Origin of the sequence: Faecalibacterium sp. Marseille-Q0746 (assembly GCF_017377595.1) — a bacterium.
GTDB classification, from domain to species: domain Bacteria; phylum Bacillota; class Clostridia; order Oscillospirales; family Ruminococcaceae; genus Faecalibacterium; species Faecalibacterium duncaniae.
In genome coordinates this window covers 1-57,671 of the sequence record NZ_JAFREI010000018.1, presented here as the reverse complement: position 1 = coordinate 57,671, position 57,671 = coordinate 1, and the positions used below count along the sequence as shown (strand labels likewise).

50 protein-coding genes and 1 tRNA gene (1 of these 51 running past the window's edge) are annotated in these 57,671 nt (G+C 53.6%); 41 read left to right on the top strand and 10 right to left on the bottom strand.

Annotated features, from left to right (window positions below):
• The 9 genes from accD to fabZ form a co-directional block, all read left to right on the top strand.
• Window positions 1-339, top strand: the 3' end of a protein-coding gene (gene accD / locus J3351_RS10705; RefSeq protein ID WP_207697727.1) for an acetyl-CoA carboxylase, carboxyltransferase subunit beta. It extends 534 nt beyond the left edge of the window; only the last 339 of its 873 coding nucleotides appear in the window; its start codon lies off the left edge, out of view; it ends in the stop codon at window positions 337-339.
• Complete coding sequence (locus J3351_RS10700; protein WP_005935299.1) at window positions 336-1,289, top strand: acetyl-CoA carboxylase carboxyltransferase subunit alpha; 954 nt, start codon at window positions 336-338, stop codon at window positions 1,287-1,289. Before accD ends, J3351_RS10700 begins: the two co-directional genes overlap by 4 nt.
• Window positions 1,286-2,230: a beta-ketoacyl-ACP synthase 3 gene (locus J3351_RS10695; RefSeq protein ID WP_207697726.1), complete on the top strand. Its 945-nt coding sequence runs from the start codon at window positions 1,286-1,288 to the stop codon at window positions 2,228-2,230. The genes J3351_RS10700 and J3351_RS10695 overlap by 4 nt, the downstream gene beginning before the upstream one ends.
• A gap of 178 nt (window positions 2,231-2,408) precedes the next feature.
• On the top strand, window positions 2,409-3,344 hold the full coding sequence (locus J3351_RS10690) for a DUF561 domain-containing protein (protein ID WP_097773325.1): 936 nt from the start codon (window positions 2,409-2,411) through the stop codon (window positions 3,342-3,344).
• A complete protein-coding gene (locus J3351_RS10685; protein ID WP_207697725.1) occupies window positions 3,338-4,405 on the top strand; it encodes a nitronate monooxygenase family protein in 1,068 nt (355 codons plus the stop codon). The genes J3351_RS10690 and J3351_RS10685 overlap by 7 nt, the downstream gene beginning before the upstream one ends.
• Window positions 4,402-5,334 carry an ACP S-malonyltransferase gene (locus J3351_RS10680; protein ID WP_207697724.1) on the top strand — a complete coding sequence of 311 codons (933 nt, stop codon included), beginning with the start codon at window positions 4,402-4,404 and terminating at the stop codon, window positions 5,332-5,334. Before J3351_RS10685 ends, J3351_RS10680 begins: the two co-directional genes overlap by 4 nt.
• Window positions 5,331-6,080: a 3-oxoacyl-[acyl-carrier-protein] reductase gene (gene fabG, locus J3351_RS10675; protein WP_207697723.1), complete on the top strand. Its 750-nt coding sequence runs from the start codon at window positions 5,331-5,333 to the stop codon at window positions 6,078-6,080. The genes J3351_RS10680 and fabG overlap by 4 nt, the downstream gene beginning before the upstream one ends.
• A 15-nt stretch (window positions 6,081-6,095) precedes the next feature.
• Window positions 6,096-7,334 carry a beta-ketoacyl-ACP synthase II gene (fabF, locus tag J3351_RS10670; protein ID WP_207697722.1) on the top strand — a complete coding sequence of 413 codons (1,239 nt, stop codon included), beginning with the start codon at window positions 6,096-6,098 and terminating at the stop codon, window positions 7,332-7,334.
• Between the two features lie 3 nt (window positions 7,335-7,337).
• Entirely contained in the window at window positions 7,338-7,814 is a 477-nt protein-coding gene (fabZ, locus tag J3351_RS10665; protein ID WP_207697721.1) for a 3-hydroxyacyl-ACP dehydratase FabZ, read from the top strand.
• A 194-nt stretch (window positions 7,815-8,008) separates the two neighbouring features.
• Here the strand turns inward: fabZ and J3351_RS10660 are convergent.
• Together J3351_RS10660 and J3351_RS10655 are read right to left on the bottom strand one after the other, a co-directional pair.
• Window positions 8,009-8,084: transfer RNA gene (locus tag J3351_RS10660), tRNA-Val, on the bottom strand.
• Between the two features lie 142 nt (window positions 8,085-8,226).
• A complete protein-coding gene (locus J3351_RS10655) occupies window positions 8,227-8,820 on the bottom strand; it encodes a TetR/AcrR family transcriptional regulator (protein ID WP_035394844.1) in 594 nt (197 codons plus the stop codon).
• Between the two features lie 249 nt (window positions 8,821-9,069).
• On the opposite strand from J3351_RS10655, the gene J3351_RS10650 reads away from it, so the two are divergent.
• The 4 genes from J3351_RS10650 (at window position 9,070) to J3351_RS10635 (ending at window position 14,463) form a co-directional block, all read left to right on the top strand.
• A complete protein-coding gene (locus J3351_RS10650) occupies window positions 9,070-11,169 on the top strand; it encodes an RND family transporter (RefSeq protein ID WP_207697720.1) in 2,100 nt (699 codons plus the stop codon).
• Between the two features lie 5 nt (window positions 11,170-11,174).
• On the top strand, window positions 11,175-13,079 hold the full coding sequence (locus J3351_RS10645) for a hypothetical protein (RefSeq protein ID WP_207697719.1): 1,905 nt from the start codon (window positions 11,175-11,177) through the stop codon (window positions 13,077-13,079).
• A gap of 134 nt (window positions 13,080-13,213) precedes the next feature.
• Window positions 13,214-14,008: a threonine/serine exporter ThrE family protein gene (locus tag J3351_RS10640; protein ID WP_097773336.1), complete on the top strand. Its 795-nt coding sequence runs from the start codon at window positions 13,214-13,216 to the stop codon at window positions 14,006-14,008.
• Entirely contained in the window at window positions 14,005-14,463 is a 459-nt protein-coding gene (locus J3351_RS10635) for a threonine/serine exporter family protein (protein ID WP_156059793.1), read from the top strand. The genes J3351_RS10640 and J3351_RS10635 overlap by 4 nt, the downstream gene beginning before the upstream one ends.
• A 50-nt stretch (window positions 14,464-14,513) precedes the next feature.
• Here the strand turns inward: J3351_RS10635 and J3351_RS10630 are convergent, their stop codons facing one another.
• Window positions 14,514-15,131: a hypothetical protein gene (locus tag J3351_RS10630; protein WP_207697718.1), complete on the bottom strand. Its 618-nt coding sequence runs from the start codon at window positions 15,129-15,131 to the stop codon at window positions 14,514-14,516.
• A 373-nt stretch (window positions 15,132-15,504) separates the two neighbouring features.
• On the opposite strand from J3351_RS10630, the gene J3351_RS10625 reads away from it, so the two are divergent.
• The 3 genes from J3351_RS10625 to J3351_RS10615 all read left to right on the top strand — a co-directional run bounded on the left by J3351_RS10625 (window position 15,505) and on the right by J3351_RS10615 (window position 17,980).
• Complete coding sequence (locus J3351_RS10625; RefSeq protein WP_097773338.1) at window positions 15,505-16,341, top strand: ABC transporter substrate-binding protein; 837 nt, start codon at window positions 15,505-15,507, stop codon at window positions 16,339-16,341.
• Window positions 16,342-16,449: 108 nt separating this feature from the next.
• Window positions 16,450-17,214: an amino acid ABC transporter permease gene (locus J3351_RS10620; RefSeq protein ID WP_097773339.1), complete on the top strand. Its 765-nt coding sequence runs from the start codon at window positions 16,450-16,452 to the stop codon at window positions 17,212-17,214.
• Window positions 17,215-17,227: 13 nt separating this feature from the next.
• Window positions 17,228-17,980 carry an amino acid ABC transporter ATP-binding protein gene (locus J3351_RS10615; RefSeq protein ID WP_370569101.1) on the top strand — a complete coding sequence of 251 codons (753 nt, stop codon included), beginning with the start codon at window positions 17,228-17,230 and terminating at the stop codon, window positions 17,978-17,980.
• Between the two features lie 83 nt (window positions 17,981-18,063).
• Here J3351_RS10615 and J3351_RS10610 read toward each other — a convergent pair whose 3' ends face one another.
• Window positions 18,064-20,499 carry a GH36-type glycosyl hydrolase domain-containing protein gene (locus tag J3351_RS10610; RefSeq protein WP_207697717.1) on the bottom strand — a complete coding sequence of 812 codons (2,436 nt, stop codon included), beginning with the start codon at window positions 20,497-20,499 and terminating at the stop codon, window positions 18,064-18,066.
• A 423-nt stretch (window positions 20,500-20,922) separates the two neighbouring features.
• On the opposite strand from J3351_RS10610, the gene J3351_RS10605 reads away from it, so the two are divergent.
• The 4 genes from J3351_RS10605 to J3351_RS10590 all read left to right on the top strand — a co-directional run bounded on the left by J3351_RS10605 (window position 20,923) and on the right by J3351_RS10590 (window position 25,413).
• Window positions 20,923-21,933, top strand: coding sequence for a LacI family DNA-binding transcriptional regulator (locus tag J3351_RS10605; protein WP_117477177.1), 1,011 nt, complete (start codon window positions 20,923-20,925; stop codon window positions 21,931-21,933).
• 84 nt (window positions 21,934-22,017) lie between these two features.
• Window positions 22,018-23,457, top strand: coding sequence for a twin-arginine translocation signal domain-containing protein (locus J3351_RS10600; protein ID WP_098924402.1), 1,440 nt, complete (start codon window positions 22,018-22,020; stop codon window positions 23,455-23,457).
• Between the two features lie 112 nt (window positions 23,458-23,569).
• Window positions 23,570-24,547, top strand: coding sequence for a carbohydrate ABC transporter permease (locus J3351_RS10595; protein WP_117505963.1), 978 nt, complete (start codon window positions 23,570-23,572; stop codon window positions 24,545-24,547).
• On the top strand, window positions 24,547-25,413 hold the full coding sequence (locus J3351_RS10590; protein ID WP_207697716.1) for a carbohydrate ABC transporter permease: 867 nt from the start codon (window positions 24,547-24,549) through the stop codon (window positions 25,411-25,413). The genes J3351_RS10595 and J3351_RS10590 overlap by 1 nt, the downstream gene beginning before the upstream one ends.
• 72 nt (window positions 25,414-25,485) lie before the next feature.
• Here the strand turns inward: J3351_RS10590 and J3351_RS10585 are convergent, their stop codons facing one another.
• Window positions 25,486-25,782 (bottom strand): putative quinol monooxygenase, encoded by a 297-nt coding sequence (locus J3351_RS10585; RefSeq protein ID WP_035394851.1) that lies wholly within the window; start codon window positions 25,780-25,782, stop codon window positions 25,486-25,488.
• Between the two features lie 115 nt (window positions 25,783-25,897).
• The gene (locus tag J3351_RS10580) at window positions 25,898-27,013 is read right to left on the bottom strand and encodes an ABC transporter ATP-binding protein (protein WP_156067215.1); all 1,116 of its coding nucleotides are present in this window, start codon (window positions 27,011-27,013) and stop codon (window positions 25,898-25,900) included.
• A gap of 127 nt (window positions 27,014-27,140) precedes the next feature.
• On the opposite strand from J3351_RS10580, the gene J3351_RS10575 reads away from it, so the two are divergent.
• The gene (locus J3351_RS10575; RefSeq protein ID WP_099357283.1) at window positions 27,141-27,986 is read left to right on the top strand and encodes an AraC family transcriptional regulator; all 846 of its coding nucleotides are present in this window, start codon (window positions 27,141-27,143) and stop codon (window positions 27,984-27,986) included.
• Between the two features lie 47 nt (window positions 27,987-28,033).
• Here the strand turns inward: J3351_RS10575 and J3351_RS10570 are convergent, their stop codons facing one another.
• Window positions 28,034-29,335 (bottom strand): MATE family efflux transporter, encoded by a 1,302-nt coding sequence (locus J3351_RS10570; protein WP_207697715.1) that lies wholly within the window; start codon window positions 29,333-29,335, stop codon window positions 28,034-28,036.
• Between the two features lie 239 nt (window positions 29,336-29,574).
• Between J3351_RS10570 and greA the strand changes: the two genes are divergently transcribed.
• From greA to J3351_RS10545, 5 genes are all read left to right on the top strand, one after another.
• On the top strand, window positions 29,575-30,060 hold the full coding sequence (gene greA, locus J3351_RS10565) for a transcription elongation factor GreA (RefSeq protein ID WP_097773349.1): 486 nt from the start codon (window positions 29,575-29,577) through the stop codon (window positions 30,058-30,060).
• Window positions 30,061-30,079: 19 nt separating this feature from the next.
• Window positions 30,080-31,591 carry a lysine--tRNA ligase gene (gene lysS / locus J3351_RS10560; RefSeq protein WP_098924410.1) on the top strand — a complete coding sequence of 504 codons (1,512 nt, stop codon included), beginning with the start codon at window positions 30,080-30,082 and terminating at the stop codon, window positions 31,589-31,591.
• A gap of 302 nt (window positions 31,592-31,893) precedes the next feature.
• Complete coding sequence (locus J3351_RS10555) at window positions 31,894-32,265, top strand: TnpV protein (RefSeq protein ID WP_207697714.1); 372 nt, start codon at window positions 31,894-31,896, stop codon at window positions 32,263-32,265.
• A gap of 165 nt (window positions 32,266-32,430) precedes the next feature.
• Window positions 32,431-33,858, top strand: a complete 1,428-nt coding sequence (locus J3351_RS10550) for an ATP-binding protein (protein WP_207697713.1) — start codon at window positions 32,431-32,433, stop codon at window positions 33,856-33,858.
• 1 nt (window position 33,859) lies between these two features.
• On the top strand, window positions 33,860-34,831 hold the full coding sequence (locus J3351_RS10545) for an O-methyltransferase (protein ID WP_207697712.1): 972 nt from the start codon (window positions 33,860-33,862) through the stop codon (window positions 34,829-34,831).
• Here J3351_RS10545 and J3351_RS10540 read toward each other — a convergent pair.
• The gene (locus J3351_RS10540) at window positions 34,813-35,946 is read right to left on the bottom strand and encodes a DNA cytosine methyltransferase (protein WP_207697711.1); all 1,134 of its coding nucleotides are present in this window, start codon (window positions 35,944-35,946) and stop codon (window positions 34,813-34,815) included. The two genes, J3351_RS10545 and J3351_RS10540, sit on opposite strands and share 19 nt — an antisense overlap.
• A 160-nt stretch (window positions 35,947-36,106) precedes the next feature.
• Here J3351_RS10540 and dcm point away from each other — a divergent pair, with 160 nt between their 5' ends.
• The 10 genes from dcm to J3351_RS10490 all read left to right on the top strand — a co-directional run bounded on the left by dcm (window position 36,107) and on the right by J3351_RS10490 (window position 50,962).
• Window positions 36,107-37,270: a DNA (cytosine-5-)-methyltransferase gene (gene dcm / locus J3351_RS10535; protein WP_207697710.1), complete on the top strand. Its 1,164-nt coding sequence runs from the start codon at window positions 36,107-36,109 to the stop codon at window positions 37,268-37,270.
• The gene (locus J3351_RS10530; protein WP_178293977.1) at window positions 37,271-38,446 is read left to right on the top strand and encodes a type II restriction endonuclease; all 1,176 of its coding nucleotides are present in this window, start codon (window positions 37,271-37,273) and stop codon (window positions 38,444-38,446) included.
• Window positions 38,446-38,898 carry a very short patch repair endonuclease gene (locus J3351_RS10525; protein WP_178293978.1) on the top strand — a complete coding sequence of 151 codons (453 nt, stop codon included), beginning with the start codon at window positions 38,446-38,448 and terminating at the stop codon, window positions 38,896-38,898. Before J3351_RS10530 ends, J3351_RS10525 begins: the two co-directional genes overlap by 1 nt.
• Before the next feature lie 1,639 nt (window positions 38,899-40,537).
• Window positions 40,538-41,797, top strand: a complete 1,260-nt coding sequence (locus J3351_RS10520; RefSeq protein ID WP_307862861.1) for a hypothetical protein — start codon at window positions 40,538-40,540, stop codon at window positions 41,795-41,797.
• Window positions 41,798-41,873: 76 nt separating this feature from the next.
• Window positions 41,874-43,166 (top strand): virulence-associated E family protein, encoded by a 1,293-nt coding sequence (locus J3351_RS10515; protein ID WP_207697733.1) that lies wholly within the window; start codon window positions 41,874-41,876, stop codon window positions 43,164-43,166.
• A gap of 212 nt (window positions 43,167-43,378) precedes the next feature.
• Window positions 43,379-43,573, top strand: coding sequence for an excisionase (locus J3351_RS10510; protein ID WP_207697709.1), 195 nt, complete (start codon window positions 43,379-43,381; stop codon window positions 43,571-43,573).
• A gap of 111 nt (window positions 43,574-43,684) precedes the next feature.
• Window positions 43,685-44,947: a tyrosine-type recombinase/integrase gene (locus tag J3351_RS10505; protein WP_207697708.1), complete on the top strand. Its 1,263-nt coding sequence runs from the start codon at window positions 43,685-43,687 to the stop codon at window positions 44,945-44,947.
• 569 nt (window positions 44,948-45,516) lie between these two features.
• Window positions 45,517-47,895 carry an EcoAI/FtnUII family type I restriction enzme subunit R gene (gene hsdR, locus J3351_RS10500; RefSeq protein WP_207676820.1) on the top strand — a complete coding sequence of 793 codons (2,379 nt, stop codon included), beginning with the start codon at window positions 45,517-45,519 and terminating at the stop codon, window positions 47,893-47,895.
• 2 nt (window positions 47,896-47,897) lie between these two features.
• Window positions 47,898-49,388, top strand: a complete 1,491-nt coding sequence (locus J3351_RS10495; protein WP_156060202.1) for a class I SAM-dependent DNA methyltransferase — start codon at window positions 47,898-47,900, stop codon at window positions 49,386-49,388.
• Between the two features lie 23 nt (window positions 49,389-49,411).
• On the top strand, window positions 49,412-50,962 hold the full coding sequence (locus J3351_RS10490) for a restriction endonuclease subunit S (protein ID WP_207697707.1): 1,551 nt from the start codon (window positions 49,412-49,414) through the stop codon (window positions 50,960-50,962).
• A gap of 48 nt (window positions 50,963-51,010) precedes the next feature.
• Here J3351_RS10490 and J3351_RS10485 read toward each other — a convergent pair whose 3' ends face one another.
• Together J3351_RS10485 and J3351_RS10480 are read right to left on the bottom strand one after the other, a co-directional pair.
• Complete coding sequence (locus J3351_RS10485) at window positions 51,011-51,814, bottom strand: tyrosine-type recombinase/integrase (RefSeq protein WP_242699389.1); 804 nt, start codon at window positions 51,812-51,814, stop codon at window positions 51,011-51,013.
• A gap of 39 nt (window positions 51,815-51,853) precedes the next feature.
• Window positions 51,854-53,077, bottom strand: coding sequence for a restriction endonuclease subunit S (locus tag J3351_RS10480; protein ID WP_207697706.1), 1,224 nt, complete (start codon window positions 53,075-53,077; stop codon window positions 51,854-51,856).
• A gap of 220 nt (window positions 53,078-53,297) precedes the next feature.
• Between J3351_RS10480 and J3351_RS10475 the strand changes: the two genes are divergently transcribed.
• The 5 genes from J3351_RS10475 to J3351_RS10455 form a co-directional block, all read left to right on the top strand.
• A complete protein-coding gene (locus J3351_RS10475; RefSeq protein ID WP_207697705.1) occupies window positions 53,298-54,746 on the top strand; it encodes a ParB/RepB/Spo0J family partition protein in 1,449 nt (482 codons plus the stop codon).
• A gap of 283 nt (window positions 54,747-55,029) precedes the next feature.
• Window positions 55,030-55,371, top strand: coding sequence for a hypothetical protein (locus J3351_RS10470; RefSeq protein ID WP_097786385.1), 342 nt, complete (start codon window positions 55,030-55,032; stop codon window positions 55,369-55,371).
• On the top strand, window positions 55,371-56,084 hold the full coding sequence (locus J3351_RS10465) for an antirestriction protein ArdA (RefSeq protein ID WP_014080243.1): 714 nt from the start codon (window positions 55,371-55,373) through the stop codon (window positions 56,082-56,084). Before J3351_RS10470 ends, J3351_RS10465 begins: the two co-directional genes overlap by 1 nt.
• A gap of 133 nt (window positions 56,085-56,217) precedes the next feature.
• Entirely contained in the window at window positions 56,218-56,607 is a 390-nt protein-coding gene (locus tag J3351_RS10460) for a PcfB family protein (RefSeq protein ID WP_173022035.1), read from the top strand.
• The coding region (locus tag J3351_RS10455; RefSeq protein WP_242699388.1) for a type IV secretory system conjugative DNA transfer family protein at window positions 56,594-57,671 on the top strand (1,078 nt) is incomplete at its 3' end. The genes J3351_RS10460 and J3351_RS10455, both read left to right, overlap by 14 nt.

Here is a 57,671-nt window from a genome sequence, read left to right as displayed (position 1 = left end):
TTCAGCCTGATGCAGATGGCCAAGACCAGCGCCGCCATCCAGCGCTTTTCGGCAAAGGGCGGGCTGTACGTCAGTGTGCTGACCCACCCCACCACCGGCGGCGTGACCGCCAGCTTTGCAAGCCTGGGCGATATCATGCTGGCCGAACCGGGGGCACTCATCGGCTTTGCCGGCCCCCGTGTCATTGAGCAGACCATCGGTGAAAAACTGCCCGCCGGGTTCCAGCGCAGCGAATTCCAGATGGAACACGGCTTTGTGGATCAGGTGGTGCCCCGCAGTCAGCTGCGGGATACGCTGATCCAGGTCCTGCAGCTTCATGCCGGAGGGAGACACGAATGATAAAAGATATTTTGGAGCAGCTGGCCCCGCTGGACGCACAGATCGCCGCGCTGAAGGGCAGCGGCAGTGACATGGAGGCCATCACCGCCCATGCATCCGAACTGGCAGAGCTGGCGGTGGAAGAGGACGAGATCCTGCGCTCCTGCGGCCCGCTGACCGCCGAGGATCGGGTCTTTCTGGCCCGTCACCCGGAGCGTCCGCACATCGACGAGACGATCTCTGCCCTGTTCACGGATTTCTTTGAGCAGCGCGGCGACCGGCAGTGCAAGGAGGACGCGGCCATTCTGGGCGGCGTGGCCCGTTTCCACGGGATGCCGGTGACGGTCATCGGCCACCGCAAGGGCTCCACGCTGGAGGAAAATCTGGCCTGCAACTTTGGAATGCCGGGGCCGGAGGGTTACCGCAAGGCTCTGCGCCTGATGAAGCAGGCTGAAAAATTCGGCCGTCCCATCATCACCTTTATCGACACGCCGGGCGCTTACCCCGGCAAGGATGCCGAGGAGCGGGGGCAGGGCGAGGCCATTGCCCGGAATCTGATGGAGATGAGCGGCCTGACGGTGCCGGTCATCGCCGTGGTCACCGGCGAGGGTTCCTCCGGCGGCGCGCTGGCACTGGGTGTGGCCAACCACATCCTCATGCTGGAAAATGCGGTCTACTCGGTGTTGAGTCCCGAGGGCTTTGCCAGCATCCTGTGGAAGGACTCCTCCCGCAGCGGCGAGGCCTGTGAGATGATGAAGCTGACGGCGCAGGATCTGTACCGCGGCGGCATCGTGGAAGAAGTGATCCCGGAGCCGGTGGGCGGTGCCCAGCGCTGCCACGCGGCCCTGTTTGAGCGCATGGATGCCGCTCTGCGCGCCCACCTGAAAGAATTGTGCCGCATGAGCGACCGGCAGCTGGCCGATCAGCGCTATAAAAAGTACCGCCAGATCGGAGAAACGAGGAACGCATGAATGGTTTACAGCTGATCGCCACCGGCGGGGCACTTCCCGGACGGACGATCACCAATGACGCGCTGAGCCGCATGGTGGATACCAGTGACGCATGGATCACCAGCCGCACCGGCATCCGCACCCGGCACTGGTGTACCGAGGACGAATCTGCCGCCACGCTGGCCATTGCGGCCGCGCGGCAGGCCCTTGACCGCAGCGGTCTTGCCCCGGCGGACATTGCCTGCTGTGTCTGCGCGACCCTTTCTGCCCCGGATGCCACCCCCAGCGTGGCCTGTCAGGTACAGGCGGCGCTGGGCCTGCCCGAAAACCGGCCCGCGCTGGACATCAACGCGGCCTGTTCCGGTTTTCTCTATGGCATGGCCGTGGCGCGGGGAATGCTGACGACTCTGGGCGGGCAGTATGCCCTCGTCATCGGGTGCGAAGCGCTTTCCCGCCTGATGGACCCCACCGACCGCTCCACCTGCGTGCTGTTCGGCGACGGGGCCGGAGCCGCCATTTTCCGGCTGGCAGATACCCCCTTTGCGTTGACGCTGGGGGCACGCGGCAGTGATGTCCTCCATGCGGGCGGGCCGAGCCGGGAAGGCTCTGCCCCCATTACCATGGACGGCAAGGCGGTGTTCCGCTTTGCGGTGGATGCCCTGCCCAAGTGCCTGCACACGGTGCTGGACGAGACCCGGCTGACCCTCGAGGATCTGTCGTGGGTGGTCTGCCATCAGGCCAACAGCCGCATCATCGACCACTGCATCAAGGCCCTGCAGGCCGACCCGGCAAAATTTTATAAGAACATGGATCGCCACGGCAACACCAGCGCCGCCAGCATTCCGGTCGCCCTCAACGAGCTGGCCGAGAGCGGGCAGCTGACCCCGGGCAGACCGCTGGCCTGCATCGGCTTTGGCGGCGGCCTGACCTGGGGCGGCGCGATTTTTCAATACAAAGAGTAAAAATCATGTTCGGCAAACGGGCTCGCCCTCTCAGTCACCTTCGGTGACAGCTCCCCCAAAGTGGGAGCCTTTGGCAAAACCGAAAAGTTTACCGTACTGCCAAGGGCTCTCCCCTTGGGAGAGCTGTCGAGCAGAGCGAGACTGAGAGGGCGAGGACGCTTACCGATAGGATAAAACTATGAAACTTTTAAATGAAATTTTAGGCACAAAATACCCCATCATCCAGGGCGGCATGGCAAACATTGCCACCGGTGAGTTTGCCGCAGCCTGCTCCAATGCAGGTGCACTGGGCATCATCGGTGCGGGCGGCATGAATGCCGACACCCTGCGTGAAAATATCCGCCGGTGCAAGCAGCTCACAGACAAGCCCTTTGGCGTGAACATCATGCTGATGCACCCGCAGGCAGATGAGTTTGCCCAGATCGTTGTGGAAGAAGGCGTGCAGGTGGTTACCACCGGCGCAGGCAACCCGGGCAAATATGTTCCCATGTGGAAAGCGGCGGGCATCAAGGTGATTCCCGTGGTGGCTGCCGCCGTGCTGGCAAAGCATCTGGAGAAGCTGGGCATCGATGCCGTGATCGCCGAAGGAACCGAGAGCGGCGGCCATGTGGGCGAGATGGCCACCATGGCGCTGGTGCCGCAGGTGGTGGACGCAGTGGATCTGCCCGTCATTGCGGCGGGCGGCATTGCCGATGGCCGTCAGCTGGCAGCAGCCCTGGCGCTGGGTGCCTGCGGCGTGCAGGTGGGCACCTGCCTGCTGGTGAGCGAGGAGTGCCCCATCCACGAAAACTACAAGGCTGCCCTGCTCAATGCCAAGGACAGCGACACCATCGTGACCGGACGCATCGGCGGTTCCCCGGTCCGGGTGCTGAAAAACCGGATGAGCCGTGAATATGTCCGGCAGGAAAAGGCTGGTGCCGATAAGATGGAGCTGGAAAAATATACCCTGGGCAGTCTGCGCCGGGCCGTGTTTGAAGGCGACACCTCCACCGGCAGTCTGATGGCCGGTCAGGTAGCCGGAATGCTCCACGAGGTACGCCCTGTGGCGGACATTCTGGATGACCTGTGGAACGGCGGGAGGCAGCGTATCCACGCGCTGAGCGAGGAATGCTGACGCTCGGAAAGAAAGCTCTGTCTGTGCCCATCCTGCAGGGCGGCATGGGCGTGGGCGTTTCTCTGGGCGGGCTGGCCGGTGCCGTGGCGGCCTGCGGCGGCATGGGGTGCATCTCCACCGCCGATGCAGGCTACCGGGAGCCGGACTTTGCCCGTGACCCGGCCAGCGCCAACCACCGCGCCCTGACCGCTGAGATCCGGAAAGCAAAGCAGATCGCAAACGGTGCCGGTATGGTGGCCATCAATGCAATGGTGGCCACGCAGGACTATGCCGCCGCCATCCGCACCGCTGTGGAAGCGGGCGTGGACGCTGTGGTGTCCGGCGCTGGTCTGCCGCTGGAGCTGCCCGGCCTTGTGAACACGATGGAGGTCGCCATCGCGCCCATCGTTTCCAGCGGGCGGGCGGCAAAGCTCATCCTGCGCCGCTGGGCCAAGGAGTTCGGCCGCACCGCTGATTTTGTGGTCATTGAAGGCTACAAGGCAGGCGGTCATCTCGGCTTTGCGGAGCAGGACCTGTTCTCCGGAACCTGCCAGACGCTGGATGAGATCCTGCCGGAGGTGCTGGCCGAGGTAAAGCCCTATGAGGCGCAGTTCGGCCACAGCATCCCCGTGTTTGTGGCGGGCGGCGTGTACACCGGGGCCGATCTGGCTCACTTTACCAGACTGGGTGCCGCAGGCGTTCAGCTTGCCACCCGCTTTATCACCACCTACGAGTGCGATGCATCCCAGGGGTACAAGGACGTTCTGCTGAATGCAGGTTCTGAGGATGTGCGCATCATCCACAGCCCGGTCGGGATGCCGGGCCGGGCGCTGAACACGCCGCTGGTGCAGGCCATTGCGGAGGGCAGACGCTTCCCGCCCCGGCACTGTGCCCGCTGCCTGAAGACCTGCGACCCCGCCAAGGTGCCCTACTGCATCACCCATGCACTGATCGAAGCGGTCAAGGGCAACCTGGAGGAAGGACTTTTCTTCTGCGGGGCCAATGTGGGCAGGCTGGACCGGATGTACACTGTCCGTGAGCTGATGGATGAACTTGTGACCGAATGGAGGCAAAACCGATGAAGCTTGCTGTTTTGTATGCCGGCCAGGGTGCCCAGCACCCCGGCATGGGCAAAGAATTTTACGAAGCATCTTCCGCTTTCCGTGCCGCGTTCGACGCTGCAGACCTTCCGTTTGATCTGCACCGCGTCTGCTTCGACGACCCGGACGGCGTTCTGAATCAGACCGAATATACCCAGCCCTGCATGGTGGCCTTTGCCTGCGGCGTATCCGCCGTTCTGGCCGAGCAGGGGGTCAAGCCCGCTTATGTGGCCGGTCTCTCTCTGGGCGAATATTCCGCGCTGGAAGCCGCCGGTGTATTCACCGCCAAGCAGGCCATTGAGCTGGCAGCCTACCGCGGCAAAGCCATGGCCGACGCGGCCAGCGGCATCGACTGCGGCATGACCGCAGTGCTGAACCTCGACCGGGTCCCCCTTGCAGAATGCTGTGAGCAGGCATCCGCGCTGGGCTGTGTGCAGATCTGCAACTACAATTGCCCGGGCCAGCTGGTCATTGGCGGCGAAAAGGCCGCAGTGGACAAGGCCGCGGAGCTTGCAAAGCAGGCCGGTGCCCGCCGGTGCATCCCGCTCAAGGTGAGCGGACCGTTCCACACCCGTCTGATGGCTCCCGCCGGGGATGCCCTGGCAAAGCGCTTTGCCGTCGAACCCTTTGGCGAAATGAGCGTTCCGGTGCTGTTCAACTGCCTGGGCCGTGAAAAAGCCGAGAGCGACAGCATCCCGGCCCTGCTGGTCCGGCAGGTGCAGAGCAGTGTCTACATGGAGGACACCCTGCACCGTCTGGGTGAGCTGGGTGTGGATCACATTCTGGAGGTCGGCCCCGGCAATGCGCTCTCTGGCTTTGTGAAAAAGACTCTGCCCGGTGTGACTTGTGTGTCGGTGGAGACCCCGGCGCAGCTGGACACCGTTCTGAACGCATGGAAGGAAGAACAATGAACGAAGAAACCATCATCCGTACCGCCGTTGTGACCGGCGGAAGCCGGGGAATCGGCCGGGCCGTGTGCGTACAGCTTGCCCGGCAGGGCTGCCATGTGGTGGTCAACTACTGCCACGGCGAAGCGGCCGCCGCCGAGACCGTGTCTCTCTGCAGGACCGAAGGCGCGCAGGCTGTGGCCGTGCAGGCCGATGTTTCCACCGCCGAGGGCTGCAAAAAGCTCTTTGAGGATGCGGTGAACGCCTTTGGCCGGGTGGATATCCTTGTGAACAATGCAGGCATCACCCGGGACAACCTGATCCTGCGCATGTCCGAAGCAGACTTTGATGCTGTGCTGGACGCAAACCTCAAGGGTGCGTTCCTCTGCTGCAAGGAAGCGGCCCGCCGGATGGTGCGCCAGCGCTGGGGCCGGATCATCAATCTGAGCAGCGTCGTTGCCCTGCGGGGCAATGCAGGCCAGACGAATTACGCCGCCAGCAAGGCCGGGCTCATCGGCCTGACCAAAAGCCTGGCCCGGGAGCTGGCCAGCCGCAATGTGACAGTAAACGCTGTTGCGCCCGGCTTTATTGAAACTGATATGACCGCCGCCCTGCCGGAGGCTGTCCGCACCGAAATGGCAAAGGACATCCCGGCAGGCCGCGCAGGCCAGCCGGAGGACGTGGCAAACGCTGTGGCGTTTTTTGCCGCAGAACAAAGCAGCTATCTCACCGGGCAGGTGCTCTGTGTGGACGGCGGCATGGCAATGTAAAAGGAGAAATTCTCTATGGAAAAACGCAGAGTCGTGATCACCGGTCTGGGCACCGTGAACCCGCTGGGCAACACTGCTGCCGACAGCTGGGCTGCCGCAAAGGCAGGCCGGTGCGGCATTGGCCCCATCACCCAGTTTGATACCACCGATTTCAAGTGCAAGCTGGCCGGTGAAGTGAAAAACTTTGACCCCGAGACCGTTGTGGACAAAAAGGAAGCCCGCAAGATGGCCCGCTTCACCCTGCTGGCACTGGTTGCTGCAGCCGAGGCCATTGCCGACAGCGGCCTGAACACGGAAGCAGAGGCCAAAAGCATCGGTGTGGTCCTTTCCAGCGGCATTGGCGGCCTCCCCACCATCGAGGAGCAGCACACCCGCGGGGAAGAGAAAGGCATGGAGAAGGTCAGCCCCTACTTTGTGCCTATGTCCATTGCCAACATGGCGGCGGCACAGGTGGCCATCCGCTTTGGCCTGAAGGGCATGTGCACCTGCCCGGTTACGGCCTGCGCCGGCGGCACCAATGCTGTGGGCGATGCCTTCCACCGCATCCGGGACGGTTACGAGACTGCCATGGTCTGCGGCGGTGCCGAAAGCTGCATCAGCCCGCTGGGCATCGGCGGTTTTACCAGCATGAAGGCGCTTTCCACCGCCACCGACCCGGATGCCGCCAGCCTGCCCTTTGATGCCCGCCGCGGCGGCTTCGTGATGGGCGAGGGCAGCGGTGTGCTGGTTCTGGAAGAGCTGGAGCACGCCCGGGCACGCGGTGCGCATATCTACGCCGAGGTGGTGGGCTATGGTGCCAACTGCGATGCCTACCACTTTACTGCACCGGCTCCCGGCGGCACAGGTGCCATCGACTGCATGAAGCTGACACTGGCCGATGCAGGCATTGCCCCGGAGCAGGTGGATCACATCAACGCCCACGGCACCGGCACCCACATGAACGATGCCTGCGAGACGGCTGCCATCCATGCCGTGTTCGGCGAACACGCAAAGCAGCTGACCGTGGTCAGCACCAAGAGCATGACCGGCCATCTGCTGGGCGGTGCGGGCGGCATCGAGGCCGTGTTCACGGCACTGGCCCTGCGAGACCAGTTTGCCCCACCCACCATCCACTACGAGCAGCCTGATCCGGAATGCGATCTGGACTATGTGCCCAATGCAGGCCGTGCACAGGCCATGACCTACGCACTGAGCAACAGCCTGGGCTTTGGCGGGCACAACGCCTGCATCGCCCTGCGCAGATGGGAGGGCTGAGCCATGGCAGAACCGCGCACCGTGCGGGAGAACGCAAACGCTCTGAACAGTGAGCAGATCGCAGCCCTTCTGCCCCACCGCTACCCCTTTGCCCTCGTGGACCGCATCCTGGACTACGAGCCGGGGCAGTGGGCCATTGGCCGCAAGTGCGTATCCCGCAATGAAGAATTCTTCTGCGGTCACTTCCCGGGCCAGCCGGTCATGCCGGGGGTGCTGATCCTGGAAGCACTGGCCCAGACCGGAGCCGTGGCGGCGCTGAGCGTTCCCGAAAACAAAGGCAAGCTGGCCCTCTTCGGCGGCATCAAAAATGCCCGCTTCCGCAAACAGGTCACCCCAGGGGATGTTCTTACGCTCCATTGTGAGCTGGTGGAACAGCGCGGCCCAGTGGGCATCGGGAAGGCATCCGCTTATGTGGATGGCAAGTGCGCCGCCACAGCGGAGCTGACCTTTGTGCTGACCGAAGCAAACGCAGGGGCTTAAGGCGCTTTGTGCGCAGCAATCGCCCCCAGAATATCCTTGTAACACAAAAGGCAGGATACCATCGCCATGATGATATCCTGCCTTTACTCGTTCCTGCTTACCGTTCTGCATACTCCCTCCGCAGAACCTCTTGTAAACAAAAAAACGTACCCGAACCCTTTTTCATAAAGAATCGGGTTCGGGTACGAACTGTATGGTGGACGGTACAGGACTCGAACCTGTGACCTCCTGCACGTCAAGCAGATGCTCTACCAGCTGAGCTAACCGTCCAGATGTCGTATCGACTTGAGTATGATACCACATTTTTCGCGCAATTGCAAGGGCTTTTTTGAAAAAAGTCTGCCTTTTCCGTTTTTTGCCCCGGAGGATTGGCGCAAAGGCCCCTTTGCGAGGGCTGGCAGGGGAGAGGTGCTCAGAGCGCCCGGCGGATGATATCGTAGAGGATGGGCTTCATGTTGTCGATGTTGTCGGGTTTGCCCTCCAATACAGAGGTGTAGCACACCGATATGCACATGCTGCCCAGGGCGGTGATGCGCTGGTAGATCTCCCGCTCGGTGCGGCCCGCCATCTCGGGGCTGCACATCACGATCTGGAGGACCTTGCGCATCAGCGGCTCGGCCTCCCCGCTGGCTTCGATCTGATCCAGCCCGGGCCAGACAAAGCTGCGCTCCAGGAAGCGGAGCATCAGGGTGTCCGCGCGCAGGGCTTCGATGATATGGTCAATGACAAAGATCATCTGGTCGGGGAAGCTGGTAAGCTCGGCGGCGTGCTGTTCGGCAGCGGCACAGGCGTTGTCCAGCAGCTGGTAGCTCACCCGGGCCAGCAGGGCCTGCGTGACCGAACCCTTATCGGCAAAATAGAGGTAGAATGTGCCCTTGCCCACCTTGGCGCGGGAGGTGATATCCTCCACGCTGGTCTTGGAGGTGCCCCGCTCCAGAAACAGCTCGTAAGCTGCATCCAGAAGCGCGCGGCGCTTTTCCTGTTTCTTTCCTTCCACGGTGCTCATAGCTTGCTGCATCCTCTTTTCTGACGTTGTTTTGTCGTGTAAACAATATTTTAGCAGGGAGAAGGGAAGAGCGCAAGAGCAAAAGCCCCCGGACAAGCTATACAATTTTTGCTTTGTGATAAGAAAACTGACTTTTGGTCATTTTTTATCTTGACACCTTGCGTCGATTGGTTATAATAGTGCTTGCTCAGAAATGACCGAGGGTCATTTTTGGGGCAGATCCAATCAACTTTCGTATGGAGGGTTCCCATGAAAAAGATCGCACAGAGCATCGTGCGTCTGCGCAAGCTGATCTTAACAGTAGCGGTCCTGCTGTTGATCCCTTCCGCAATCGGCGCGGTTGCTACCCGCATCAACTATGATGTCCTGACCTATCTGCCGCAGGAGCTCGACTCCATGATCGGCGAGGTAGCGCTTGAGGACGACTTCCATCTGGCCTCCACCGGTATGATCACGGTGGAAGGCCTGCCTACCAATGAACTGATCGCCATGAAGAAGGACATTGATGCGGTGCCCGGTGTCACACAGACCTTCTGGCTCAGCGATGTCATCGACCCCAGCATCCCCACCGAGATGCTGCCCGCGGATGTCCAGCAGTTCATGTTCGGCAAAAACGATTCCACCATGCTCATCGTCCGGTTTGATGCGCCCAGCGCCAGCGACGAGACGATGAACGCCGTCCAGCAGATCAAACAGGTGCTGCGGCACGACTGCTACTTTGGCGGCATGAGCGTCATCTTGCAGGATACCAAGGCACTGATCAATGAAGAGATGCCGCTGTACATCCTGTGCGCTGTGGGTGCCAGTATGCTGGTGCTGTTCCTCTCGCTGGAGAGCACCATCACGCCCGTACTGTTCATGCTGGGCCTGCTGTTCCCCATTGCATACAACTTTGGCACCAACATCTTCCTGGGTCAGATCAGCTACATCACCCAGGCGCTTTCCACGGTGCTGCAGTTGGGCGTGACGATGGACTTCTCCATCTTCCTGCTCCACCGTTATCAGGAGGAAAAGGAACTCCGCTCCTCCAACGAGGAAGCCATGGTAACCGCCATCTGCAAGACCATGACCTCCATCACCGCTTCCTCCCTGACCACCATTGCGGGCTTCCTGGCACTGTGCGCCATGCGCCTGACGCTGGGCCGCGATATCGGTGTTGTTATGGCAAAGGGTGTGGCGCTGGGTGTCATCTGCACCATCGTCATCCTGCCTGCTTTGATCCTGACCTTTGATCAGCAGGTCGAAAAGTACAAGCACCGCACCATCGTGCCCAAGCTGACCAAGCTCAGCTACTTTGTTTCCAAGCACGCAATGCCCATCGTGGCCGTCTTTCTTGTGCTGCTGGTGCCCTTTGTGGTGGCCCAGCAAAAGACCGAGGTCTACTACACCCTGTTCGACTCGCTGCCCCAGGACCTGACCGGTATCGTTGGCACCAACAAGCTGGGCGAGGACTTTGGCATGACCACCTCCCACTTTATTCTGGTGGATGAGGACCTGACCGCAACGCAGGTGTCTGACCTCTGCGATGAGCTCAAGGATGTGGACGGCATCACCCAGGTGGTGAGCCTGGATTCCATCACCGGCCCTGGCTTCCAGACCGAACTGCTGCCCGACAGCGTGACCGAGATCCTGCAGTCCGGCGGCTACAAGCTCATTCTGGCCAACAGCTCCTATAAGACCGGCACCGATGCCATCAACAACCAGCTGACCGAGATGAATGACCTCATCAAGGCGGTTGACCCCAACGGTGTCATCACCGGCGAGGGTGCCATGACCAAGGATCTGATCGAGGTTGCGGACGTGGACTTCAAGAACGTCAACGTCTGGTCGATCATGGCAGTCGCTGCCATCATCCTGATCTCCTTCCGGAGCCTGTCCATCCCTGTGCTGCTGGTTGCCAGCATCGAGGCCGCCATCTCCATCAATATGGGCATCCCGTACTTCACCGGTACCCAGCTGCCCTTCATCGCCAGCATCGTCATCGGCACCATCCAGCTGGGCGCGACTGTGGACTACTCCATCCTGATGACCACCCGTTATCACGAGGAGCGCAGCTATGGCCGCACCCCGCAGGAAGCTGCCCAGCAGTCGCTGGAGCACTGCAGCCAGTCCATCCTGACCAGCGGCCTGACCTTCTTTGCCGCAACCGTCGGCGTGGCCGCCATCAGTAAGATGGAGCTGCTGCAGAGCATCTGCCGGCTCATCTCCCGCGGCGCACTGATCAGTATGGCTGTCATTCTGGTCGTTCTGCCCGCTGCCCTGATGCTGCTGGACTGGGTCATCCGCCACACCACCATGCACTGGCTGGTCCCTGAATCTTCCAACGCCAAGAAGTCTGATAAGGAGTAATTACCATGAAAAAATCGCTTCGTTTCGCCAGTGCGGCGCTGGCGCTGACTCTCGCCGCAGGCATGACCCTGCCCGCCTTTGCAGCCGCCAAGGCCGATTATTCCAAGGATGAGACCGTCTACGCCGTGATGAACGCCGACGGCTCCATCAAGTCCACCACCGTCAGTGAGCACCTGTACAGCGCTTCCGGCCTGTCCAATGTCACCGATGAGAGCACTCTGACCGATATCCAGAACACCGAGAGCGATGCCGCGTTCACCCAGGACGGCGAAAAGCTGGTCTGGAACACCGACGATACCGACGTGTACTATAAGGGCAATACCGACAAGCCCCTGCCCATCACCGCAAATGTCACCTATACGCTGGACGGTGTGACCGACAGTCTTGAGAACCTGGTCGGCAAGAGCGGCCACCTGACCGTGACCGTCGATCTGACCAACAACGAGACCGGCACCGTGACCGTCAACGGCAAGGAGCGCACCGTTGTCACCCCGCTCATCACTGCTGTGGGCGTGATCTTTGGTCAGGATGCTACCAACCTGAGCGCCGAGCACGGAATGCTGGAATCCGCCGCCAAGAGCAGCGTGGCCGCTTTTGTCTGCCTGCCCGGCGTGAAGGATTCTCTGGACGGCCTGCTGCCCGATGACCTGTCCACTGTGGAGGATTATCTGCAGGACAGCGTCACCGTGGAAGCCGATGTTGAGAACCTGACCGCACCGCAGGTCATGCTGGCCTGTGCCACCAACGCCGATGCGCTGGGCACCAATGCCTTTGACCTGAGCAGCCTCAACGAACTGACCGATGGTATCAGCCAGCTGAACGATGCCATGAACCAGCTGATGGATGGTGCTGCCCAACTGGTGGACGGTGCTTCCCAGCTGGCCAACGGTACCCTGGCCCTGCTGGACGGCGCTTCTCAGCTGAACAGCGGTGCTTCTGCCCTGGACGATGGTCTGGGCCAGCTGACCAACGGTCTGGATACCCTGAGCTCCAATAACGCCGCCCTGCAGGCCGGTGCCCAGCAGGTGGCCGATGGCGTTCTGGCCTCCGCCAACAGCACCCTGATGGAGGGCGGCCTGATCGACACCCCCATGACCTGGGACAACTACGCTTCCGTCATTGACGAAGTGCTGACCATGAACGAAAAGACACTGGCCGCTGCCCGCAAGAAGATGGTGCGCACCGTCTGGGAGCAGGAGCCCAGCTTTAAGGACAGCCAGCTGGACATTGCCCTGTATCTCTCCGCAACCAAGACCAACCACGACCTGGAAGCTGCTCTGCGGCTGATGCAGAGCTACGACCCCTCCATGTTCAGCGCCATGCTTGACCTGAGCACTGCCAGCGCAAAACAGACCGTGCATGACGAGCTGAAGTATCAGGCTGAGAACAGCCAGGATATCGCAGATGTCCGTGCCCTGAAGAACAGCCTGGCGCAGATCCAGTATTTCGTGTCCAGTGTCAACCAGTATACTAACGGTGTCGCCACCGCTGCTGACGGTGCCCACTCCGCAAAGGACGGTGCCGCCCAGCTGGCCGATGGCACCAAGACCCTGTATGACGGCGTGACTACCCTGAATGATGGCGCAGGCCAGCTCAGCGATGGCACGGTCCGGCTGAACGATGGCCTGAACCAGTTCAATGAGGAGGGCATCTCCAAGCTGACCGGCGCTCTGGACGAGGAGCAGATCCATGGCCTGAAGACCGTGCTGGACGAGATGACCAGCCGTCTGGAGGACTACACCAGCTTTGCCGGTAAGTCCGAGGATGCTTCCGGCAGCGTGAAGTTCATCTATAAGACCGGTGAGACGGTCGCCGCTGCGGATGTTACCGCCGAGACCACCGCCGATGTGCAGGAAGGCAACTTCTTCACCCGCCTGTGGCAGCGGATCGTGAACCTGTTCAAGTTCTGAAAAAACGGCGTGCCTGCTTGACAAGCCGCCGGAGATTGACTATACTACAAATAGATTCGTCAAGAAAAATGACCGCTCAGGCACTGAAACGTTGAGGCGGTCATTTTTTATGCCAATTTTAAGGAGACCACAGCATGGCAGAGAGGGAATTGTATCCGGACGGGGAACAGCGCCGCCGCATCATGGATTTTATTATGGCGGCCGGTCAGACCCTTTTGGAGAACGGGGCAGAGGTGTTCCGGGTGGAGCAGACCATGGAGATCATGGCGGCCAGCTTCCACCTGCGGGAGTTCCATGTCTATGTGCTGACCAACGGCATTTTTGCCAGCGCAGGCACGGCGGAGATGAGCGAGGTGCGCAACGTGCCTACCCGTACCACCCACCTGGGGCGGGTGGCGGCGGTGAATCAGCTTTCCCGTCAGATCGCGTCCGGGGAAGTGGACACCATCGATGAGGCCGAGACCCGGCTGGCTCAGGCCAGGTGCATCCCTTTTCCAAAGGACTGGGTGCAGCTTGCGGCGGGCATGGGCGGCGCGTTCTGCTTTGCGCTAATCTTTGGCGGCGACCTGAAAGCAGGGCTTGCCGCCGCTGCGGCCGGTGTTGCGGCCAACGCCTACCTGTTGTTCTGCGGGCGGCACGGCGTGGGGGGCGGGTTCCGAACCATCTCCACCGCCGCCCTCATCACCCTGTGCTGTATTCTGGGTTGCAGCCTGCTGGGCACTGAAGCCAGTCACGCCATCATCGGCACCCTGATGATCCTGACCCCCGGCATCGCCTTTACCATGGGCATCCGGGACTTTGTGCAGGGCGATTACCTGTCCGGCACCATCCGGATGATCGACGCGCTGCTCATTGCGGCCAGCATCGCCATCGGCGCTGGCCTTGTGCTGAGCCTCTATGCCTTTTTGAAGGGGGTGGCCGTGGTATGACAGAACTTCTTTTCACCGGGGAGCAGCTGGGCCGTCTGGCCCTGCAGTTCCTGCTGGCCGGGGCGGGCACCCTGAGCTTTGCCATTCTCTTTGCCTGCCCCAGGCGCACCCTGCCCTACTGCGGGCTGGTGGGCGCAGTGGGGTGGCTGGTATACGAGATCGCGGAGCTGTTCGGGATGGAAGCCTTTGCAGCCTCGCTGCTGGCGGTCATTCCGCTGACGCTGCTGGCCCGCATCCTTGCGATGACCCTCAGAGCACCGGTGACGGTGTTCCTGCTCACCGGCATCTTTCCGCTGGTGCCCGGTGCGGGCATCTATTACAGCGCCTACTACTTCATTCAGGGCGACAACGCTCTGGCGCTGGCAAACGGCATCTCCACCTTCAAGATCGCCGTGGCGCTGGCCGTGGGCATTGCCCTGGTGCTGGGCATCCCCCTGCCACAGAAACGCCGATAAAACAAAAACGAGACCGCCCACCGGGCGGTCTCGTTGGTTATGCGGGAAAATCAGGTGGTGGGAACCATCCGCAGCAGCTGGGCCCCGGTGGTGACATCCAGACGGAAATATGCCTTGTTCAGCTCGGTGTTGTAGGAAACACTGACCGGTGTTTCGGTACCGTCGGCATTGATTTGCATCAGGCTGTAGTCGGAAACGGTATTGGCGGGTACCTCGATGCTGGCAATGACTGGCTGGGCCATCACACGGGCGGGGATGACCTCCTCGCTCTTTACGGTGCCGCACTTTTCGCAGATGACCCGTTCAATAACAGTGGGATAGTAGAATGCTGCTGTCATTACCTGCTCACCGTTTTTCAGAGTCCCGGTGTGAATAGTCAGGTTGGAAAAGTTGGAGAAGACACCGTTTACCTTGGTCAGCTGGGTGTTGTTCTTTACTTTGCCGCATTCGGGGCAAAGTGTAAGGGTCTCGGTGGTGCCATCGGGGAGCTTATGCTGGAAGGTGGTCTCCACACACTCAGTCTTATACTCTGTCGTGGTCTTCCAGGTGTGTTCCTTGCACTCGGTTTTGCCCGGGGTTTCTTCGGCCATGCTGACCACAGAACTGCCTGCCAGCACACAGACGGACAGACCAAAGGAGGCCAGGGCTTTCAGGATACGATTTTTCATAGAAGGATCCTTTCTCCCCGCATCCCGGCGGGGCAGCGCGGTTTGAGCTTGGCTGCTTTTACCATGCTTCCAGCCTGATTATACCAATTAGAAGGAAAAGGTGTCAATGTCCGGGATTAAGTTCCGTGGGAAGATTCACTAGCAGAATACAACGGAATGACAGAAACACAGAAGCAAAATGTATATATACATTAAGAACGGGCCGCTGTATGTATAAATGTTTTCAAAAGGGTTTCATTTGTTCCGATTTTTTGCACAACACTTGACTTTTTTATTTGTACAACATATACTAATCCTGTTCCTTGATGACACGGTGAAGCGCATCGTGCCGGGAAAGTGAAAAATTATACAATCAACAGAGGAGTGTTTGAATATGAAAAAGATCAATCGCCGCAGCTTTCTGGCTGCCGCTGGTCTGACCGCTGCCGCTCTGGCTCTGACTGCCTGCGGCGGTTCCGCCTCCAGCACCGCTTCTTCCACTGCAAGCAGTGCAGCTTCTTCCGAGGCTGCTTCCACCAGCGCTGCCGCTGAGCTGACCACCGTTGAGGCTGGCAAGCTGACCATGGCCACCAACGCTGCCTTCCCTCCGTACGAGATGACCACCGATGCCGGTGAGTTCGAGGGCATCGACATCGACACCGCCAAGGCCATTGCTGAGAAGCTGGGCCTGGAGCTGCAGATCGATGATATGGACTTCGACGCAGCACTGCTGAGCGTGCAGCAGGGCAAGGCCGATATCGTCATGGCTGGCGTTACCGTGACCGACGAGCGCAAGGCTGTGATGGACTTCTCCGACAGCTACGCTACCGGCATCCAGTCCATCATCGTTCCCGAGGGCTCTGATATCACCTCTCCCGATGATCTGGCAGGCAAGAAGATCGGCACCCAGCGCGGCACCACCGGCTACATCTACTGCTCTGATGACTTCGGCGATGACGCTGTGGTCGCATACGACGACGGCCTGACCGCTGTGCAGGCTCTGAACAATGGCCAGGTCGATGCAGTTGTCATCGACAATGCCCCTGCAAAGGAGTTCGTTGCCGCCAACCCCGGTCTGGTCATTCTGGACACCAGCTACGCCGAGGAGGATTACGCCATCGGTCTGGCAAAGGGTTCCGCTCTGGAGGATGCTGTCAATGCCGCTCTGGAAGAGCTGAAGGCTGACGGCACCCTGCAGTCCATCGTGGACAAGTACATCACCGCTGAATAATTCAGCTGTACCTTGTATCACGGGGAGGCGGCCCCATCTGGGGCACCTCCCCTTTTTTGGAAAGAACAGGTTACAAAATTCTAACAATTTTAGAAAGCGAGGATGCGAATGGCCGCACAATACGAACTGCTGAAAGAGCTGCTCAACAGCGGCACGAAGCTGGACTTCGGGCAGGAAATGTTCTTCAAATTCTATCAGGCGTTCATCCTGAACGACCGCTGGGTGCAGTACATCCAGGGCGTGGGCACTACGCTGCTGGTCACCGCCATTGCGCTGGCACTGGGCGTGGTGCTGGGCAGTGTGGTGGCACTGGTGCGTGTTGCGCACGACCAGCAGCGTCCCGGCCGCAGGAACCCGGTGCTGGGCTTCTTCAATGCCGTCTGTCAGGTGTACACCACCATCATCCGCGGCACCCCCATGATGGTCCAGTTGCTCATTATGAGCATGGTCATCTTTTCCAACAGCCGCAACTTTACCATGGTTGGTGCGCTGGCACTGGGCATCAACTCGGGCGCTTACGTCTCGGAGATCATCCGCGGCGGCCTGATGGCGGTGGACCCCGGCCAGATGGAAGCCGGCCGCAGCCTGGGCCTGAACTACATGACCACCATGGTGGTCATTGTCATTCCGCAGGCCATCCGCGCGGTGCTGCCTGCACTGGGCAACGAGTTCATCGTCCTGCTCAAGGATACCTCGCTCATCACCGTTATCGGCGGCAAGGAGCTGCTGTATGCGGCGCAGGGCATTATGAACCGTACCTACGAGGCCATGTTCCCCCTGTTGGGCGTTGCAGTGGTCTATCTGGTCTTAGTCATGCTCTTTACATGGCTGCTGTCGAAGTTTGAGAGGAGGATGGCGCAAGGTGACCGCTAATCATGCTGAAAAGATTCTGGAAGTCCGTGGTCTGACCAAGACCTACGGCGGTGAGGCCAAAAAGGGCGCAAAGCAGCCCACCCCCACCCTGGATGTCCTGAAGGGCATCGACATCGACATCTACCGCGGCGATGTGGTCTGCCTGATCGGCCCCTCCGGCTGCGGCAAGTCCACCTTCCTGCGCTGCCTGAACCGGCTGGAGATCCCCACCGGCGGCTCCATCAAGTTTGAGGGCATCGAGGTGGATGATGCCCACATCGATGCCGTGCGCCAGAAGATGGGCATGGTGTTCCAGCACTTCAACCTCTTCCCCCACCTGACCGTCAAGCAGAACCTTTGCCTGGCCCCGGAGCTGCTCAAGCTCAAGAGCAAGGAGGAGGCTTCCAAGCGTGCCGAGGAGCTGCTGGCCCGTGTCGGCCTGTCCGATAAAGCCAATGTGTTCCCCAAGAGCCTTTCCGGCGGCCAGCAGCAGCGCATTGCCATTGCCCGTGCTCTGGCCATGGACCCGGATGTCATCCTGTTCGACGAGCCCACCTCCGCCCTCGACCCTGAGATGGTCGGCGAGGTGCTGGAGCTGATGAAGGAGCTGGCCCACACCGGCATCACCATGCTGGTGGTCACCCACGAGATGGGCTTCGCCCGCGAGGTGTCCAACCGCGTCATCTTCATCGATGAGGGCAGGATCCAGGAAGATGAGCCCCCGCAGGAGCTCTTCTCGAACCCCAAGCATCCTCGTCTGAAGGCTTTCCTTTCCAGGATGCTGTAATTGGAACTGAAAAAACTGTATTGAAAAGACCGCCAGAGCAAGCGTTTCTACTTGCTTTGGCGGTCTTTTTGCTGTGAGGGAGGTTATCCAAGAATGACAGAGACCTCTACAGTTTCACCGGCCTTGGCCAGCGGCAGGAGGGTGCCCGCAATAGGAGCACCGTTCACGGTGACGCTCTGCACGCCCTTCTGCACGGCGTGGGGGTTCTCCACCCGGATGTGGTACACGGCACCCCGGTAACGGCGGGTGACGGTGTAGCCTGCCAGCGTGTGGGGGATGCAGGGGTCAACGCGCAGGCCGTCCAGAGTGGGCTGGATGCCCAGAATGTACTGGCTTACGTTCACGAAGGTCCATGCCGCCGTGCCGGTCAGCCAGCTGTTCTTGGCCTCGCCGAAGGTGGGGGCATCGCGGCCTGCCACCATCTGGCTGTAAACGTAGGGTTCGGTGCGGTGGATCTCGCTGATATCCTCGATATAGGCCGGGCAGGTCTTTTTGTAGACAGCAAAGGCCCGGTCACCGTGGCCCAGCACGGTCTCAGCACAGCTGATCCATGGGTTGTTGTGGCAGAAGATACCGGCATTCTCCTTGTAGCCCGGGGGATAGCTGGAGATCTCGCCCAGATTGAGCCGGTAGGTGGTGTAGGCGGGCTGGAGCAGTACCACGCCGTACGGGGTGTCCAGCCGCTCCTCCACGCTCTTCAGTGCAGCTTCGGCCTGACCGGTCTCTCGGCCGATTCCGGCCATCACGCACATGCCCTGGGGTTCGATGAAGATCTGCCCCTCGTCGCATTCCCTGCTGCCTACGGGGGCACCAAAGGCATCGTAGGCACGGCGGAACCATGCGCCGTCCCAGCCGGCGGTCAGGGTGGCCTGTTCTACTGCGTCAATGGCGGTGCGGGCACTGGCGGCCTCCTCGGTGAGGTGCAGGTGGTCACAGAGTTCGGCGTACTCGCGGCCATATTTCACGAACATGCCCGCAATGAACACGCTCTCAGCCACGGGACCCTCGCTGGGGCCGGTGATCTGGAAGCTCTCGCCCGGGTGCTCCGAGAAGCAGTTCAGGTTCAGGCAGTCGTTCCAGTCGGCCCGGCCGATCAGCGGCAGGCCGTGGGGGCCCAGATGGGTATGGGTGTAGCGGAAGCTCCGGCGCAGATGTTCCATCAGGGGCTGTGCTCTGGTCACGTCGTTGTCAAAGGCAACCGGCTCGTCCAGGATCGACCAGTCACCGGTCTCCCGCAGATAGGCGGCGGTGCACGCAATGAGCCAGAGCGGGTCATCGTTGAAGCCGCTGCCCACGTCGCTGTTGCCCTTTTTGGTCAGGGGCTGGTACTGGTGGTAGGCACTGCCGTCCTCAAACTGGGTGGCAGCAATGTCCAGAATGCGTTCCCGTGCGCGGGAAGGGATCATGTGGACGAAGCCCAGCAGATCCTGACAGGAATCCCGGAACCCCATGCCGCGGCCGATGCCGCTCTCGTAATAGCTGGCACTGCGGCTCATGTTGAAGGTGACCATGCACTGATACTGGTTCCACAGGCTCACCATCCGGTCCAGCTTTTCCTCGCCGGAGGTCAGCTGCCAGCCCGAGAGCAGCTCCTGCCAGTAGTCGGCCAGTGCCCTGCGGGCGGCATCCACCTGTGTGTCGGTGGCATAGCGGGCCATCATGGCCTCTGCCCGGGCTTTGTTGATGATGCCGGGAGCGCTGAATTTTTCCCCGACCGGGTTTTCAATGTAGCCCAACCCGAAGATGATGCTCTTTTTCTCGCCCGGTGCCAGTGTGAGATGGAAATGGTGGGCACCCACCGGAGCCCAGCCGTGGGCAATGCTGTTCGAGCAGTGACCGGTTTTGACCGCTTCCGGTGCGGCGGGGCCGCCGTACACGCCGCAGAAGGCATCCCGGCTGGTGTCGAAGCTGGTAACGGGGGCGTTGGCCCAGAACACAGCGTAGTGATCCCGGCGCTCCCGGTACTCTGTCTTATGATAGATGGCACTTTCCACCACTTCCACCTCGCCGGTGGAAAAGTTGCGCTGGAAATTGGAGCTGTCGTCCATGGCATCCCACAGGCAGAACTCCACATAGCTGAACACGTCCAGCGTGCGGGGGGCAGCGGTCTTGTTTTCCAGCGTCAGCCGGTCGATCTCACAGGCATCGCCCCGGGGCACGAACAGCTCCTGAGCGGCCGCAATGCCGTTTTTTTCGCCCTGCAGGATCGTGTAGCCCAGACCGTGGCGGCAGGTGTAACTGTCCAGTTCCGTCTTGGCGGGCTGCCAGCCCGGGTTCCAGATGGTGCCGCCATCGTTGATGTAGATGCGGTGGCCGTCCATGTCCAGCGGGGAATTGTTGTAGCGGTAGCGGGTCAGCCGCCGCAGCCGGGCATCCCGGTAAAAGCTGTAACCGCCGCCGGTGTTGGACACCAGACTGAAAAAGTCCTCGCTGCCCAGATAGTTGATCCAGGGCAGGGGAGTGCGGGGCGTGTCGATCACATATTCCCGGCGCGCATCATCAAAATGTCCGAATCTCATAGCCTTGTTCCTCCTTATAGGGTAAACCGGAAATGCTGAAATCATTTGATGGCGAAAACGATTTAGGATTTGCGGCCCAAGGGTGGGAAAGGCACTTGTCACCCTAAGAATAGTCTATCCTGCGGGAAAAATCAAGAGCGGACCTGAAATATACAACAAGGGTGCAGCGGGCTGGTTCAGGGGTGAAAACCGGTATGGGAACGAAAAAATTATCGAACGGTAACGAAATGTAACGAAAACGATACAGACTGCATAATTCTGAGGAAATGAAATCTCGCAACCTGCTGAAATGCGGACTTTTAGGATAAAACTTTTCTTCTTCTGCTTGATTTTTAGTGCAAAGTGCGCTATATTGAAATTGCGAAAACGATTTAGGATTCGCTCGGGAGCCTTGAGCGGGTCCCTGTGAGGGAGGGCGGCGAAATGTCATCCTTAAAAGATCTGGCGCGTGAATGCGGTGTCTCGGTGGCAACGGTGAGCAAAGCGCTCAATGGCCAGTCGGACATCTCTGCTGCGACCCGCGACCGTGTCCGCGAGGCGGCCCGCCGGATGGGCTATGTGCCCAATATGGCGGCCCGCGCAATGAAGACCAACCGTACCTACAACCTTGGCGTTCTGTTTGTGGACGAGCGGCAGAGCGGCCTGGCCCACGAGTACTTCTCGGCGGTGCTGGACAGCTTCAAGGTGCAGGTGGAAAAGCTGGGCTATGATATCACCTTTGTCAACCGGAACCTCGGCGGCAGAACAATGACCTATCTGGAGCACTGCCACTACCGGGGCGTGGATGGAGCGGTGATCGCCTGCGTGGATTTCAACGATCCGCAGGTGGTGGAGCTGGTCAACAGTGATGTGCCGGTGGTGACCATCGACCATGTGTTCAACAACCGGATGGCGGTCCTTTCCGATAATGTCAACGGGCTTTCGGCGCTGGTGCGGTACGCCTACGCCAACGGCCACCGCCGCATCGCCTTTATCCATGGCGAGCGCACGGCGGTGACGGAGAACCGGCTGGCGGGCTTCTACAAGAGCTGCGCGGAGCTGGGGCTGCAGGTCCCCGAAGAATATGTGCGCTGCGGTGTGTATCACGATCCAGACCGCTGTGCCGAGGAGACCCGGGCCCTGCTGGCACTGCCCCAGCGGCCCACCTGCATCCTCTTCCCCGATGATTTCTCGGCCATGGGCGGCTGCATCGCTCTGCAGGAAGCGGGCCTGAGCATCCCGGAGGATATTTCCGTGATGGGATATGACGGCATTTACCTCTCCCGCGTGATGAAACCCCAGCTGGTGACCTGGCAGCAGAACACCAGAATGCTGGGCCGGATGGCAGCGGATAAGCTGGTGCAGATGATCGAGCACCCCCGTGTGACGCTGGCCGAGCAGATCCCGGTGACAGGAAAACTGCTGGAGGGCGGCTCGGTGCGCAGCATCGAATGAATGGGTTGAATTTGGTTCCGGGCGAACCGGAGCCTTGAATTTGAAACGCTTTTTCACGAAAACCATTGAAGGAGGTTTTTCATTATGAGAAAGATTTCGCGTCGTAATTTCCTGCTGGCTTCCGGTGCAGTTACCATCAGCGCAGCGCTGAGCGCATGCGGCGGCTCCTCTTCTTCTACCGGCGCGGCATCCTCTGCCGCAGCTTCTTCCGCCGCTTCCGATGCTCCGGCAGCTCAGGGCAAGGTGCTGAATATCTGGTGCTGGAACGACGAGTTCCAGGGCCGCTTCAATAACTATTACCCCGAGGTCGCCTCCATCGCTGAGGATAAATCCACCACCACCCTGAAAGATGGCACCGTTGTCAAGTGGACCATCAACGCCAACGAGAACAACAACTACCAGAATAAGCTGGATGAGGCCCTGCTGAATCAGGACTCCGCCGCCGATGATGACAAGGTAGATATCTTCCTGATCGAGGCTGACTACGCACTGAAGTATGTGGATTCCGATTACGCGCTGGATGTCAAGGCAGACATCGGCCTGACCGATGCCGATCTGGCTGGTCAGTACCAGTACACCAAGGACATTGTCAGCGTGGACGGCAGCCAGCGCGGCACCACCTGGCAGGCGACCCCCGGTCTGTTCGCATATCGCCGCAGCATCGCCAAGGAAGTGCTGGGTACCGATGATCCCACCGAGGTGCAGAGCCATCTGTCCGATTGGGATAAGTTCAACGAGGTGGCAGCACAGGCCTATGCAAAGGGCTACAAGATGCTGTCCGGCTTCGATGATGCTTACCGTACCTTCTCCAACAACGTGGACGCTCCCTGGGTGGACGGCACGACCGTCAAGGTAGACCCCAACATTATGAAGTGGGTCGATCAGACCAAGGAGTACACCGATAAGGGCTACAACAATAAGTCCAGCCTGTGGGACAGCCAGTGGGCAGCCGATCAGGGCCCGAGCGGCAAGGTGTTTGGCTTCTTCTATTCCACCTGGGGCATCAACTTCACCCTGCTGGGCAACTCTCTGGAGACCCCTGTGGCCGAGGGCGGCAAGGAAGAAGTGGGCAACGGCATCTACGGCGATTACGCAGTCTGCGAAGGTCCTCAGCCCTATTACTGGGGTGGCACCTGGATCTGCGCGGCAGCCGGTACCGATAATACCGATATCATCCGCGACGTGATGCAGAAGCTGACCTGCGACGAAGCCATTATGAAGCAGATCACCCTGGATACGCAGGATTACACCAACAACGAGAAGGCTATGGAAGAGATCGCAAACAGCGATTATGCTTCCGACTTCCTGGGCGGCCAGAACCATATCGCCCTGTTTGCAGAAGCTGCAAAGAAGATTGATATGTCCAATGCAGGCCCGTACGATCAGGGCCTGAACGAGAGCTTCCAGAATGCCTTCAAGGATTACTTTACCGGCACGGTGGACGAGGATACCGCAAAGGCAAACTTCGAGACCGCCATCAAGGAAAAGTACCCCGAGCTGACCGATGTGGTCTGGCCCGCATAAGCGCAGCCGGAACCTGAAAACCTTTTGAACCGAATCTGAATGGGGCGGGCCGGACGCTGATCCCGCCCGCCCCGTTTTGCTTTGGGCAATGTACGTCAGGAGGGCAGTTACTATGGGAGCAAAACCAAAGAAGAACGGCTCGATCAGCTATGCAAAGTGGGGCTATATCTTCATTGCACCGTTCTTCCTCATCTTTGCGGTGTTCCAGCTCATCCCACTGGGGTCTACGATCTATTACAGCTTTTTTGAATATTACCGCAGCGGCCTGAAGATCATCGGCCCCACCTTTGTGGGCCTGAAGAACTACATCACCCTGTTTGCAACCGACCTGCCCAAATACTTTGGCAACACGCTGCTGCTCTGGATCATCGGCTTCATCCCGCAGATCGCCATCTCGCTGCTGCTGGCGGCCTGGTTCACCGACCTGCGCCTGAAGCTGAAGGGCCAGACCTTCTTCAAGACAGTCATCTACATGCCCAACCTCATTATGGCTTCGGCGTTCGCCATGCTGTTCTTTGCCCTGTTCTCGGATAACGGCCCCGTGAACGCTGCACTGGTGGGCATGGGCATCCTCAAGGAGCCCTTCAGCTTCCTGAACAGTGTCTGGGGCAACCGCGGCCTCATCGGCCTGATGAACTTCCTGATGTGGTTCGGCAATACGACCATCATGCTGATGGCGGCCATCATGGGCGTGGACCCCACCCTGTATGAGGCAGCGGAGCTGGACGGCTGCACCCCGAACCAGATGTTCTGGAAGATCACCATCCCGCTCATCCGGCCGATCCTGGTCTATGTGATGATCACTTCGATGATCGGCGGCCTGCAGATGTTCGATGTGCCGCAGATCCTGACCAACGGCAAGGGCGGCCCCGACCGCACCTCCACCACCATGATCATGTACCTGAACAACCACCTGTTCAGCAAGAACTACGGCATGGCAGGCGCGGTCTCGGTGGTGCTATTCCTGGTGTGCGCAGTGCTCTGCGTAATCGTTTACATGGCCCTGACCAAGGAGGACGACGGGCTGAGCAAGGCCGAGCGCAAGGCCCGCAGGCAGGCGGCCAAACAGGTGAAGGGAGGAAAAGCATAATGTCACACGCAGTCAAGACAAGATCCGAAAAAGCGACCCTTGCGGCCCGCCGCACGGTGTGCTATGCGGCGCTGGTGCTGCTGAGCTTTTTATGCCTGTTCTTTTTCTATGTGCTGGTCATCAATTCCACCCGCACCCATTTTGAGATCCAGAAGGGCTTTTCCCTTCTGCCGGGAAAATCGCTGATGACCAACCTGAAAAACGTGCTGTCGGATGCCAACATCCCGGTGCTGACTGGTGTGCGGAACAGCCTGATCGTGTCCGGCTGCTCGGCTGCCCTCAGCGTCTATTTTTCGGCCCTGACAGCCTACGGCATCTACGCCTATAACTTCCGGTTCAAAAAGGCGGCGTTTGCCATCATCCTGCTCATTATGACCATGCCGACCCAGGTCTCAGCGCTGGGTTTCCTGCAGCTCATCACGAAGATGGGCCTGAAGAACAGCTTCATTCCCCTCATCATCCCCAGCATTGCGGCCCCGGCGGTGTTCTTCTTTATGAAGCAGTATCTGGATGCCAGCCTGCCCATGGAGATCGTGGAAGCCGCCCGCATTGATGGCGCGGGGGAGTTCTACACCTTCAACCATATCGTGCTTCCCATTATGAAGCCCGCTCTGGCGGTGCAGGCCATCTTCTCCTTTGTGTCCAGCTGGAACAACTACTTCATCCCCGCACTGGTGCTGGATACGGCAGACAAAAAGACCCTGCCCATCCTCATTGCACAGCTCCGCAGTGCCGACTTCCTCAAGTTCGATATGGGCAAGGTTTATATGCTGGTGGCCATTGCCATCCTGCCCGTGATCATTGTTTATCTGCTGCTGTCCAAGTTCATCGTCCGTGGTGTTGCACTGGGCGGTGTCAAGGGCTGAGCATTCCCTTCTCTCCTTTGAAAAAAGCACCCGCAGCCAGCAGGCCGCGGGTGCTTTTCTATCCTCTCGTGCTCAGTCGGCTTTGGCAATGCGCTGCATCGCGGTGGAAGCGACATGCTTCTCCTTGATGGCGCGGAGCTGGGCCATATGGTCGGTGTTTACGTGGGCCTGCTGCTGGGCTTCGGAGTCCCACTCCTCAACGATGAGCAGCTCGTCCGGGTCGGCGGCGCTCAGGTAGTAATCGTAGCGCTCAAAGCCGTCCTCCTGCTGGACCTTTGCCAGAATGCCGGCAGCGGCGACCTCCTGCAGAAAAGCGTCCCGCTGGCCGGGGAGCATACGGTAGGTGACCAGAAGCATCATGTGTTCCATGGTGAAATCTCCCTTGTAATGTTCCAATGTGTGTTCTCTTAGACAAAAGCCGCCGGAAATCGCTTCCCGGCGGCTTTTGCTTATTAGGAGGATCAAAAGATGATCCCTGGAGAACTTAGTTCAGGATGGTCTGCTCGGTCTCGACATCAAAGAGGTGGACCTTGTGCGGATCAAATGCAACGCGGACGGTGTCTCCGTTGCGTGCCTTGGAGGTGGGAGCGACACGGGCGGTCATCTTGTTGCCCTTGTACTCCAGGTACAGGTAGATCTCAGCGCCCATCATTTCGGACACATCGACCTGAGCCTCCAGGTGGCAGTCGGGGTGCTTTGCCATAAACTCGGGTTCGTCGTCGATATCCTCAGGACGGATGCCCATCTTGACCTTCTTGCCAACGTAGGAATCCAGCTTGCCGTCAGCGGTCTTTTCCTTGGGCAGGGGGATGGTGTCGCCGCCCAGGTCAATGGCGTACTGATCGCCGTTCTTGGTCACGGTGCCGTCCAGGAAGTTCATCTGGGGGCTGCCGATGAAGCCGGCAACGAACATGTTGCAGGGCATATCGTACAGGTTCTGCGGGGTATCGACCTGCTGGATGACGCCGTCCTTCATAACAACGATGCGGTCGCCCATGGTCATAGCCTCGGTCTGGTCATGGGTAACGTAGATGAAGGTGGTAGCCAGCTTCTTGTGCAGCTTGATGATCTCGGTGCGCATGCTGGTACGCAGCTTTGCATCCAGGTTGGACAGGGGCTCGTCCAGCAGGAAGACTGCCGGGTTACGAACCATTGCACGGCCCAGGGCAACACGCTGACGCTGGCCGCCGGACAGAGCCTTGGGCTTGCGGTCCAGCAGGTGCTCGATCTCCAGGATCTTGGCAGCCTCGTGAACGCGGCGGTCGATCTCGTCCTTCGGGGTCTTGCGCAGCTCCAGACCGAAAGCGATGTTCTTGTAAACGGTCATGTGGGGGTACAGAGCGTAGCTCTGGAACACCATGGCGATATCACGATCCTTGGGAGGAACGTCGTTGATCAGGCGGCCGCCGATGTACATTTCGCCCTTGGAGATCTCCTCCAGACCGGCGATCATGCGCAGGGTGGTGGACTTGCCGCAGCCAGAGGGGCCGACGAAGATGATGAACTCCTTATCCTGGATCTCCAGGTTGAAGTCGGTAACAGCAGGAGCAGTAGCGCCCGGATAGATCTTGTAGATGTGCTGGCAGCTAATCGAAGCCATAGGTCATTGCCTCCATTAAAATTTTTCTATGTTACGGCACCTTGACGGTGCACGCTCTCGTTGGTATTATAATAACAGATAACTTTGTGATATAAAATAGCATTTTATTGATTTGAGGTGTCAGATATTGCTTTATGATTGGACAAGTACCGCAGCCCTTGGCGTGGTGCGGGATATCCAGCCCAAAGAACCCCTGACCCTGACCGGCGAGGGGCTGTGGGTCTGCCTGATCTCCAGCGGCAGATGCACCGCCAGCCTGACCGATGCCTCGCCCTCCCCGGCGGGCAGCGCACTGATCCTGCCGCCCCAGAGCGCGGCGGCGGGCCATCTGGTGCTGAGCCGCGCCCCGTTGACCCTGACTCCGGAAGGGGAGAGCCACCTGCTCTGCATCCAGCTGACCGGGCAGGCGGCGGTGCAGTTCCTTGCCGGGCTGACGGAGCTGCCGTTCCTGGCCCGGGGCGAGACCTGCCCCGCCGCCGCAGAGCTGCTGGGCCGCCTTGCCGCCGAGGCCGATACACCCCGCAGCCGGGCTGCCAGCCAGCTGGCCTTTGCCCTGCTCTGTGAGCTTGCGGGGGCCGACAGCGCCGCCCCGCCCCTGCCGCCGCTGGTGGAGGCCGCCATTGAGGATATCCGCCAGAACTACGCTGGCCTGTACGGCGTGGAGGAGCTCAGTGAGCGGCTGGGGGTCTCCAAGAGCCACCTTGTCCGCACCTTTACCGCCGCCGTGGGGGTGCCCCCGGGGCGCTACCTGACCACTGTGCGGGTGGAAGCTGCCATGCGGCTGCTCCTGCACCGGGAATACACGCTGGATGTCATTGCCAGCCTGTGCGGCTTCTCAGGGGCCAACTACCTGTGCCGGGTGTTCAAAAAAGAGACCGGCCAATCCCCCGCACAGTGGCGGGCCTTGGCCGGTCAGACAGCGCGGCCCCTCAGCCCGGCGGAAAGCCAGCGGGAGCAGGCACTGTATATTTAAAGTGTTCAGGAGCCGGGGCAGCACCCGGCTCTTTTCCGTGGAGGCGTTCAGCCGCACACAGACCGCGGGCGCTTGAGCAGGAACACCGTCAGGGCCAGTGTGATGGCCTCGGCGGCGGGGAAGGCCGACCACACGCCGTTCATGCCGAACAGGGCGCTCAGGATCAGTGAGCAGGTGACGATGGCGGCCACGCCCCGGCTGACCGAGGTGATGGTGGCCTCGGTGGGGCGGTTGACCGCACCCAGATAGCCCGCCGCAACAATATTGCAGCCTGCAAAGAAGTAGCCCAGGAAGTAGATGCGCATACCGCTGTGAGCGTATTCGGCCATCAAAGCGGAGCTCTCGCTGTTGAAGAGGGCAACAAAGGTGTCGGTAAAGCCAAACACGGCACCGTACAACACCGCCGCCAGCGCCAGCGCGGTGCCGCAGCCCAGCAGAAGCAGCTTTTTTGCCCCGGCCATCTCATTCTTGCCGTAGCACTGGCTGATCAGCGGCTGGGCACCCTGGGCCACGCCGTTGAAGATGGCTGTTGCCACCAGCGCAAAGTTTGCCACCACGCCGTAAGCGGCCACGCCCACGTTGCCCGCCAGCCGGAGCAGCAGGAAGTTGAACACGGTGGTGGTCACGGCAGAGGAGAGCTCCCCGACAAAGCCGGAGATGCCCAGCTGGCAGCTCTGCACCAGCAGCCGGGCCGAGGGAGCCTGCCGGACAAAGGTGAGCGTGTTGCTCTTTTGAAAGAAGTGGCGGCTGCAGATGGCGATGCTGAGCACCGGCGAGATGGCCGTTGCCAGCGCCGCGCCGGGCAGGCCCAGCCCCATGGGGAAGATGAAGATGTAATCGAACACCACATTGAACAGGCTGCCGCTCAGGGTGGCCACCATGGCAAGGGACGGGTCGCCGTCGTTGCGGACGAAGGCCGAGAAGATGTAGTTGCACATGAAGAAGGGTGTGAACAGCAGGAAGATGCGGGTGTAGTTCAGGCCCAGCGCCACGATGTCCGCATCGCCGCCCATGAGCTGCAGAAGCGTGCCCGGGCAGAACGCGCCCGCCAGCATGAACGGGATGGCGATCAGGCAGGCGCAGAGGATGGCGTTGGAAAAAAACCGCTGCGCCCGCGCCTCGCCCTGTGCCTGCAGGATGGCGTACCGGGTGGCAGCACCCAGGCCGATCATCGAGCCGAAGGCAAAGATCAGGTTGTACATGGGCAGGCAGAGGTTCAGCAGGGTCACGCCGTCGGTGCCCGCCGCCTGGGCGATGAAATAGGTGTCGGCCAGAATATAGCACGATGTGCCGATCAGACCGAAAATATTCTGCGACACATACTTGAAGAACTGCTTTGTCAGGTTCATGGAAGCTTCCTTTCCGCGGGGAGAGTAGGGGAGTGAAACGTAAAAACGACTACTACTATATCATAAAACTTGGCATATTTCAACGAAAAAGCGAGAAAACACGCCGCCGCTTTTTCCGCTCTAGCGCCGTGGTTTTTATTGACAAGCTCCCGGCTTGCTATTATAATAGAACAGTCATAATAGCATTCGTGCGCGGCTTTGCGGCTGCGTCAATCCAATAGACAAGGAGAAGATCCAAAATGGCACAAGAAATCAAGATGTCCGCTTCCGGCCTGAAGGCGATGCAGGACGAACTGGAATACCTCAAGACGGTCCGCCGCAAGGAGCTGGCCGAGGAGATCAAGGAAGCCCGCAGCCACGGCGACCTTTCTGAGAACAGCGAGTACGATGAAGCCAAGAACACCCAGGGTCTGGTGGAGAACCGCATCACCGAGCTGGAGCAGATGGTCAAGAACGCTGTGATCATCGACGAGAGCGAGCTGAGCGTGGACAGCGTTGCTGTTGGCACCCACGTTTCCATCAAGATGATCGGTGACGATGAGGCCGAGGAGTACGATATCGTTGGCCGCACCGAGGCTGACCCCATCAACGGCAAGATCAGCGACGAGAGCCCGGTGGGCCACGCTCTGCTGGGCAAGGCCGTGGGCGAGAAGGCTGAAGTCCTGCTGCCCTCCGGCCAGACCGTCGAGTACGAAGTGCTGGCCATCACCCACGCCGCAAACTGAGCCTGAACGGGAGGAAACCATGGAAGAGCAAAAGAGAAACCCCGCTCAGGGCCTGTCTGAGAGCGAGCAGGTGCAGGTGCGCCGCCAGAAGCTGGCCGACCTGCAGGCTGCCGGAAACGACCCCTTCACCCTGACCAAGTTCCCGCAGGACGCATACTCTGCCGACCTGAAGGAAGAGTTCAAGGATCTGCCCAACGAGACCGACAGCGGCAAGCAGGTCGCGCTGGCCGGCCGTATGATGTCCAAGCGCGTGATGGGCAAGGCAAGCTTTGCCCACCTGCGCGATGATAAGGGCGATATCCAGCTGTATGTCCGCCGCGACGAGCTGGGCGAGGAGGCCTACGCCGCCTTCAAGAAGCTGGACGTGGGCGATATCATCGGTGTCAAGGGCGAGGTGTTCCGTACCAAGACCGGTGAGCTGAGTGTTCGCGCCACCGAGCTGACCCTGCTGGCCAAGAGCCTGCGCCCCCTGCCCGAGAAGTTCCACGGCCTGACCGATACCGAGATGCGTTACCGTCAGCGCTATGTGGACCTGATCGCCAACCCGGAGGTGAAGGATACCTTCGTCAAGCGCAGCCAGATCCTGAAGGAGATCCGCGCCTATCTGGACGAGAAGGGCTTCCTGGAGGTGGATACCCCCATCCTGACCCCCTTTGAGATCGGTGCCTCTGCCCGCCCCTTCTACACCCACCACAACAGCCTGAACATGGACATGGTGCTGCGCATTGAGACTGAGCTGTACCTCAAGCGCCTGATCGTGGGCGGCATGGACCGCGTGTACGAGGTTGGCCGCATCTTCCGCAATGAGGGCATGGACCCCAAGCACAACCCCGAGTTCACCAGCATCGAGCTGTATCAGGCCTTTACCGATTTCCACGGCATGATGGATCTGGTGGAGGAGCTGTACAAGCGCCTTGCCCTCAAGATCTGCGGCAGCATGGTCATTCCCTATCAGGGCAAGCAGATCGATATGGGCCACTGGGAGCGCCTGACCATGGTGGAGGCTGTCAAGAAGTATTCCGGTGTGGACTTCAACGATTGGAAGTCCGACGAGGATGCCATTGCCTCTGCCAAGGAGCATCATGTGGAGCTGCCCGAGGTCCCCACCAAAGGTGCCATTCTGGCCGAGTTCTTCGATGCCTTTGTTGAGGACAAGCTGATCCAGCCCACCTTCATTTATGATTATCCTGTCGAGATCAGCCCGCTGGCCAAGCGCAAGCCGGATGATCCCGCCTTTACCGAGCGCTTTGAGTACTTCATCGACTGCACCGAGTACGGCAACGCCTTCAGCGAGCTGAACGACCCCATCGACCAGAAGGGCCGCTTTGAGCGTCAGGTCGCCGAGCGCAAGGCCATCGAGCCCGACTGCAAGGCTCAGGTGGATTACGACTACGTCAATGCGCTGGAGTACGGCCTGCCCCCCACGGGTGGCCTGGGCTTCGGCGTGGATCGCCTGGTCATGCTGCTCACCGACAGCGCCTCCATCCGCGATGTTCTGCTGTTCCCGACGATGAAGCCGATTGAGCAGTAAATTTCCAATTTAAGCAAAATAAAGCCTGAAACTTCTTGATGTACCGAGAAGTTTCAGGCTTTTTCTTTTGATGAATTTCCAGCGAGAACTACACCATACGCCAATTTTACGCCAAACGATGCAGGATTTTGTGCAGAGCAAAAAGAGCGTTGTTCGCGTTTGACGTAAAATTCGGGTGTGTGGTGGATGAGTGTAGACCTGTAAAGAACTGCATCAAAAAGCGTATTTATGAATCTGCAAACGGACAGCCGGAACTTTCCACCGCAAAAGAAGCAAATGTGAAGAACATGGAGAAAAGCACAATGGAAAAGTTGAAAATCAGATTCCATGATGAAACTAATGATCTGGACTATGTCCCTGTTGGCGATTATTATCTTCCCGACTTGATTTTAGACGAACAGTTTCGATCTGTCGGGTACTGGGGAAGACGATATAGACAGCATCTGCTGGAATATCATCCGGTACGATATCAGACCCTCCTGCTATCTGGTAAATTGAACAGTTATCTATTCACCATTGACGGACAAATGCACGAGCAGTTAAATCTTCTCATTCAGCAGATGGCAAATGCTGAAGGCGTGACTGAAGAATTGAAAGCTACCAACCAGATGGAATGGGTACAGAGAATGAACAATATTCAAAATCGAGCAAAAGAAGTCATCTTTTTCGATTGATTAAGTCCAGTTATCAGTATAGTAACAGCACGCCAGGACTTTTAGTTCTGGCGTGCTGTTACTATACTGGGTATTTTGTCTAAATTTCTATTGCTACACATAATGTATAGTTGTATAATGGACAAAAGCGTGCTCCCCTAATAAAAAATGAAAGGCGGAACTGAGATGGCAAAAACAGCACAAGGATTTCCTACAAAAGAGTTTTTTGTGGGAATGCTTACTCGTGATATTGAGTTAAATGATGCTATTCTTGATTTGCTGGATAATTGTCTGGATGGTGTGGTACGTCAGAAAAAGGGCTTGACAACACGTGATACACCAGACTTTTATAAGGGTTTCTATTCTAAAATCACAATAACCAATACCTCTTTCACCATAGAAGATAATTGTGGTGGCATCCCGATGGAAGTGGCTGAAAAATATGCATTTCGCATGGGACGCTCTGCGGAAAAGTCTGATGATGAACTTCCAACAGTTGGTATCTACGGAATCGGTATGAAGCGTGCTATTTTTAAAATCGGTAGATCTGCTGTTGTAACTACGCGGAATGATGGCTGTCTCTATACTGTAACTATCCCTGAAGACTGGTCTTCGTCTGAAGACGATTGGAACTTCCCGATTGAAGAATTACACGATGACAATGTTCTTTCCGATGGAGGGACGAGCATTGAAATTCAAAATATCAACAGTGGAATCGCTGAACTTTGGGACAATCCGGATAAACTCAGTATGTACATTGACAAGCTTATCAAGGCGATCGAGCAAAGTTATAGTTTTATTATCCAAAAGGGGTTTGAAATAAGTATCAATGGAAGAAAAGTAACGCCGCTTCCTATTGAGCTCCTCGTTACGAATGAAGATGCGGGAATAAAACCTTTCATATTTACACAGGATTTTGGTGATGTGAGTGTAAAACTTGTAATTGGTTTTTATGCGCCGCCTCCCTCTCCTGAAGATATTGATGATGAAAACGACTTAAAGCGTTCGACAGCCGATGCCGGATGGACGATCGTATGCAATGATCGTGTGGTGTTATACAATGATAAATCTCATCTTACTGGTTGGGGAGAAGCAGGTGTGCCACAGTATCATACGCAGTTCATCGGAATTCGTGGCATTGTAATCTTTGAAAGCAACAACCCGAAAAATCTCCCGATGACAACAACCAAACGTGGCGTAGATACTTCATCGTACATTTATGCGGCTGTCAAAAATCGAATGCGTCAGGGACTGAAAATGTTTACGGATTATACGAACCGCTGGAAGGGGCAAAACGAAAAGGAGCGTGTATATTCTACCGCTGCAAAACGAACCTCTGTTGGCGATTTGCTTGTTCCTGCCAGCGAACTGGAGAAAAACAATCATATCAAGTTGCGTCAAAATAAGGGTGGACTTGTTTATAGTCCGGATTTGCCGAAACCACCAAATGATAAACCTTATAAAGTCATTCGGTACACTAAAGCATTGGATGAAATTGAAGACATCATTGAATATGTATACAATGATCGGTCTTTTTCCATTTCCCCCTCAGACGTTGGAAAAAAGTGTTTTGAAATGATTCTGGACGAAGCCAGAAAAAAAGAAGGTAATTAATATGGCCAGCCAACCATTTTATCATCTTCGGCCCAATAAAAGCATTGATCGTAATCTATTTGTGCAAACACTGATAGGCTTGACATCGGTATTTCCTGTTGCTGATTATTGGTATACCGGATTCGGCTCATATATGTTTGATGATTTTAAAATATTACATGAACGATTGAATATTTCCAAAATGATCTCACTTGAAGCTGATCCACAGGTGTTTTCTCGCGCAAAGTTCAATTTGCCATACAATTGCATAGATATAAAAAACATGGATAGCACTGCATATCTGACAAGTTTTATGCCAGAGGATGCTGACCATAATATTTTCTGGCTTGATTTTGTTTCGCCATCAGGACTGGGCGCTCAATTGGCCGATTATACAACTCTGCTGGATCGGCTGAATCCTGGAGATATTGTTAGAATTACTTTGAATGCTAATCCGGATTCTCTGGGAAAAGGATCGGGACAACCAGATAGCCTTCAAGAAGAACGATTGGAAACACTGAAAAGCAAAGTAAAGGATGCATATCTTCCTCCAGCACTCACAGCAAGGTGCCTTACGCGGCACAACTATCCAATAACGTTGCTGAAAATTTTAAAGGCAGCAACATTGCTAAGTTTTGAATACAGTGAGAACTTCCTATTTCCGCTTTTTTCAACAGTCTATGCAGACGGACAGCAAATGCTTACATTTACCGGCATCATTTTAAATGACCCTTGTTTGGAATCAAGAATCAGAGATTCGCTAAAGGCATACCCGCATAATACTTTTTCCTGGGATGCTGAACCCAGTAGAATTGAAATCCCTGCTCTCTCGGTTCAGGAAATTTCAGAATTAAATAAGCGTTTGCCAATCACCGATCAGCAAACGCTTATAACAGACTTTCCATTTATCTTTGATGATAAGCACTTGGATGCCGTAAACAGTTACATTGCATACTACAAATACTATCCCAATTATCATTTGGTCAGCTTTTGAAAAATCACACTCAAAACCTGTTCAGCAACAATCGGAGAAACGCTGTTACCAATTTGCCTGAAACTGTGCCATATCGTATCTGGCAGACAAAACCAGTCCGGAAATCCTTGAAGTCTGGCCGCTTCTCGCGGCATGATAACACGAGCCTCTTTATAATGGATAGGCCGTACAGCTTGATAGCTTCCTTTTTCCGGTCCGGTACCTGCACGTAACGTTGGGCAGAATCCATCTGGATTTAAGCGCGTCGACTTTGAAATTTCATCTTTTTGGCCATAGGCCAAATTGGCATAGCGTTGTGCTACCTTATCTGTATGCACTGTCGGAAGAAAGCCGTTTACTTCATGCCTTTCCATAAAGCCTTTAATATAATCAGGATCGCCAACTAATGGAGGACGTCTTGAAACTGTATGTTCGTAAAAGAACTTCGTTTGAGAATGTTGGTGATCTGTATCAAAATAACTCGATTCCAGTATACCAAATCCGGTTTCACCATTCACTTGTTCTTTTTCGGGAAGCCCTTCAAACGCTTGGCGCACGGTCGTCATGGCGTCAGGAAAAACCTTTTTCTGTTCGATGTCTTCCCTTGTAATGGGCTTTACTTTGCTAGGGAGAAAGCCAATAAAGAAAATACGTGTGCGAGTTGTAGGCGCACCGTATTCGTTTGCCGCAACTTTTATGGGGAGCATGATATATTGTGAAACATGCTGGAAAGCCTTTGCTCGAATTTCATCATATTTGGGATTCATAATCCCAGGAACATTTTCTGCCAGAAAGAAAGAAGGCTGGATATCCTCAACAAGTTCAAAGAATTTAATGAAAAGGCAATTTCGTGAATCATCAACATTTCCCTGACCAATGCTGCTGAAGCCTTGGCAGGGTGGACCTCCAATAATTCCATCAGGCTTTTTGTCTTTCATTCTTGCCATCTCCAGCAAAGATGAACCGGTTAATTCCATAATATCCTTACGGATATGTATGGTATTAGGAAAGTTTTTAGAATGTGTTTCAATCGCATGTGGTTCAAGTTCAACAGCGGCGGTAACCGTAAAGCCGGCTCTTGCAGCACCTAAGCTTAACCCACCCGCTCCAGCGTAAAGATCGATTACGTTTGGCATTATTCCATTTCCTCTCCCTGACATAAAAAACCATTATATATAATACACCTTTTTTGAGAAAAAGACAAGCAAAACAACAATTTCTTGTTGCGATAAGATTGAACCGGTGATATACTGGGAAAATAACGGTACAGAAATTTTCCCAGAGAGGATGCGTACAATGTTCAAGCAGCTTCATATCCGACTTGAAGATAATGTTTTCGATGAATTATCCGATTACGCTAATGAAAACGGGCAATCCGTGCAAAACTGTGTATCAGGGGTTTTAATTAGAATGTTGAGTCAGCAGAAGTCTCAAAAGAAGGTGGATGCTTCTTTCACATTTATTGACTTGTTTGCTGGTATTGGAGGAATGCGAATTGCATTCGATCACGCTGGTGGTCGCTGCGTGTATTCCAGCGAATGGAACAAATACAGCCAACAGACTTACTTGGCTAATTTTGGCGAACAGCCAGAAGGCGATATTACTCAGGTAGATGCAAACTCTATTCCAGATCATGACATCTTGGTAGCCGGTTTTCCCTGTCAGCCTTTCTCCATTGCGGGTGTCTCTAAAAAGCAGAGCCTTGGCAGAGCGACCGGCTTTGAAGATAAAACGCAGGGAACATTATTTTTTGATGTGTGTCGAATTCTAAAAGCAAAGCGGCCAAAGGCCTTTATGCTTGAAAACGTTAAAAATCTGTGCAGCCATGATAAGGGCCGTACCTTTAAGATTATTCGTGAAGCCCTTGAAGAACTTGATTATGAAGTCTTTTTTGAGATACTCGATGGGAAGAATTTTGTACCGCAGCACAGAGAGCGTATTCTGATTGTTGGATTTGATAGAAAACGCTATGGCCATGGTTACAATTATAAATTCCGATTTGATATTACGCCCAAAACACCGAAGCCGGTTATTCGGGATATTCTGGAAACAAATGTCGATACCAAATATACGCTATCCGACAAGTTGTGGGCATATCTTCAAAACTATGCCGCAAAGCACAAGGCCGCTGGAAATGGATTTGGATATGGCATTGCCCCATTAGATGGTGTATCTCGTACGTTAAGCGCACGATATTATAAGGATGGTTCGGAAATCCTGATTGAACAATCCGGAAAAAATCCGCGGCGTCTAACTCCACGTGAATGTGCGCGACTTCAAGGATTTCCTGACAGTTTCAAAATTCCGGTTTCGGATACCCAAGCTTACCGTCAATTCGGTAATTCAGTTGTTGTTCCCCTTATGGAAAATGTTGCCACACTTATTGTAAAAGAGATTGAACGGCTGGATAATGAAAGCAGCCAGTCGAGGGATGAAATGATTATTTCTGAGGTTGGTTGAATGGAAAATATTGCACTTTATGCGATATCCGCGGCATTAAATGGTCAAAAGGTGTTTTGCAAATTCCTAGCAGCGAATGATACCGGATTGACCGGTGGTCATCAGGAAGGAATTTATATTGCAAAACCAGCCATTCCCATTCTATTTGAAACTCCGGGTGAGCGTGGACAGAATAAGGATCGGTGGGTTGAAATAAAATGGCAGGGTGATTTTATAAGGAGAAGCCGTTTTATTTACTACGGACAGGGATCACGAAACGAATATCGTATCACAAATTTTGGCAAAGGGTTTCCTTTTTTGCGTCCCGAATATACTGGTGCATTATTCGTTCTGGTTATGGATAGCGAAGAATACTATCAGGGATTTGTTCTTAACACAGAAGATGATATTAATCAGTTTCTGGATGCATTTGGTGTCAGTCCAACAGAGACAAATCGATTGATTCAAATTCGTGAAGCAGACCTTGAACTTCGCGAAAAAACAGCAATAGAAGAGTTTATTTCTGGATTGACGGTAGATTTTCCTGCATCCGAAGAAATGTCCGCAGCTGCGCGGCGAATCCAGAATGCTGTGTATGATCATGAAAACTTTATTATAGATAACCCTGATCGCAAATTGCTTGATTGGACTGATGCGGAATTCAAACTGTTTCGTGCTTTGGAATATGCACGATATGGTGATATGATAACTCATGGCTTTCCATCGGTTGAGGACTTTATAAATACAGCCAATATTGTACTGAATCGAAGAAAAAGCCGCGCTGGAAAAAGTCTTGAACACCACCTTGCTGCGATTTTTGATGGCAATGGGGTCCGTTATAAGGCTCAAGCAATCACTGAGGGCAATAAGAAACCTGATTTTATTTTTCCCTCACAGGATGCGTATCATGATGCAGCGTATTCAACTGACCGATTGGTTTCTCTTGCAGCGAAAACAACCTGCAAGGATCGTTGGCGACAAATTTTAAATGAGGCTGATCGACTTCGTGATCGGCCAAAGTATCTTTGTACCTTGCAGCAGGGGATTTCTGCTGCACAGATGGACGAGATGCAGGCTGAAAATGTCATTTTAGTTGTTCCAAAACCATATATTCAGGCATATCCTGCTGATAGGCGTGAACGAATCTGGACACTGGGTCATTTTGTCACGTATGTGAAAGAAGTTGAAAATCTATAATGGCTGATATCGTTTCAAAGAAAAAACGCAGTGAAAATATGTCAGCTATTAAAAGCAAGGATACTACTCCGGAGATATATCTTAGAAGGCTGCTTTTCTCAAAAGGGTACCGATATCGTAAGAATGACAATCGTATTACTGGACATCCAGATATTTATCTTCCAAAATACAAGGTCGCAATTTTCGTGAATGGATGCTTCTGGCATAGGCATCAAGGATGTAAATATGCCTATACGCCGAAAAGCCACATTGACTTTTGGACTAATAAATTTAAAACAAATGTAACACGTGACAAAATTGTTTATGAGCAATTAACAAACAGCGGCATCCGAGTTCTCATCGTATGGGAATGCTCCATTCGGCAAATGCGCAAAGATCCTTTAAATGCAATAAATGATTTTAATAAAATCAAAACTTTTTTGGAAAGCCAGCAGAGTTTTGATGAACTTTAAATCATTTGATACGTGTCTACAATCAAAAAACGGTGAAGCGGATTCTATCTGCTTTGCCGTTTTTTATTACAAATCAGTTACAAAGTCGCTTTCAATGCTACGAAATAGCCATTTTCGCGGGCTAGTAAGTAGAGGGGTGTTTTTTAGCTGAAATCACCTGCGAAAATGACAATTTGATTACAAAATCACCTTGAAGGGTGCCAAATGGGCATTTTCGATGGCTAGTATATGGAGGGTTCTTTTTCAGGGCACAAAATTCTGCCAGAAAAATTTTCTCAACACCCCCTATTTCAGAGTACTTTTTCTGTTAATAGTACAGACAGCGTTCTTAAGCGCTGAACTCCGAATCTGTGACTTTTCTGTTAACTTTTGAAAACATGGTTGTATTTTGGGTGTTTCCGTCGGCTATCAATTAGAGGGATAATTTTTTCGGAAGCCCTAAATTTCGAAGATTTTCTATAAAATCTGCACCTTGAAAACAGAATAGTTCAATCGTCCGGTACTTCGCAAAAGGTACTTCTGTAACTCGTAGCCCGGCCATAACGAAGGCGGGGTGGCTGAAATGCCAATGGTGCGGTGAGAATCCGCCGCCGGACGATTCCCCACTCCTAGGGAGCCGAGGGCGAATATGGGAGACCTTAACATATTAAGCAGACCAGTGTGCTGATCTACAATTGAGAGAACTGGCGAGTACGCTGGTTCTCGATACATATTGAAGCCGGACGAGCTGTCCTTCAGGACAGCTTGCCCGGTGCAGGAGTGCAGAGGGCGCAGCCCTTTGCCCCAGTGATATGATGCTGTGCGTCATATCCTACTGGGTATTATCTGGCGCAAAACGGCGGCAGATCCAGCAGCTTCGCTGCTGCGTTCTCTCCCAGCAAGCTGTTGAAATGAAAAAAGCCCCCGCTAAACCTTATACCAAAATCAGGAAAAAGTAATCAAAACAGGTTCACTTAGGGGGCCAATAATAGGCCTACGAAGCCCACGACTTTAGTGATTTCAGGTGCTATAATAATTGCAGAGATGCAGCATCTTAGCGATTTTTCCAAAAGAAAGAATAGCGATACAACAAGAAATGGGAACGATGCTTCCTACTTTCACCGAAAATTAGGAACTCTCGGTTCCTGTTCGAGTATGAGTTTCTCTGTTATACTTTCTGTAGGCTTCAAATGAAGAGACCCAACAGTCACTGTGATCTAGTGCCCGCTTACGCTTTTTGGAAATTTTTGAAAAAAGTAGGCCTGACAGGCCCACTTAATAGGCCTACGAGGCCCACGACTTTCACAATTTCGGGTGCTATAATGAATACGGCGGTACGGCATTTTGGAGATTTTTGGAAGAAATAGACGTATGAGGTCTACAAAAGTTGACGTACAAGGCCCACGCGCTTTGCGGGAAATCCTGTTATACTTTTCTTGCAGAGCGAAAGCAAACTCTTCTAAGCAGAAAGCGACAAACGCCATGATCTCCCACTGAGGGAAGGAGCGGTAGGTCACTTTCTTTGCAGTATAACAAACACATAAATCCTTTTCTGAAAGGACTACCTCTCGATTCCGAGAGAAGATTTCAAGACACGGTCTTGAAATGCGAGAACCGTTGCTTAGAAGAACTGTATCACTCCTGTGATTTGATCGCACGAGTGACCGTACAAAAAATACAGGAAAAGAGGGATGTCTATCTGAAATTAACACGACACAACGGAAGAGCTGGGACCCACGGCACCTACAACCCCAAGCACAATGACCGCAGTTTCAACCTTGCCAACAGTGAGCACATTGACCAAAAGCGTGCCAAGGGCAATATCTACTGGGATTGCTATCACGGCATCCGCTCTGCATCCGACAAGGACAAACAGACGGCTGCATTCAGCGATGTGGAGAAGATGTTCTATGAAATCCACTATTCTCACTTTGTGGAGAACCAGAATGCCCGCAATGCGAAGATTCGCCACACCGAGCGCAACCGAACCATAGAGGACTTACTTGCAGGTAAGAAAACTTGCCCGGAAGAAACCATCTACCAGTTCGGAACGCTAGACGAACACGCATCGGTGGAAGATCTGGTCTTAGTGGTGACAGAGTTTATGTCCGAATTTCATAAGCGCTTTGGCACTCATGTTCATCTGCTGGACTGGGCATTGCATCTGGACGAAAGCACACCCCACATCCATGAGCGCCATGTGTTCGACTGCGAGAACAAGTACGGCGAGGTAGCACCCCAGCAGGAAAAGGCACTGGAAGCACTGGGCTTCGAGCTGCCCGACCCGGACAAGCCCCTCAGCCACCGGAACAATCGCAAAATCTCCTTCGATGCCGCTTGTCGGAAAATGCTGTTTGAGATCGCCAAGCGGCACGGTCTGGAATTGGAGGAAGAAGCAGAATACGGCAACCGCAAATATCTGGAAAAGCAGGACTTTATCCTTGCCAAGCAGAAGGAGCAGCTTGCCGCCCAGCAGAGCAAGCTGGACGAATTGACCCTCAAGGTCAACGACATGGAAACGCTGATCGATGAAGTTTCGGCAGCAGCCTACGACAAGGCGGTGGAGGTCGTGACGGACGTAGTACGCACCGAGACCCGCAAGGAAGATATGCGGATGATCGAGGACACGAAGAGGTGGGTGTTATCGCCAGAGAGAAAAGCTCCCAAAGCTACTAGGGAATATGCCTCCCATCGTTTGGACGATGTGCTGAACAAGTTCCTCAAGACCATGCAGACCACCGCCGCACGTCTGCAGGAGAAGCTGCTGAAGCCGGAAGTCCGACAGAAGGGCAAGGAGCAGGTCAAGGAGAAAGCACGGGATTCCGTTCTGCACCTGTTGAGCCGTTTGCAGACGGAACAGGCGCAGCGGAAGCCATCTGCGCCGCCTACCGCCGAAAAGTCAGAAAAATGTTTTCAATAATAGTACGAGGTGATGTTTATTGAGCAAAGAAGTCAACGAAGAACGCGCTCCCCGAACCATTACCGATGTGAAGGAAATGCTGTCCAAGCACTCCAACGGCGAAATCCAGCGGACGATCCAGAACTGCATCACGATTTTGCAGAACGACTATGTGCTGGCCGATGCCATTCGACTGAACCTGTTGAGCGAGCGCATCGACATCGTAAAGCCTGTGGGCTGGCCCCGCTCCGGCAAGACGCTGAACGACACCGACATGAAGTATATTCTGCGCTGTATGGAGAAATACGGTATCTCCAGCGAAAAGAAGATTGAATCTGCTATCCACATCGTTGCCAACGAGAACCGCTACCACCCCACCCGGGACTACCTGAACGGCCTAAAATGGGATGGAACAGAACGGATAGCCCACGTCTTGCACCATTTTCTCGGTGCTGCGGAGGACGAGTACACTTGCGAAGCTATGAAAATTTTCCTGCTGGGAGCCATCAAGCGGGTGTTCCAGCCGGGATGCAAATTTGAAACCATGCTCTGTCTGGTGGGCGGTCAGGGTGCGGGGAAGTCCACTTTCTTCCGTCTGCTGGCCGTTAAGGACGAGTGGTTTTCGGATGACCTGCGGCGGCTGGACGATGACAACGTGTACCGCAAGCTGCAAGGTCACTGGATCATTGAAATGTCGGAGATGATTGCCACCGCCAATGCCAAGAGCATCGAGGAAATCAAGAGTTTTCTCAGCAAACAGAAGGAAACCTATAAAGTCCCCTACGAGACCCATCCTGCCGACCGTCTGCGCCAGTGCGTCTTTGCTGGCACGACCAATCGACAGGATTTTTTGCCCCGTGACCGCACAGGCAACCGCCGCTTCATCCCTGTCCCGGTGGACGCGGAACTGGCCGAAGTCCACATTCTGGACAATGAGGAGGAATCTCGCACCTATATCGACCAGCTCTGGGCAGAAGCTATGACCATCTACAACAGAGGCAACTACAAGCTGGCGTTCAGCCCCGCTATGCAGGAAACGCTGCAAGCCCACCAACAGGACTTCATGCAGGAGGATGCGCAGGCTGGCATGATCTACGCCTTTCTGGAGGACTACACGGGTGACCGGGTGTGTTCCAAGCAGCTTTATGCGGAGGCGCTGGGCAACACCAATATCCCGGCAGAGTGGGAGACCCGTGCTATCTGCGAGATCATGAACACGGGTATTTCGCGCGGCGATATCCAAGGCTGGCAGGCTCACAAAACCGCTAAGCGTTACCCGAAGTACGGTGTTCAGAAAGGCTGGGAGCGCGTAACCAGCCCCGAAACCGGGGCTGAAAATTTCTCCGAAATGACGGATGCGGAAGCTAAGCAGCTGGGCTTTCCCTTCTGATGGACAGCGGTTACACGGTCAGTTACAGGTTTGGTTACGCTGCAGTTACAGCGCAAAGACCGCATGATTGCTGCGTTTTCCTCTTTCTGTAACCATGTAACCTTAAAAAGAGAAGAAAAAGTATAAAGCTCACCGGATGCCCTGTGTGCAGAAAAAGAGAGTTTTCCTACCCGGTTACAGGCGTTCGGTTACAAGGAATTGGAGGTCTGCCTATGAAGGATGTCCCGATTTGGGAAAAGAGCAATCTGACGCTGGAAGAAGCTGCGGCTTATTCCGGCATTGGCATCAACAAGCTGCGTTCATTATCAGATAACGAACATTGCCAGTTCGTGCTGTGGGTGGGTTCCAAGCGGCTCATCAAGCGGCGCAAGCTGGATGAATATACGGAGCGAATGTACTCGCTTTGAAAATGTCCCGGATAATTTTCAAAACGTCTTGCAGAGAATGGCGTATTTGTGGTACTATGAACACAGAACAACGCTCTTTTCTGCACCGCGATGTAGAAAGGAGCAACGCTCATGGCAACAACTCAGAATACGAAACGCAAAGACAAGGCGCGTGTGGTTCTCCGCAAAGGGGAATCCCAGCGCAAAGATGGCAAGTACGATTTCCGTTGGACTTCCCCGGATGGCAAGCGGCACTCTATTTATGCCGCGACCTTGGAGGATCTTCGGGAAAAGGAAAACGACATTCAGCGAGATTCGCTGGAAGGCATCAAGGCAGAAGCACGGTACGTCACCCTGAACGATGTGTTCACCCTGTGGGCAAAGGTGAAGCGTGGTCTGAAGGACAACACCTTTCAGAATTATCTGTACCTTTATCGGCAGTTCGTGGAGCCGGATTTCGGCAAATCGAAGGTGTCTGCGCTCAAAAAGTCGGATGTGAAGCAGTTTTACAACACGCTGGCAGACGAGCGGGGCTTGCAGGTCTCTACGATTGACAGCGTACACACGGTTCTGCATCAGGTGCTGGACATGGCGGTGGAGGACTGCTATCTGCGGAGCAATCCTTCGGACAATGTTCTGCGGGAGCTGAAAAAGGCACACCAGTTTGAAACCAACCGCCGCAAGGCACTGACCGTGGCAGAGCAGAATCTGCTGCTGTCCTACCTCTCCAAAACGCCGAAGTACCAGCACTGGTATCCGATTTTCGCAGTCATGCTGGGAACGGGTTTGCGCGTAGGAGAAGCCACTGGTCTGCGCTGGTGCGATGTGGATTTAGAGGAAGGCACGATCTCCGTCAATCACACGCTGGTCAACTACGACCACCGTGAGAACAACGGCGGCAGGAAAGGCTGCTACTTCAACTGCCACTCGCCCAAAACAAAGGCCGGTGTCCGCACTGTTCCGATGATGGACTTCGTGAAAGAAGCCTTTGAAAAGGAACGTGCCTATCAGGAAGAAGCAGAGATCCGCTGCACGGTAACGGTGGACGGTTACACGGATTTTATCTTTGTCAACCGCTTTGGTGAGTGCCAGCATCAGGGAACGCTGAATAAGGCCATCCGGCGCATCATCCGGGACTGCAACGATGAAGTGCTGGCGAAGAACCCGAACAGCACCGTACTCCTGCCGCGTTTCAGCTGCCACACCCTGCGGCATACCTTCACGACCCGGATGTGCGAAGCGGGCGTGAACATCAAGGTGATTCAGGATGCGCTGGGACATTCGGATATCTCCACGACCTTGAACATCTATGCGGATGTGACCAAGGAACTGCGTAAGTCTGAATTTGAAAATCTTGACCGTCAGTTCGCACAGTGGAAAGACCCTGAAGAATAAAATAAAGCATACGCCAAATACGCCATACGCCATTTACGCCAATTCATACGCCAAACGATACAGTTCGGATAAAGGCTTGTGTAGAGATGTAAATGGAATGGCAAAATTCAACCCTTGCGGTGTAGAGTAGTATCAAGAAATAAAGGCTTGTAACTGCTCGTCGATGACATCCCCACGATGAAGCCGATTGAACAGTAAAATGCAAAAATTGACTTTGCTTCGTTTGAAATCGTGGCGTTCGATACTGGAGCAATGTGAATTTACCACCAACTTACCACCAAATTTGATAATTTGCATCAGTAAAACAGAAAGCAGCCTACAATAAACGCAAGCACCCCTGTCAATGAAATGTGTGATAACACATGGATTGGCAGGGGTGCTTTTCATGTTTGGAAGATATTAAGAGTATTTCGGAAAAATACTGGTATTGTCTTGTTGCCCACCGAATCAAGTCGTGGTATAGTAATAATTGGAGTAGTTTAACCTTAAAGGTCGTTGCGGCATACAACTTCCGATAATATTGATTATCTGGAAGTTTTCGGGATTCTACAATGCAGGAGGTTGTCTGTATGGCGGTGCTTTCAAAGAGTCAAATGTCCGAAGAAGATATTAAGTTTCACTACATCACACCCGCAATCACGGCAAAGTGGAACAACCAGCACATCACGCTGGAAACAAAAATCACAGATGGCCGTATCAATCTCAAAGGTAACATTGTGGCCCGTGAAAAGCCGAAACGTGCAGACTATGTGCTTTACCTGAGCGCGAATAATCCGATTGCCATTGTTGAAGCAAAAGACAACAATCATACGGTTTCCCACGGATTGCAACAGGCCATGACCTATGCGCAGATGTTGGATGTTCCGTTTGCCTTTAGCTCAAATGGGGATGGCTTTGCAGAACATGACTTCTTGACGGGCAAAGAACGCACCTTTGGCCTTGACGAATTCCCAACAGAAGAGGAACTGGTTGAACGGTACAAAGCCAGTGTAAACAATGGAGCTGGTTTGACGGATGTACAGGAGAAAATGATTGCACAGCCGTATTATAGCAGCCAGAAAACTTACCCACCGCGCTATTACCAGCGCATTGCCATCAATCGTACATTGGACGCGATTGCAAAAGGGCAAAATCGGCTTTTGCTGGTAATGGCAACTGGTACAGGTAAAACTTATACGGCATTTCAAATTGTGTATCGGCTGCTCAAAAGTGGCTTAAAGAAAAAGATTCTTTATCTTGCAGACCGCAACAATCTTGTTGACCAGTCTATCCAACAGGACTTTGCGCCGCTGGAAAAGGTCATTCATAAGGTGAATTTTTCTAAGGACGACCCTCGCACAATTACTTCTTATGAGGTCTATTTTTCTCTCTATCAGCAGCTTGCAGGAAAGAACGAAGAACAGGATGAGAACGCCGAAAATGCACTCGATAAGCTGTCACAGCTCTTTAGCCCGGATTTCTTTGACCTGATTATTGTCGATGAGTGTCACCGAGGCTCTGCGAAGAAAGAAAGTAATTGGCGCAAAATTCTGGAATATTTTGCCTCTGCTACGCAAATCGGCATGACTGCTACGCCTAAAGAAACCAAATATGTTTCAAACATCGACTATTTTGGCGAACCCATCTATACTTACAGCCTGAAAGAAGGAATCGAGGACGGTTTTCTTGCGCCTTTTAAAGTAATCAATGTTATGACGGACATTGGTGAGGGATGGCGTCCTCGCAAGGGCCAGCGCGATATTTACGGAAACGAAATCGAAGATCGCATTTATACAAATAGCGATTACGACTACAACATCATTATAGAAGATCGTATCAATCAAGTTGCTGCTGAAATCACGCGGTACTTGAAAAGTACCGACCGTATGGCCAAAACCATCGTGTTCTGCCCAACCGAAGAAGCGGCAGAGCGTATGCGGATGGCTTTGGCAAACCAGAACGCTGACATGGTGAAGCAGAATCCCGATTATGTTGTCCGCATTACAGGCAGCGATACTTATGGAAAGAGTAAGCTGGATTATTTTATCTCTGTTGGCTCGAAATATCCTGTTATTGCGACTACCTCCAAGCTGCTCTCCACGGGTTCGGATTGCAAGATGACAAAGCTGATTGTTTTGGATGAAATGATTGGCTCTATGACTGAATTCAAGCAGATCATTGGCCGCGGAACCCGTCTGCGCGAAAAAGAAGGCAAGACCCATTTTGTTGTGATGGATTTCCGAAATGTGAGCCGACTTTTTGCGGACCCGGATTGGGATGGTCCGATTGAAATGAACGAGGACTTCGATTCCGAAAAAGAGAACGATAAGCCCGTACCGAAAAAGGGCTCAGGAACATCTGACCCTCCCACGCCGCCAGACCCCAAGAAACCCAAACCAATCGTTGATAAAGACGGCTGTCGGGTGGAGATCATCTACAAAACGGCTTCTATTTATGATGCAGGCGGGAAACTGCTCCGGCAGGAAAGCATTATTGACTACACGAAAGAAAATATCCGTGGCTCGTACGCTTCACTGGACAATTTTATCCGTCAATGGTCTGCTGAAGAAAAGAAAGAAAAAATCCGGGAGCTTCTTTTGGAGCATGGTATTGACCTTGAAGCACTAAAGGCCGACCAGAATATGACGGATGTGGACGACTTTGACTTTATCTGCCATGTTGCGTTTGATAAAAAGCCTTTGACGCGCAGAGAACGAGCAGAAAATGTCAAAAAACGCGACTTTCTAAGCAAATACAGCGGTGCAGCAAGAGATGTTCTGGAGGCACTTCTGGACAAGTATATGAATACTGGCATTTATGAAATTGAGAAAACGGAAATTCTGCGGCTTGACCCGTTCTTGAAAATGGGCAAGCCCCAAAAGATTGCCTCCTACTTTGGTGGGAAAGACGGGTATCTGAAAGCTGTTAAGGAACTGGAACAGGCAATCTATGAAGGAGAAATTGCATAACAATGGGAAATTTATCGAATTTTGTGAAGCGTGTCCGCGATATTATGCGGAACGATGCAGGCATCAATGGTGATGCACAGCGCATTGAGCAGATTGCATGGATGCTCTTTCTGAAAGTATATGATTCTAAAGAAGATGAGTGGAATACGACTTTTGACAGCAAGGAATCATATCAATCCATAATTCCCGAGTCTTGCCGCTGGCGCAACTGGGCGCACGCTAAAAACGGGAAAGGTATGACGGGCGATACTCTCTTGGAATTTGTCAACAATACGCTGTTCCCCACCTTGAAAAAGCTGCCTGTGGACGCTTCCACGCCCATCAAAAAAGCAATCGTGCAGACTACCTTTGCAGATGCAAACAACTATATGAAAGATGGCGTTTTGCTTCGACAAATCATAAATGAAATTGATGATATCAAATTTGACGAATATGAAGAAAGTCGAGTATTTGCTGGAATCTATGAAACAATTTTAAGGGAGTTACAAAGTGCCGGTTCTGCTGGCGAATTCTATACGCCACGCGCTGTTACTGATTTTATGGCGCAGATGATCGACCCGCAAATCGGTGAAAAGATGGCCGATTTTGCCTGCGGCACAGGTGGCTTTCTTACCAGCTGGCTGAAAGTTTTGCGTCAAAAAATTCAAACAACAACTGACGAGAACCTGTGTAATAATTCCATTTACGGAGTTGAAAAGAAACAGTTTCCGTATATTCTTTGCATCACTAATATGCTGCTGCATGATGTGGATGTGCCGCAGGTGTTCCATGATAACACACTTCTCCGAGATGTTCTGGACTATACCGAGGACGATCAGGTAGACGTTATCTTGATGAATCCTCCCTATGGTGGGTCGGAAAAGCCGGAAATTAAGAACCATTTTCCGGCTGACCTTGCCAGCAGCGAAACGGCTGACCTGTTCATGTCCGTTATTATGTATCGACTGAAGGAAAATGGCCGCGCAGCTGTCATTCTGCCGGATGGCTTCCTGTTTGGCACAGACAATGCCAAAGTAGCAATCAAGACGAAGCTGTTCTCTGAGTTCAATGTCCATACCATCATCCGTATGCCGGGTAGTGTGTTCTCCCCATATACATCGATTACGACCAACATTTTGTTCTTTGACCATACTGGCCCGACAGAGGAAACCTGGTTCTATCGTCTGGATATGCCGAAAGGCTACAAGCATTTCAGCAAGACCAAGCCTATGAAGTTGGAACACTTTGCCCCTGCGGTAGAATGGTGGAGAGACCGCAAAGAAATTCAGTTGGACGGGTTTGACAAGGCCAAAAAGTATACCGTGCAGGAAATCAAAGACCGCAACTACAATATTGATTTGTGTGGCTATCCGCATGAGGAAGAGGAAATCTTACCGCCCAAGGAGCTGATTCAGCAGTATCAGGAGAAGCGCGCCAGCCTGAACGCAGACATTGACCGAATCCTTGCTCAGATCACGGAGATTCTGGGCATTGACCTTGATGCACAGGACTGAGCCACATAGATAAGGAAGAAAAAATGACAGGACAGCAACTGAAAAATTCCATTCTGCAAATGGCAGTGCAGGGCAAACTTGTTCCGCAAGACCCCAATGACGAGCCTGCTTCTGTGCTGCTGGAACGCATTCGTGCAGAGAAAGAACAGCTTATCAAAGAGGGCAAAATCAAAAAGGAAAAGAATCCATCTGTGATTTTCCGTGGAGCCGATAATTTGCCTTATGAGAAGGTCGGCAAAAATGAGCCTGTCTGCATTGCAGATGAAGTGCCGTTTGACATCCCGGAGAGCTGGGAGTGGGTACGATTAGGCGAGATTTTTCAGCATAATACAGGTAAAGCGTTAAACTCATCGAACAAATCGGGTGTATTGTTGGAATATATCACAACATCCAACTTATACTGGGATAGATTTGAACTTGAAAATCTTAGGTCGATGTACTTTACTGAAAATGAAATAGAAAAATGTCAGGTATCAAAAGGTGATCTTTTAGTTTGTGAAGGTGGCGATATTGGACGTGCTGCTATTTGGTTAAAAGACTATAAAATTTGCATTCAAAATCATATTCATAGGTTGCGTTCATATGTTCCGCTTTGCACAAGATTTTACTACTATGTGTTTTTTCTCTATAAATATGCTGGTTGGATTGGAGGAAAAGGAATTGGAATCCAAGGATTATCGTCTAATGCGCTCCATTCTCTGTTAGTTCCAGTTCCACCGATAGCTGAGCAAGAAAGAATTGTAAAACGGCTCGAAATAATAAAACCGCTTTCTGATAAGTATTCTGAAGCTTCTGAACAAATCCAAGAACTAAATAATCTGTTTCCTGAACATCTTAAAAAATCCATTCTTCAATATGCCGTTCAGGGCAAACTTGTTCCCCAAGACCCTGCCGATGAGCCTGCCTCTGTTCTGTTAGAACGTATTCGCACAGAAAAGGAGAAGCTCATTAAAGCCGGAAAAATCAAACGTGACAAGCATGAATCGGTCATTTTCAGACGGGATAATTCTTATTATGAGAAGGTCGATGGAATTGAACGTTGCATCGATGATGAGTTGCCATTTGAGATTCCCGATTCGTGGGAATGGACAACCATTGGCACAACTTGCATAAACATTCAGTATGGCTCGTCACGAAAATCTGAGTCTACGGGAACAATGGCTGTTTTAAGAATGGGAAATATTCAGAATGGTCGAATCGACACTCAAAAACTTGTGTACACATCAGATAAAGAGGAAATTGCCCACTATCCTCTTGAATATAATGATTTGCTCTTTAACCGTACAAACAGTAAAGAACTTGTAGGAAAAACCGCCATCTACAAAAGTGAAGTTCCTGCAATCTATGCTGGCTATCTAATACGTATAACACCACTAATAGACAGCGACTATCTCAATTATGTTATGCAAACGCAGTTTTACTGGGTTTACTGTCAAAATGTTCGTAGCGATGCAATCGGCCAGTCAAATATTAACGCTGAAAAATTGAAGAATTTCATTTATCCGCTGCCACCGCTCCATGAACAGAAAAGAATTGCAAAAAAACTCAATAGTATTTTCACCAAAATTAAATAAAGAACGAGGGCATACCTTCTGCATAGTTGGAGTGTATGCCCTCATTTTTTACCAGTCTATGATATTATCTACCAAAGTCCTCTGTTCGGTTGCAGTTTTACGCAAATAAATTCGCGTCGTTTCAATGCTTTCATGCCCCATCAGGTCTGCAAGGAATGCAATGTCGCTGCACCGCTCCAAAAAGCTTTTTGCAAACCGATGCCTGAAAGAGTGGGGATAGACCACCGCAGGGTCAATGCCATATTTTAACGCCAGCTTTTTCAGCTGTCCAGAAATACCTCTTGTGGTGATTCGTTCGTCGAAACGATTCAAAAAGATAAAGCCGCTGTCCTGCTGTTTTTCTTCCAACCAGACAATGGCTTCATCTTGCAATGATTTAGGAATGTAGATGCGGCGCAGCTTCCCACCTTTAGAATAAAGGTCGAGGTGTCCAATCCTAATGTGCTCAACTTTGATTTGCACCAGCTCGCTGACGCGCGCACCCGTAGCAGCCAAAAAGCGGATGACAAAATACCAAAGCATATTGTCATCGCGCTTCAGGCAGTTTTTGAAGTAGATGTAGTCTGCTTCGCTAATGACATTTTCGAGAAAGGCTTTCTGCTGCACCTTGACGGATGACAATTTCCATGAATCCTTTCCGATGCTTTCGAGGTAGCAGTTGATAGCGCGGATTCGTAGATTAACTGTTTTGGGCTTGTACTGCTCAATCAGCCAGGCTTTGTGCTCTTTCAAATTGCGTTTAGTGACGACATCATGCCGTTCCCCAAACTGCCGCACAGCAAACAAATAGGATGTTACCGTGTTTTCTGAGAGGTTTGTTCCTCTCAAGTGTCTTTCAAATTCTTCAATCATAGTGAAAGACCTCCTTTCACCATGAGTATACAAAAAGAGTTACAGAACCACTATTTTTGAAAGAACTAGAGAGATTCTTTGAAGGATGCGGAACAGTTCCTTTTCCGGAGGAATAGAAACCAATAGTTCACCTATGGAATCAAGTCGAAAGCTATTTTTTATGCCATGCTGATTTGCGTTATAGAATTTTTGGGCGTAGTCAGTCAAAAGCAAATATGGAATATATTTATTCCGTATTTCAGGAAGAAAACGTATCATCGCGGTGTGCTGATTGATGTAGGCTTCCTCAAATCCATCTGGTATCAGGCCAAGCATTCCGACATCACCTGTTATGGAGAATAGTAAATCGCCACTTTGTAATGAAGTTCGTGTTCCCTCGGCCTTTGAGGGGATGGAAACACGCTGGATATGCTCTAGCCGCAGATCAAAAGAATTTTTTGACAGATTTCCCATGCGAAGAAATGCTGCACCTGTAGTCGAGTAATATTTTGCCCAATCGCGTGAACCGCTGGTAATGTTCTCTGTCAAAGATTTCAAACGACACCATCCCCAACTTTCAGGAATCTCAAACGGCAACTCATCATCGATGCAGCGCTCAATTCCATCAACCTTCTCATAATAAGAATTATCCCGTCTGAAAATGACCGATTCATGCTTGTCACGTTTGATTTTGCCCTCTTTGACAAGCTGTTCTTTTTCTGTGCGAATACGCTTCAACAGAACGGAGGCAGGTTCATCGGCAGGGTCTTGAGGAACAAGTTTTCCTTGAACAGCATATTGGAGAATTGATTTTTTTAGAGTGGCTGGAAATCCACTATTTAAAACATCCAATGTTTCATTTGTTTTGTAATATTCCTTTTGCATTTGAACTGTCTCAAGATATTTTGAAACAATTCGATGTTGCTCTTCGATTGGCGGAATTGGAATCAATAACAACGCAAGTTGATTAAGATAAAATCCCTTCTGTGCCGTTCCAGTTGCCTCACGAACAATTTTTTGCTGAATATATGCGGAATCTAGGCAATACTTTAAATAGTAATTAAAAATTAACGTGTGAATAACGGAAACGCTTCGTTGAAAGCAAATATTTAATCCGCCTTCATAAACGCAACTTCTTCCAAGAGAACCAACAGACGTAAAGAAAATATCTCCAGTTGCAGCGTTCGTTCTTTCATTTTCCTTGTCGAAAATGTTTTTCTCTAAATAACGAACTTTTTCAAGTTCAACGATGCAATCATCGTTAATATTGGTTGATGAAACCATAACATATGATTACTTCCTATTAGGAACACTGTAAATACAAGGCTTTTCGGAGCCTGCAAACCAGAAAAAATAATATTTGATCTATCACATTACGCAAAAAGCCGTCCGGCATGAAAAACGGGCGGCTTTTTTGCGTGGATAGACGGAAAGGAGGCACAAAAATAACTACAAAATTTTAGCGTTCAAATTTGTGCAACTTTAACGAAAAGGAGGATCGTAAATGGCCGATGAAAAATTGAATACGGGCCCTGCGGAGAATACTTTCCCGGAGGCTGCCGAGCCTATCACCACACCCGAACAGGCCGCAGCGTCTGAGCCCCAGCAGGAACAGACCGGGCCTGCCATACCTGAGCCCGGCGATGTGGTTGTGTCCTTTGACAAAATCAATGAGCTTATGGCAGAAAAGAGACAGAACGCCCGCGCCGAAGTCGAAAAGGCGGAAACCCCCGAAGCGCAGGAGGCGGCAGCCCCCGGAGAAACACCGCAGCCCGCCAATACGGAGGAACCGAAAAAGCCGCGCCGTGGCCGTCCGCCGAAAGCAGAAAAGGCCGCGACTGAAAATCAAAAATCGGAGAAATCGGCTGGGACCCGCAAGGGCCGCCCACCCAAGGCGGATAAGACGGCCCCTGACAAGCCCAAGCCGTCCAAACGAGACAAAGTGTCCCGAAGTGACGGAAAGGCCCCGGATGCCAAGGAGCCCATTAAGCCCGCACAGGATACGGCACCGAAGGAAACTGCTACTGCGGAACAGACGGCTCCCGAGCCGACCACACCGCCCCGCCCGGTTGAGGAAGGCAAGCTGGTTTATCTGAAACTTTCCGAGGTTCATCCGTTTCACACATTCCGTCCGCACCCCTTTAAGGTACGGGACGATGCGAAGATGCAGGAAATCGTTGCTTCTATCCGCGTAAACGGTGTAATGGTTCCCGGTCTTGCCCGCCCGGAGAAAGACGGAAACGGCTATGAAATTGTAGCGGGCCATCGCCGTACCCACGGCAGTGAACTGGCGGGGCTGGAGGAAATGCCCTTTATTGTCCGTGAAATGACCGACCACGAAGCGGTGCAGGCCATGAAGGACAGCAACAAGCAGCGTGACGGGATGCTCCCCAGTGAATTGGCCGCGCTGCTGGAACTTGAGGTTGAGGACATTAAGCATCAGGGCGGGCGGCTGAAAGGCGTTGCGGAAGGCGATGTTGGAAAACGCTCGGTTGAGATTGTGGGCGAGGCGCATGAGATGAACTATAAAAAGGTCATGCGATACTTGCGGCTCAACTCTCTTGTGCCGGAGCTTCTGGATAAGGTAGACGATAAAAAGATGGGCTTTATGCCTGCCGTGGAACTGTCCTACATCAAACAGAAAAATCAGAGGCTTATTGCTGTTTCCATTGACGGGGAGCAGGCTTCGCCCTCGCTGGCCCAAGCTAAACGGCTCCGGGAGCTGGATAAGGAAGGCAAGCTCAACGGCGATGTCATTGACGGCATCTTATCAGAACAGAAAAAGGAGGATCGAGGCGTGATTATTTCTACTGCGGAACTGGAAAAGTATTTTGGCAAGGAGGTCACTCCCGCCAAAATGAAAGAACAGATTATGTCCCTGCTGGATGACTGGAAAGAAAAACAGCCGCCGGAGCTGGCAAAAGCCCCGAAAAAGCAGGAACTTGACAAGTAACAACTTCGAGACACTTTGTCCCGAGGGCCCCGCCCTCGCGCAGAAGCTCTGGTGGTATATATCCCCCGTCGCCGCCTGTTTTTTAGTACAGCCGGGAGTGGGCCGTCAAGGGTGCAGCGCACCGCCGTTTTCGGCGGCTCGCCCTTGACGGTCTGCCCCGGCTGTGCTATTTCCCCGGCAAGCGGCGGGGGTATATCCTTCAGAGCCGCCCCCTTTCCCAAGACTGGGAAAGGGCGTGGGGTTTGGGTTGAACTTTCTTATTAAAATATCGGAGGTATGAACGATGAAACGACCCCTTGCTTATATCACCGCTGCATGGCTCTGCGGCGATAGCGAAAACGCAGAACTGGCGGCGCAGTATTGCCGCACCGTGTATGAGGCAGGCTTTTCTCCTATTTGTCCGCCTTTGTACTTGCCCCTGTTTCTCAATGATGCTGTTCCCGAGGAGCATAAAAGCGGCATCGACATGAGCCGTGACCTGCTCCGCCGTTCTCATGTGCTGGTTGTTTGCGGGCACAGTATGACCGAAGCCATGAAAAATGATATTGCCGTGGCCCAGCGGCTGGGAATTACGGCAACAACCCTTGAGGGCATCCTGACCGTCAAGGGGCAGGGCCGTCGCTGATGGCGACCCTGTTTGAAGCCTACGTTACCAACGCCGGAAAGTACAGCGAGGGCCAGCTTGTGGGTGAAACACTGAAATTTCCCACAACCGCCCAGGAGGTGGAGGCTCTTTTGAAACGGATCGGCGTGGATGGCGTCCGCTATCAGGAAATTTTTATTACCTCTTTCGATGGGGATGTGCTGGGGCTCTATGACCATTTGAGCGAGTATGAAAATCTGGACGAGCTTAATCATCTGGCCTGCCTGCTTTCCGAGCTTACCTCATCGGAGCTGGAAACACTGGAGGCCGTCCTCGACAGCGGCGATCACTGTTCTTCGGTGCGGGACATCATCAATCTGACACAAAATCTGGACTGTTACGGCTTTTACCCCGGCGTATCCGATGAGGAAACGCTGGGGCGCATTTATGTGGACGATCTGGAAATGTTGGATGTGCCGGATCAGGTAAAACCGTATTTCGATTATGAGGCGTATGGCCGGGATGCCTGCATCCACGAAAACGGCCATTTTGCCCCGGGCGGCTATGTTGTCAAAGAAAGCGATCATTTCGTGGAAGTGTATCACGGCTTGCAGGATATTCCCAAGGAACATAAGGTATTCTCTTTCCCGAAGCTCTCTATCCGGGAGCAAATGGCCGCCTATCAGGAAATCATAGACGGTTCTTCGCTGGAGGGCTACCGTCAAATGCAGAAAAAAGACCGTGGGGATCGGTGACGGTACTTCGAGACAAATTGTCCCAAGGAAGGAGGCGGTGTAACTGATTGATGAAGATATTTCCCGGCGCACGATAGCCATATCCGTAAAAACAACCAAGCTGACGGCGCGGGGACTGGCGTATGTGCTGGGTATGGTGGGGCGGAAGATCCGCAAGGCATACCGTGGGCGGCAAACACCACACGGCAAGCAAAGTGTGCGAAAGCTCATGGCACACGGTACATCCACAAACAGCATCGAGCTATCCGGGGATGCCAAGTCCTTTGACCGTGTGGCCCGGAAATGGAATGTAGACTATGCGTTCTATAAAACCGGGCCGGACAAATACCTGTTGTTTTTCAAGGCTGGACAGGCAGACGCAATGACCGCCTGCTTTTCTGAGTATTCCCGGAAGGTGTTAAGCAAAGCAAAATCGAACCGAGTTCCCATCCGAGAACAACTGCAACAGGCGGCGGATCAGCTTTCCAAAGAAAAGCCGAAACAGAAAGAACATGCAAAGGAGGTGGCCCATGAGGACAGATAAGATTAGAAAATATCTCATTCCAAACATTCCCTATCTGTTCATCCTGTGGGCGTTCCTCAAGCTGGGGACAGCCTACCGGCTGGCGGCGGGTAACGATTTTGCACATAAGCTCATCGGGCTGGGCCAGACGATTGGCCCGGCCTTTGCTGACTTTGCACCCGGTCTTGCTCCGCTGGATTGGCTTGTCGGTATTGTAGGCGCAGTTGGTTTCCGGCTGCTGATCTATTTCAAAAGCAAGAACGCTAAGAAGTTTCGGCGGGATGCAGAATACGGCAGCGCCCGATGGGGAACGGAAAAAGACATCAAACCGTTTGTCGATCCGAAGTTTGAAAACAACGTGATTTTGACCGGGACGGAGTTTCTCACGATGAACACCCGCCCTAAAATCCCCGCAAATGCCCGAAACCTGAATTGCTGCATTATCGGCTCGTCCGGCTCCGGCAAAACCCGCTTCTGGCTTACGCCCCAGCTTTTACAGGCTCATTCCTCTTATGTGGTGGTCGATCCCAAAGGTGGTGTGCTGGGACAGGTCGGGGCTTTCCTGCAAAAACGCGGATACAAAATCAAGGTATTCAACAGCATAGATTTTTCAAAATCCATGCACTATAACCCGCTGGCGTATATCCGCAACGAGGCCGATATTCTGAAATTCGTGGATGCCCTGATTTCCAACACCAAGGGCGAAGGCAAGGAAGGCGATCCATTCTGGACGAAATCGGAAACGCTTTTGTACTGCGCGCTGATCGCCTACATCATTTTCGAGGGGCCTGCCGAGGATCGGAACATGAATACCCTTGTGGATATGATTTCCGGCATGGAGGTCAAGGAGGATGACGAGGACTTTATGAACGCGGTGGACTATATGTTTGCCGGGCTCGAAAAGCGCAAGCCGGATTGTTTCGCGGTCAAACAGTATAAAAAGTACAAATTGGCCAGCGGTGTTGTATGCTCTAAAAGACTTCTTAATCAAGCGGTTGGGAAGTCTCTTAGAACACACAACCTAAAACCGAAGAAAGGAGCGCAAGTTATGAGAAAAAATGAGAAAATCACAGCTCTGTACGAAC

Excerpts from the sequence above, each read along its gene's own strand:
- J3351_RS10700 (WP_005935299.1), top strand. The coding sequence starts at position 336 with ATGATAAAAGATATTTTGGAGCAGCTGGCCCCGCTGGACGCACAGATC.
- J3351_RS10695 (WP_207697726.1), top strand. The coding sequence starts at position 1,286 with ATGAATGGTTTACAGCTGATCGCCACCGGCGGGGCACTTCCCGGACGG.
- J3351_RS10690 (WP_097773325.1), top strand. The coding sequence starts at position 2,409 with ATGAAACTTTTAAATGAAATTTTAGGCACAAAATACCCCATCATCCAG.
- J3351_RS10685 (WP_207697725.1), top strand. The coding sequence starts at position 3,338 with ATGCTGACGCTCGGAAAGAAAGCTCTGTCTGTGCCCATCCTGCAGGGC.
- J3351_RS10680 (WP_207697724.1), top strand. The coding sequence starts at position 4,402 with ATGAAGCTTGCTGTTTTGTATGCCGGCCAGGGTGCCCAGCACCCCGGC.
- fabG (WP_207697723.1), top strand. The coding sequence starts at position 5,331 with ATGAACGAAGAAACCATCATCCGTACCGCCGTTGTGACCGGCGGAAGC.
- fabF (WP_207697722.1), top strand. The coding sequence starts at position 6,096 with ATGGAAAAACGCAGAGTCGTGATCACCGGTCTGGGCACCGTGAACCCG.
- fabZ (WP_207697721.1), top strand. The coding sequence starts at position 7,338 with ATGGCAGAACCGCGCACCGTGCGGGAGAACGCAAACGCTCTGAACAGT.
- J3351_RS10655 (WP_035394844.1), bottom strand. The coding sequence starts at position 8,820 with ATGAGCACCGTGGAAGGAAAGAAACAGGAAAAGCGCCGCGCGCTTCTG.
- J3351_RS10650 (WP_207697720.1), top strand. The coding sequence starts at position 9,070 with ATGAAAAAGATCGCACAGAGCATCGTGCGTCTGCGCAAGCTGATCTTA.
- J3351_RS10645 (WP_207697719.1), top strand. The coding sequence starts at position 11,175 with ATGAAAAAATCGCTTCGTTTCGCCAGTGCGGCGCTGGCGCTGACTCTC.
- J3351_RS10640 (WP_097773336.1), top strand. The coding sequence starts at position 13,214 with ATGGCAGAGAGGGAATTGTATCCGGACGGGGAACAGCGCCGCCGCATC.
- J3351_RS10635 (WP_156059793.1), top strand. The coding sequence starts at position 14,005 with ATGACAGAACTTCTTTTCACCGGGGAGCAGCTGGGCCGTCTGGCCCTG.
- J3351_RS10630 (WP_207697718.1), bottom strand. The coding sequence starts at position 15,131 with ATGAAAAATCGTATCCTGAAAGCCCTGGCCTCCTTTGGTCTGTCCGTC.
- J3351_RS10625 (WP_097773338.1), top strand. The coding sequence starts at position 15,505 with ATGAAAAAGATCAATCGCCGCAGCTTTCTGGCTGCCGCTGGTCTGACC.
- J3351_RS10620 (WP_097773339.1), top strand. The coding sequence starts at position 16,450 with ATGGCCGCACAATACGAACTGCTGAAAGAGCTGCTCAACAGCGGCACG.
- J3351_RS10610 (WP_207697717.1), bottom strand. The coding sequence starts at position 20,499 with ATGAGATTCGGACATTTTGATGATGCGCGCCGGGAATATGTGATCGAC.
- J3351_RS10605 (WP_117477177.1), top strand. The coding sequence starts at position 20,923 with ATGTCATCCTTAAAAGATCTGGCGCGTGAATGCGGTGTCTCGGTGGCA.
- J3351_RS10600 (WP_098924402.1), top strand. The coding sequence starts at position 22,018 with ATGAGAAAGATTTCGCGTCGTAATTTCCTGCTGGCTTCCGGTGCAGTT.
- J3351_RS10595 (WP_117505963.1), top strand. The coding sequence starts at position 23,570 with ATGGGAGCAAAACCAAAGAAGAACGGCTCGATCAGCTATGCAAAGTGG.
- J3351_RS10590 (WP_207697716.1), top strand. The coding sequence starts at position 24,547 with ATGTCACACGCAGTCAAGACAAGATCCGAAAAAGCGACCCTTGCGGCC.
- J3351_RS10585 (WP_035394851.1), bottom strand. The coding sequence starts at position 25,782 with ATGGAACACATGATGCTTCTGGTCACCTACCGTATGCTCCCCGGCCAG.
- J3351_RS10580 (WP_156067215.1), bottom strand. The coding sequence starts at position 27,013 with ATGGCTTCGATTAGCTGCCAGCACATCTACAAGATCTATCCGGGCGCT.
- J3351_RS10570 (WP_207697715.1), bottom strand. The coding sequence starts at position 29,335 with ATGAACCTGACAAAGCAGTTCTTCAAGTATGTGTCGCAGAATATTTTC.
- greA (WP_097773349.1), top strand. The coding sequence starts at position 29,575 with ATGGCACAAGAAATCAAGATGTCCGCTTCCGGCCTGAAGGCGATGCAG.
- lysS (WP_098924410.1), top strand. The coding sequence starts at position 30,080 with ATGGAAGAGCAAAAGAGAAACCCCGCTCAGGGCCTGTCTGAGAGCGAG.
- J3351_RS10555 (WP_207697714.1), top strand. The coding sequence starts at position 31,894 with ATGGAAAAGTTGAAAATCAGATTCCATGATGAAACTAATGATCTGGAC.
- J3351_RS10550 (WP_207697713.1), top strand. The coding sequence starts at position 32,431 with ATGGCAAAAACAGCACAAGGATTTCCTACAAAAGAGTTTTTTGTGGGA.
- J3351_RS10545 (WP_207697712.1), top strand. The coding sequence starts at position 33,860 with ATGGCCAGCCAACCATTTTATCATCTTCGGCCCAATAAAAGCATTGAT.
- J3351_RS10540 (WP_207697711.1), bottom strand. The coding sequence starts at position 35,946 with ATGCCAAACGTAATCGATCTTTACGCTGGAGCGGGTGGGTTAAGCTTA.
- dcm (WP_207697710.1), top strand. The coding sequence starts at position 36,107 with ATGTTCAAGCAGCTTCATATCCGACTTGAAGATAATGTTTTCGATGAA.
- J3351_RS10530 (WP_178293977.1), top strand. The coding sequence starts at position 37,271 with ATGGAAAATATTGCACTTTATGCGATATCCGCGGCATTAAATGGTCAA.
- J3351_RS10525 (WP_178293978.1), top strand. The coding sequence starts at position 38,446 with ATGGCTGATATCGTTTCAAAGAAAAAACGCAGTGAAAATATGTCAGCT.
- J3351_RS10515 (WP_207697733.1), top strand. The coding sequence starts at position 41,874 with ATGCTGTCCAAGCACTCCAACGGCGAAATCCAGCGGACGATCCAGAAC.
- J3351_RS10510 (WP_207697709.1), top strand. The coding sequence starts at position 43,379 with ATGAAGGATGTCCCGATTTGGGAAAAGAGCAATCTGACGCTGGAAGAA.
- J3351_RS10505 (WP_207697708.1), top strand. The coding sequence starts at position 43,685 with ATGGCAACAACTCAGAATACGAAACGCAAAGACAAGGCGCGTGTGGTT.
- hsdR (WP_207676820.1), top strand. The coding sequence starts at position 45,517 with ATGGCGGTGCTTTCAAAGAGTCAAATGTCCGAAGAAGATATTAAGTTT.
- J3351_RS10495 (WP_156060202.1), top strand. The coding sequence starts at position 47,898 with ATGGGAAATTTATCGAATTTTGTGAAGCGTGTCCGCGATATTATGCGG.
- J3351_RS10490 (WP_207697707.1), top strand. The coding sequence starts at position 49,412 with ATGACAGGACAGCAACTGAAAAATTCCATTCTGCAAATGGCAGTGCAG.
- J3351_RS10485 (WP_242699389.1), bottom strand. The coding sequence starts at position 51,814 with ATGATTGAAGAATTTGAAAGACACTTGAGAGGAACAAACCTCTCAGAA.
- J3351_RS10480 (WP_207697706.1), bottom strand. The coding sequence starts at position 53,077 with ATGGTTTCATCAACCAATATTAACGATGATTGCATCGTTGAACTTGAA.
- J3351_RS10475 (WP_207697705.1), top strand. The coding sequence starts at position 53,298 with ATGGCCGATGAAAAATTGAATACGGGCCCTGCGGAGAATACTTTCCCG.
- J3351_RS10470 (WP_097786385.1), top strand. The coding sequence starts at position 55,030 with ATGAAACGACCCCTTGCTTATATCACCGCTGCATGGCTCTGCGGCGAT.
- J3351_RS10465 (WP_014080243.1), top strand. The coding sequence starts at position 55,371 with ATGGCGACCCTGTTTGAAGCCTACGTTACCAACGCCGGAAAGTACAGC.
- J3351_RS10460 (WP_173022035.1), top strand. The coding sequence starts at position 56,218 with ATGGTGGGGCGGAAGATCCGCAAGGCATACCGTGGGCGGCAAACACCA.